This is a genomic window from Hymenobacter ruricola (assembly GCF_015694525.1).
Lineage (GTDB): Bacteria > Bacteroidota > Bacteroidia > Cytophagales > Hymenobacteraceae > Hymenobacter > Hymenobacter ruricola.
In genome coordinates, this window is the sequence record NZ_JADQDM010000002.1 from 1 (window position 1) to 57,671 (window position 57,671).

The window sequence follows — 57,671 nt, forward strand, 5'->3', positions numbered from 1 at the left end:
ATTAATACCAACAAGCGAAAAGAAAAGGGCCGCCTCAATTGAGGCGGCCCTTTTCTTTTCGCTTGTTGGTATTAATTATTCTTTGTTGTGATAACAACGGCACCATTAATGCCAAGCTGACCGTATCGAACAATGGCACTGTCTCCTTTGACAATAAGAATGTGCTCGATGTCTTGAGGATTGATGCTATTAAGCCCCTCAATGTTCATGATTTTGCCATCATTCACATTGGCAATTTTACCGTCTATTACAAAAAGGGGCGGAGGAATTCGATTATCACGAAAAGTGAAGGGTTGCTTGCTGTGAGAGTCCGAAACGGCTTCGCCAGTGACGGTTGGCTTAATTGCCGGTACAGATTCAATTCTTCTGGCTTGAATAGCTGGAATAGCTTGGGCATGCACTTTTATTGAAAGCACCGTTGCAACAATGAAACAAGTGGGGATGCTGAAAGCAGCTTTGGGCGTCATTTTACGATTTTAATGAATGATGCCCGATAATTAGAGTTTACACATGCCGCAGTTTTTATTTTAGTTTATCCAGCGCCGCCCGCAGCCGGGGCAACGCCGCCAGAATAGAATCCGTCGTTTCGGCGCCCACCGAGGCGCGGAACCACGGTTCCGAAGCTGGTGAGCCAAAGGCGCTGAAGGGCACCAGCGCCAGCTTGGCTTCGGAAATGAGGTAGGAAGTCAGCTCCGCGGTGGTTTTCAGCACGGTGCCGTCGGGCGCGGTGCGGCCCAGCACGTCAATCTTGGCGGTGAGGTAGATGGCGCCGGCAGGAGCCACAGCATCGACGGGGTAGCCGGCGGCCTGCAGTTCCTTTAAGCCGTCGAACAAGGCTTGCAGGGAGCTTTGCAGCTTGTGTTTGGATTCGGTCAAAAAAGCATCCACCGCGGCGGTGTCGGGCATGAAGTGGGCGGTGGCTACCTGCTCGGCCTTGGGCGCCCAGGCACCCACGTGACCCAGGATGGATTTCATCTTCTCAATGATGGCCGGGGGGCCGAAGCTGTAGCCCACGCGCACGCCAGTGGCCGCGAAGCACTTCGAAATGCCGTCGATGTACACGACATAGTCGCGCAGCTCGGGGCGCAGGCTCACCGGGTCGTGGTGCTGGGTATCGCCGAAGGTGAGGAGCCAGTAAATCTGGTCGTAAAGGATGTAAATCGGCTTCTCATCGGGGCCGCGGCGCTTGTTTTCGGCTATCACCAGCTCGCAGATTTCTTCCAGGCCAGCCTTGGTGAACACCGTGCCGGTCGGGTTTAGCGGCGAGCACAGGGCTAGCAGCGTGGCGCCGGCCACGTGCGGGGCCAGGTCGGCGGCGGTGGGCATGAAGCTGTTTTCGGCGCGGGTGGGCACGGCCACGGGCGTGGCGCCCGTCAGGTGGCAGTAGTGGTTGTTGTTCCAGCTGGGCAGCGGGAAAATCACCCGGTCGCCGGGGTCGACCAAGGCACGGTAGGTGGCGTAGATAAGCGGGCGCGAGCCGCCGGCAATCAGTATGTCGTTTGGCCCGTACTCCAACCCCTGGCGGGTTTTCAGGAAGTCCGAAACCGACTGGCGCAGCTCGCCGATGCCCGCGGCCGGCGGGTAGTTGGTGAGCCCGGCCTGGTAGGCCTGCGTGATGCCCTCGGTGAGGCCGGCCGGAATGGGAAAAATCTTCGGGTCGAAATCGCCGATGGTCAGGTTGCAGATGTTGGCGCCCTGGCGCACCTGCTCGCTCACCTGGTTGCCAATGCGAATGATTTCGGAGCCGCTCAGGCCGGCGGCCATCTTGGATACTTGCATAGAATGGAGGGGGCGGGCCGATAGTGCCGCACCGGCCGCGAAGGTATTTCAGGGTTGCCAATTGGGCGGCCCCTGGCGCACTTACTGGCTCGCCGCGCGACGCAACTCGTCCTCGGCGCCGGCCATGCGCTTGCGGGCCGCGGCCACTTTGCTGCTGCCGAAGCGGTAGGTGAAGGCGGCTGTGGCCACCCGCGTGTCCTGCCGCTGCAGGAAGCTTTCGGAGAAGCCGGTGTACACCGAGGTGAAGCGCCCGGGCGCCGTGTAAAACACGTCGGCCACGTTCAGGCGCAGCGTGGCCTGCTTGGCCCAAAAGCTGCGCTGAAAGCCCACCAGCACCTGCTCACGCGGCCGCCCCTGCTCGAAGCCCCAGATTTCACCCGATTGAAATGTGCCATTCAACTCCGCTGTCCAGCCGTGGGGCAGGCTGAAGGTGTTGTTGGCCGACAGCTGGCAGGCGGGCTGCTGGCGGTCGAGCACGGTGCCGGCCAGCTCGCCCTGGAACCGCGAATAGTAGAAAACCCCATTGGCGTACAGGGTCCACCATTTGGCGGGCTCCAGCGGGGCCGTCAGGGTGAGGGCGAGGTACTGCTGCGTGCTCAGGTTGACGTCGCGGTTCACCACCTGGCGGCCGCCGTCGGGCGCGGGCTGCACCGTGGTGATGATGGGCAGGTGGGTGTGGGCGTAGGTGAGGGCGGCGATGAATTTCTGCCGGTACGTGTGCGTCAGGTCCACGTTGTAGCTGGTCTGGGCCACCAGGTAGGGGTTGCCGGAGCGGTAGGAAACGGCGTCGACGTAGGCCCGCAGGGGGTTCAGCTGGCCGTAATTGGGCCGGTCGACGCGCCGGCCGGCCGTGAGGGCCAGGGCGTGGCGTGCATTGAGGGTGCGCTGCACGGAGGCCGTGGGAAACCACTGCAGGTACTGCTGCTCGCGCATTTCCTCGCCGGCCAGGGTGGTGCGAATGGTGGCCTGCTCGGCGCGCAGGCCGGCCTGGAACCTGGTGCTGGCGCTGCCGCCGCGCACGGCCGCATAGGCGGCGTTCACGTTCTCGTAATAGTCGAAATTGTTGGAGATGTTCGGCTGGTAGGTGCCGTTGTTGAAGAACAAGGCGACGTTGCCCGAAACCACCCGGGTCGATTTCAGGCCCATTTCGAGGCGGCTGCGGTAGGGCAGAGGGCGGCTGTAGTCCAGCTTCAGGGCCCCGATGGACAGGTCGTTGCGCTGGTCCCCCGTGAGCAAGGAGGTGGGCAACGCGGGCTCCTCGTAGTTGGTGTACAGGTCGAGGGAGCGCGTGGTGGAGTAGCGGGCATAGTCAGCATCGGCCGTCAGGCTCGCCGCCGCGGCCGAGTCAGCAAACACGTGCCGTAGGTTGAGGTTGGCGCTGCCATTGGGCCGGTTGATGCCCTGTGCCGCCAGCGACTGGTACCGGCCGGCGGGCCCGCCGAGCTCATCGGTAAACTGCGTCCGGGTGTCGTTGTTGGTCGTGGTTTCGCTGAACAGGCCCGTCAGCGAAACGCCCGCCAGCGTCCGTTTCGACAGGTTTACGTCGGCCCCCAGCCGGGCGCTGTGCGAGTGCAGGTTGAGCACGCGCTTGCCCGTCACGGTGCTATTCACGGCGGGCAGCCCCGCCGCGGCCCCGTACTGCCGGTAAAACTCCTGCCGCACGAAGTCGTTGCGGTTGGCGTAGGTGTAAGTGCCGTAAAAATTCGTGTTTTTGCGCCGGTGGTTGAGCGCCAGGCCGGTGGTGAATTTGCCGTACTCGCCGCGCCCGTAGCTGACGTTGGCCGAACCGTTGGTGCCGAGGCGCTGGTCTTTTTTGAGGTTGATGGCAATGACGCCGGCGCCGCCCTGCGCGTCGTACTGCGCCGGCGGGTTGGTGATGAGTTCGATGCTTTGCAGCTGCTCGGCGGGCAGGGCGCGCAGGTAGTCGGCCAGCTCGGCCCCCGAGAGCGGCACGCGCTTGCCGTCCACCACCAGCAGCACGCCCTGCCGGCCGCGCAGGGCCACGCCGGTTTCCGTGGTCACGCCGGGCGCGCGATTCAGCACGTCGAGGGCCGTGGCGCCGGCCGAAAGCGGGCTGTCGGCCACGTTCACCACGGTGCGGTCGGCTTGGTGCTCAAACAGTGGCTTGCGGGCCGTCACGGTCACTTCCTTCAGGGCCGTGGCCTGGCTCACTTCCAGCACGAGGGCGGGCAGCGCAATGCCGGCCGGGGCCAGGGCAAACGGCGCGCTCCAGGCGCGGCGCAGGCCCACCTGGGCCGCCGACACCACGTAGCGCCCGCCCGGCGCACCTTCCAGCCGAAAGCTGCCTTTTTCGTCGCTAAACTCCGTCTTTACCACCACCGAATCGGCGGCCCGGTGGAGGGTCACGGTCGCGAATTCCACCACCGGGCCCGGGCCCGTGGCCACGGTGCCCCGCACCGCCGCCTTGCCCTGGGCCCGGGCCGGCACCAGGCCCGCCAGCCAAAGCAGCAGAAGCAGGGCAAAGGCCGCCAGTCGCCCGGGCCGGGCCCCCAAAAGCTCAACACGTGACCAGGCCGGCAGAAGGTATGAGATGCGCACAGGAAGGGGGTAGAGAAGGAGTGAGACAGCTGCCGCGCGGAAAAACGAGGGATTCAAAAGCAGGCTAGCGTCTTTTGTTTGACCAGGTTAGGCAGCGCAACGAAGCATAAAGGTCAGGGTTTTGCGTCATTTATCCAAAGCCGGTGCGCGGCTCTGTGGCCCAGCCGGTAAATTTGCGGCATGCTTCCGCTCTTCCTTGCCGTTCCCTCCCTCCAGGCGCTGCCGGCCGCGGCCCGGCAGGTGCGCGCGGCCATCGACGAATCTGCTTGCACCGTGGTGGCCTTCGAAGGCGAGATGGGGGCCGGCAAAACCACCTTTATCCGGGCACTGGCCGCCGAACTGGGCGTGACGGACGACGTGAGCAGCCCCACGTTTTCGCTGGTAAACGAGTACCGCGACGGCCGGCAGCGGCCCGTGTACCATTTCGATTTCTACCGCATCAACTCCCTCGCCGAAGCTGAACAGATGGGGGCCGTAGAGTACTTGGATTCGGGGTATCTTTGCTTGGTGGAATGGCCTGCGCGGGTGGCCGAATTATTGCCCGCGCCGCGCCTCGAAGTCCGCATCAGCGCGGTGAGCGCCGAAGCCCGCGAAATTTACCTGACCCTTATCCCGTAATCTCCGCCTTATATCAATTAAATATCAGTAGCTAAACAAGCTGGCTTGCAAGCAGTCGGCTTGCCTTGATGATTGTTAATTGGTAAGTATTCCTTGAAATTATGCCCGAGCAGCTACCATCCGGTTTTGAGTCCCTGGCCACCAGCCGCGCCTATTTCACCCAGGAATCGATGCTGGCCGTGGAAACCCGGAAGCGCAAGCTTTTCATCGGCTTGCCCCGCGAGACCTCGCTCCAGGAAAACCGCCTCGGCCTCACGCCCGAAGCCGTGCAGCACCTGGTGAGCGCGGGCCACGAAGTGGTGATGGAAGCCGGTGCCGGCGAGCCCAGCAAGTACGCCGACCACGCCTACTCCGAAGCCGGGGCCCAGATAGCCTACTCCACGGAGGAAGTGTACAAGGCCGACGTGCTGCTGAAAGTGGCCCCGCCCACGCTCGAAGAAATTGAGCTGCTGCACCCGGGCCAAACCCTGATTTCGGCCCTGCAAATGGGCTCGATGACCCCCGAATACATTGCCGCGCTCTCGCGCAAAAAAATCAACGCCATCGGCTTCGAGCTGATGAAAGACCCCAGCGGCGCCCGCCCCGTGGTGCGCGCCATGAGCGAAATCGCGGGCTCGACGGTGATGCTGGTGGCGGCCGAGTACCTGGCCCGCTCCAACGAGGGCAAGGGCATCATCCTGGGCGGCATCACGGGCGTGCCGCCGTCGCAGGTGGTCATCCTCGGGGCCGGCACGGTGGCCGAGTACGCCGCCCGCGCCGCCACCGGCCTCGGCGCCGAGGTGAAGGTGTTCGATAACCACCTCTACAAGCTGCGCCGCCTCAAGCACAACCTGGGAATGCAGCTCTATACGAGTACGTTAGATACGTTTGCCCTCAGCCAGCAAATCCGGCGGGCCGATGTGGTTATTGGCGCCCTGGCCGTGGAGGACGGCCGCATTCCCTACATGGTGCCCGAGGAAATGGTGGCCACCATGTCGTCCGGCTCGGTCATCATCGACGTGAGCATCGACCAGGGCGGCTGCTTCGAAACCAGCGAAATGACCAGCCACAGCAACCCGGTTTTCCGCAAGTACGACGTGGTGCACTACTGCGTGCCCAACATCGCCTCGCGCGTGCCCCGCACCGCCACCAACGCGCTGAGCAACATTTTCACGCCCATCCTGCAGGAAATCAGCCAGCACGGCGGCATCAACGAAGTGCTGTTCACCAACGAGCACTTCCGCAGCGGCGTCTACATCTACCGCGGCTCGCTCACGAATGCCATGATTGCCAAGAAATTCAACCTGCGGTATAAGGAACTGGGGCTATTGATTGCGGTGCGGAATTAAATCCGACTACCGGCACTGGTTAATGCTGAACGGCGCGGGCCCAGTGCTCCGTTGGCGGCAACGAAATGAAGTAAAAAACACGATACTAAAGAGGGCTTTTTTGCTCGAATTTTGTTCGCGAAAGAGCATCTGATGATTACCACGAATTATACTGCTGCACCGAACAATATTTCTGCCACCGCAAGCGGCAATACTGTGCTGCAAGCTGCTAATACTGCCAAGACTAAATTTAATTTTGACCTCGAAGCGCTGCGGGCAGTTGCGGCTATTATCGTCGTTTTATCGCATGTGGTCAATACAGTCAATACCCTGGACCCGGCGTATCACCCCGGCGGCATCTGGGCATACGCCGCGCCGGGCCATCTGAGCGTATTGCTATTTTTTATCCTTTCTGGCTATGTTATCGGGAAGGCGCATGCCGTGCCGCTGCAGAGAGACACCATTTTGCTATACCTAAAAAAGCGGTTCGTTAGAATTTATCCAATTTATTCAATCTGCATTCTTTTTGTTTTACTGGTACTTGTTAAAAGCCCTTCGTTAGCAATAATACTTAGTCATTTATTCCTTACGCAAGGACTGACCACACCAGTACTTCATGATATTGCTCCTTCGTGGTCGCTTACCTATGAGATAGTATTCTATTTATTGTTCATTCCCATTTCTTATTTCAGGGCAAATCCGGTGTTTATGGCTATTGCCATGGTTATGCTGGGAACAATAGCAGCGTACTTTTTTCCAGGCTTTGCCAAGGGCCTGCTGCCGACGTATGCTTTCGGCTTCACGTTCTGGCTGTGTGGGCTGATTTTGGCCAGGTATTCGCGGCCCGATGAAAGCACTGTTTCTTACGCTTCAATGGTGGGCATCATCCTGCTGTTTCTGACGCTGGGAGTGCTGGATTCGCCGCCGGCGTTGCTGCACCGCGTGCAGCTTTTTTTGCTCAGGAAAGACCTCACCATTGTGCCAGCCGGCCAGGACGCGTATCTGGCTTTTCGGGACTTTGCTTTTTTGCCTTATTGCGCCGTGATGGTGGCCATCTTTGCCGGCATCAAGCTGAAATTCCGGAAAGCCCTTATTGCGTTTATGACGCTTCTGCCGGCCCTGAGCTTGGTGCATTATATGAAAGCGGAAGACGGGCACCCACCCGTCGCGCTGTTGTTCACGGCGTTATTTTACGCGCTTTCCATCGTTTTCTTTCTGTTTCCGGCCCGCCTGGAGCAGTTTTCCAAGAGAATAATAAAAGGACTAGTGCCACTGGGCAGCATTTCTTACGGGCTCTACATCGTCCACTTTCCGTTGCTCTGCCTCATCTTGTCGTTCAGCGCGTTTTCGGGCTCGGGCCTTACTTATTGCGTACGCTTGGCTGTGTTTCTGCTCCTCACGTTCAGCGCCGCTTATTTCCTGGAAAAAGTGTACCAGCCCCGGGTGAGAAAGGCAATCGGCTAGCCCTTACCCGCGTTTTTATTTCCGGATAGCAGCAGGGTTTTCCACGCCTCCACCAGCCGTCCTTCGGCCAGGAACTGCCGGCCCAGTTGCAGCAATTGCTTCTCCAGCGCTGGAGCATCGTCGCGGTATTTATTAATTAGGTAGGCTACCAGGGGCTCAGTTTTGATTTCGTCGACTTGCTCCGGCGTGGGCAGGGCGTTGCGCTCGATGTTGGCCAGGCGGCCCAGCTCGTTGCCGGTCAGCACGTCGCTCTGGCGCAGGAAATCGGGCAGCTGGTCCATACCGATGCCGATGTGGCGGTTGGGCTTGGGCACCTCAAACAGGCTGGCGCCGCTGGCCCGGCAGTACCAGTCGCCGCCGAGACGGGCCACGGCGTCCAGCTTGAACGGGTCGATGCCGGTGGCGTCGGGCAGCAGGATGTCCTGGCGGAAATGGGCGCGCACCACCCGGCAGATGATGAGGTTGCCGGCGCCGTGGTTCTGGCCCAGCTCGATGATTTGCTCCACCACGCACTCGAACGCGGCGGGTGCTTCGGCCACGCGCGGCGGGCGCACCTGCTCCGAGGCCAGCTCGGTGAGGCCGGCTTTGGTGAATTCGTTGACGCCCTTCTCGTACTCGGTGCTGGCCAGGGACATCTGCTCCACCAGCGCAAAATCGCAGATGTTGATGACGACTTCGGGCACTTCGCGCACGTTTTGCAGGGTGTGCTTCTGGGAGTTGTCGCGCACGCGGTTGGCGGGCGAAAACACCAGAATGGGCGGGTTGGCGCTGAAGGCGTTGAAGAAGCTGTAGGGGCTCAGGTTCACGCGCCCGTCGGCGTCCACGGTGCTGGCGAAGGCCACCGGGCGCGGGGCCACGGCCCCCACCATAAACGGGTGCCACTGCGCCGGCGTGAGGTCGGCGGGGGTGAGGGAATGGAAAACGGGAGGGGTGGAGGCCATGGCAAAAAGCAGCGGAAGGGATTTGAAGGGCCAAAGCTAGAACAGTTTCCGGCGTAGGGGCGGGGCTTACTTCCGCCCACCGGCAAACAGAATAGCGGCGGCGCTGCGAAGGAAGGGCCAACCTATCTGGCGCGTTCCGTTCCATTCCGCCCGCCGTTGGGTTGTATGTTGCCGGCCGGTTTTGATAACAACCCTCAGCAGCGAAGTCAGATGGAACAGGATTTACCCACCGCGGATGCCCCGGCAGTGCACGACAACAACCGCGTGGACGAACGCACGATTTGGAAAGTCATCACCGCTTCATCGGTCGGCACGGTCATCGAGTGGTACGATTTCTACATCTTCGGCTCCCTGGCGGCCATTATCGGGCCGGTGTTGTTTGGTTCGAAGGGCAAGCCGGAGGAAACCTTGCTGGGGGCGCTGGCCGTGTTCGGGGTGGGGTTCATCGTGCGGCCGTTCGGGGCGGTGGTGTTCGGCCGCATCGGCGACATGATTGGGCGCAAATACACCTTTTTGGTGACCTTGCTGATGATGGGCGGGGCCACCGTGGCCACGGGCCTGGTGCCGAGCTACGACCGCATCGGCTGGGTGGCGCCGGCCATCGTGCTGGTGCTGCGCCTGTTTCAGGGGCTGGCGCTGGGGGGCGAATACGGCGGGGCCGCCACCTACGTGGCCGAGTACGCCCCCGACCACCGGCGCGGCTACTTCACCAGCTACATCCAGATTACCGCCACGGCCGGCCTCATCCTGAGCATCCTCGTCATCGTGCTCACCAAGAAAGCCCTGCCCAATGCCGACTTCAAGGCCTGGGGCTGGCGCATTCCGTTCCTGCTTTCGGGCGTGCTCATCGTGGCTTCCTACTACATCCGCAAGCAGCTGCACGAGTCGCCTTTATTTGCCAAAGCCAAAGCGGAAGGAAAAACCAGCACCAGCCCCCTGCGCGACTCCTTCCTGAACCCGGTGAACCGCCGGCTGGTGCTCATTGCCCTGTTTGGGGCCACCATGGGGCAGGGCGTGGTGTTCTACACCAGCCAGTTCTACGCCTACTCCTTCATGCAGAATGCCCTGAAAATGGACTTGGTGGATGCCAGCATCGTGCTGGTGGCCAGCATGGTGGTGGCCACGCCGCTGTTTATCTACTTCGGCTCGCTCTCCGACCGCATCGGGCGCAAGCGCATCATTATGGTCGGCATGTTGTGCGCCGCGCTGTTCACGGTGCCGCTGTTTTATGGGCTGAAAGCCTACGCCGGGCCCCTGACCAACGTAACGCCGGCCACGGTGGATGCCGCCGGCCAGGCCGTGGCGGCCGTGCAAAAAGCCCTCACGCCCAACCTGCCCATGATGACGCTGCTCACCTTCTGTCTCGTCTTGTTCGTGACGATGGTCTACGGACCCATTGCGGCTTATCTGGTCGAGCTGTTCCCCACCAAGGTGCGCTACACCTCGCTCTCGGTGCCCTATCACATTGGCAACGGCATCTTTGGGGGCTTCGTGCCGCTGGTGGCCACCTGGATTGCGGGGTGGGCCAAGGACCAGCCCGCGGGCACGTTCCTGAAAGAGCACGCGGCCCTGTCCGGCCTCATCTACCCGGTGGTCATCGCGGCGCTGTGCTGGGGTATCGGTTCGGCGCTGATGAAGGATTCGCGCAACGTGCGTATTATGGAATAGGGGCCGGGGCCGCCACCGGCGGGGCCCCGATACCTGCGGGTTCTGACGGACTGCGTAGTTTTCCAGCCCGAACTTCCCTTTTGATAATAGCCAATCTTTATAACCCCATCTCCGAACCCTTTTCAGCCGTTGCCGGAAAGCATTCGGCAAGTCCGGAATACTTTCCCGGACATGCCGAATGCTTTCCCGGACATGCCGGAAAGCATTCGGCATGTCCGGGAAGCCGTAACCCAATCCCCGGAAACCATTTCCCAACTCCTGGAAGCCATTCGGCCGTTGCCGGATGGCATTACCCAAGCCCCGATTGGTTTCCCCCAAGCCCTGTAATTCTTTCCCTGTTCACCCAAACGCCTTTTCCCATGTCCTCCCGCATTCGCACCCTTGAAGAATACCACGCCGCCTACCAAAAGTCCGTCGAGGACCCCGACGGCTTCTGGGCCGACGTCGCCGCGCCCTTCACCTGGCGCCGCAAATGGGACACCGTGCGCAGCGGCGAGTTTTCGCCGGCCGGCGACAGCAAGTGGTTCGAGGGCGCCCGCCTCAACATCACCGAGAACTGCCTCGACCGCCACCTGGCGTTGCGCGGCAACAAGCTGGCCCTCATCTTCGAGCCCAACGACCCCAAAACCCGGCACCTGCGCCTCACTTACCGCGAGCTGTACCAGCAAGTCTGCCAGTTCGCCAACGTGCTGCACGCCAACGGCGTCGAAAAAGGCGACCGGGTTATTATTTATTTGCCCATGATTCCGGCGCTGGCCATTGCCGTGCTGGCCTGCGCCCGCATCGGGGCGGTGCATTCGGTGGTGTTTGCCGGTTTCTCGGCCACCGCCATCGCCGACCGCGTGAACGACGCCGACGCCCACTTCGTCCTCACCGCCGACGGCCTCAACCGCGGCCCTAAGCAGATTCCGGTCAAAAGCGTGGTCGATGAGGCTTTGCTGCACTGCCCCGGCGTGCGCCGCGTCATCGTGGTGGAGCACCTGGGCTGGCACGTGCACATGCAGCCCGGCCGCGACGTGTGGTTTCACGAAGAAGCCCAGGGCGTGCCCCTGACCTGCCCGGCCGAGGAAATGAAGGCCGAAGACCCCTTGTTCATCCTGTATACCAGCGGCAGCACCGGCAAGCCTAAAGGGGTGGTGCACACCACCGCTGGGTACATGGTGTGGGCCGATTATACCTTCCGCAATGTGTTTCAGGTGGAGGAAAACGACGTGTACTGGTGCACCGCCGACATTGGCTGGGTCACCGGCCACACGTACCTGCTCTACGGCCCGCTGCTGGCCGGCAGCACTTCGCTGCAGTTCGAGGGCGTGCCCACGTACCCCGACGCCGGCCGCTTCTGGGAGGTGATTGACAAGCACAACGTCACCATCTTCTACACGGCGCCCACGGCCATTCGCAGCCTCATGGCCACGCCTTTGGATAATGTGCTCAGCTACTCGCTGAGCAGCCTGCGGGTATTGGGTTCCGTGGGCGAGCCCATCAACGAGGAGGCCTGGCATTGGTACCATACGCACATCGGGAAGGGCCGCTGCCCCATCGTGGACACGTGGTGGCAGACCGAAACCGGCGGCATCATGCTCTCGGCCCTGGCCGACATCACGCCCAGCGTGCCCGCCCGGGCCGGCCTGCCGTTGCCCGGCGTCCAGCCCGTGCTGCTCAACCAGGACGGCACCGAAATCGAGGGCAACGACCGGGAAGGCTACCTCGCCATCAAGGCCAGCTGGCCCGCCGTCATCCGCACCACCTGGGGCGACCACGAGCGCGCCCGCCAGACCTATTTCCAGCCGTACCCCGGCTACTACTTCACCGGCGACGGCGCCCGGCGCGACGAGCAGGGCCTCTACCGCATCATCGGCCGCGTCGACGACGTCATCAACGTGAGCGGCCACCGCTTCGGCACGGCCGAAATCGAAAACGCCATCAACCAGAACGAGCACGTGGTGGAGTCCGCCGTCGTCGGTTACCCGCACGACGTGAAGGGGCAGGGCATCTACGCCTACGTCATCTGCCAGCACGGCGCCCCCAAAACCGACGCCGAAGCCCGGCAGTGGGAAGCCAGCATCATCGAAACCGTGGTGGCCGAAATCGGCAAAATTGCCAAGCCCGACAAGATTCAGCTCGTGTCGGGCCTGCCCAAAACCCGCTCCGGCAAAATCATGCGCCGCATCCTGCGCAAAGTAGCCGAAGGCGAAACCAGCAACCTCGGCGACGTGACTACGCTGCTCGACCCCGCCGTGGTGGACGAGATTCTGGCCGGGAAGAAGTAGCCTCCCGCTAAGCAAGTAAAGACAACGGGCCGCCCTGGAGATGATTCCAGGGCGGCCCGTTGTTTTGGCGTTGTTGGCCCGCTGCCGGCAACGCCTTTATTCTACCACCAGCTGGCGGCTGATGGCGTGTCCGGTGGCCGGCTCCAGCACCCGCACCACGTACAGGCCCGCGGCCAGGCCGGCCGGCATGGCCAGCGGCACGGTTTCGGGCCCGGCGGCGTGCTGCAGGGGTTGCGGAGCCATGATTTCCCGGCCCAGCGCATCGGTGACGTGCAGCGCCAGCGCGCGGGCCGGGCCCGTGAGGCACAAGCCGGGGACGCGGCCCCGGCCGCTGGGGTTGGGGGCCAGCTGCGCCGTGAGGTCGGCAATGACGCCGGCGCGGCTGGCCAGGGCCACAAACAGGCCTTCGTCGGCCCCGATGTCGGGCCGCAACGGGTTGCGCAGGTCCGAATCGAGGTCGTTGGCCACGGGCAGGGGCGTGGCCGAAAGATTGGTGCCGCCCCCTTCGGCGAGGGTGAAAAAACCGGATTGCAGGTGCGGGTCGGTGGTCGCATTCACGAAAGGCGGCAACTCGGTGAGCGAGGCCTGCTCCACCGTGGCCATGCGCGTTTTGTACTGGGCCAGGGTCTGGTCGACGGCGGCGGGGTTGGCGCCCACGGCGGCGCCGTAGAAAATCAGCTTTTCGGCCGAGGGCGTCCCGGCGTAGTATATGTTGTTGTTGGAGCCGGCGGCCACGCTGGTCAGCACGGTGTTGTTTTTGAAAAACGCTGCTCCGATGCCGCCCCCGCCGCTGGCCAGGCCGCTCACCAGGTTCACGAAGATGTTGTTGCGCAGGTCCACCGTCGGCGAGCCCGACATGAAGAGCGCGGCGCTCTTGTTGGCCGGGTTGGTGGCGGCGTAGCCGATGACCACCGTGTTGTGGTAGGCATAGTTGTTCCCGCCCCGGAAGCTGAACGCCCGCACCGAGGTGCCCGCGTTGCTGCCCACCGCCCGCACGTCGTACACCATGTTGTTGGCCAGGTAATTCGTGGTGCCAGCCGTGATGTCGAAGCCCGCCGCAAAGCCGTTCGTGCCCACGGCCTCCACGTCGTAGGCGCGGTTGCGCAGGAAGCGGTGGGTGGTGCCGCTGTTCACGTAGTAGCCCATGGCAATGCCGTTGGTGCCGCTGCTGCTCAGGCCGTGCACGCGGCAGTCCGTCACGTCCACGCTGTTGGTGGTGCCCGTGGAATAGATGCCGTACACCGAAGCGGTGCCCGTCACGCCGCCCACTTCGGTGTTGAACACCCGGGCGTTGGTTTGCGATTTCAGGTAGATGCCGTAGGTGCTGAAGGCGATGCCGCCCGGCGTGCCCGCGGGCGGCACGCCCACGCTGAACACCCGGCTGGCGGGCCCGGCGGTGCCGGGCGTGGGCCCGATTTCGGTGCCGTCGTCGTAGACCGTGGTGGTGCCTTCCAGGTCGTAGCCGTAGGAGCAGTTCTGCACCGTGAGGCCGTAGAAGTGGTTTTGGTCGTTGCCGCCGTTCAGCAGGGCCACGCCGTTGGTGCGGGTGGTGTTGGCCCGGTTCAGGGTCACGGTGGCGTCGCGGAAGGTGTTATGGGTGGCGCCGTTTTGCAGCAGGTAGCCGTACTCCAATTGCTGCACGGCCGTGGTGTTGGCCGCCTTGTCCTCCACGTCGATGCCGATAAACTGCACGTAGTCGGCGCCGTCGAGCGTCAGGGCCGCGTCGGTGGCGCCGGTGCCCGTGCCCTGAATTCTGGGATTGAGCCCGGCCGACCCCCCTCTCTGAAAAATAATGGGCCCCGCCGCCGTGCCGCTGGCCGTAATGGCCGGGATGGTTTCATCAAATACGACCCCGGCCAACACATTAAACGTGACGCCGGTAGCTGCCACGCCGCTTGCGTTCAGCGCCGTCACGGCTGCGGCGAAGGTGGTAAAGTTATTCGGCCCGGTGCCCAATGGATTTATGGTTCTGACGCCGCTCAATTGTGCCTGCGCGGGCGCGGCGGCCAGCAGCGAAAAGCCGGCGGCAATGGCGAGTAGTTGGTTTTTCATGGGCGAAGAGGGAAAAAGTAAACAGTCACTTGCGTAAATGTAAAAAACTTCCCATCACTCACCGGAATCATCCAAACACTTTCACCTTCTCGCCCTTGCGCTTGGTGCGCAGGTGCAGCCGGATAATCTGCTGAATGTCCTTGTTGTCGGCATAAGGCTGAATGACGTCGCGGAAATCGGCCAGCTTGCGCGCCGAGAACGTTTCGTCGACGAAGGCGAAGCCACGGTAGCGCCCGTTCTCCACCAGCACAATGCTTTTCTCCAGCTCCGTGCGGCCGGGTCCAATCACCACGAAGCTTTCGTGCTCGTAGCTGATGCTGTCAATGGCCTCGTCCACGCGCAGGTTGTAGCTCTCGGGCGGCTCCTGGCCCACGCAGGCGCCCAGGCAGCGGTGCACCTGGTAGTCGAAGCAGGGCCCGGTGGTTTTATACAGGCCGCACAGCTTCTGGCACAGGTTGTACTTGGCCACCTTGTGGTAGAGAAAGCCCTGCGCCTTGTACTGGTTGCCCAGCGCGATGATGGGGATTTCGGCGTTGCGGGCGTCGGCGCGGCCGTAGGCCAGGCGCTTGTAGCCTTGTTCATCCACTCGCAGGTAGATGCCCGCCGGAAACACCGAGCGCCGCTGCGCCCGGTTGTAGGCCGGCTTCATCTGCTTAATCAGGTGCGACTCGTACAGCAGCGCCACCAGCTCCGAACCCGTCAACTCCCAGGTAATGTCGGCAATGGAATTCTTAAATTCCAGGCTCTTGCGCGACTTCACGTCAATGGCAAAGTGCTGCTGAATGCGCTTGTAGATGTTGATGCTCTTGCCCACGTAAATCACTTCGCCGGCCTCGTTGTGGAAGTAGTACACGCCCGTGGCCTGCGGCAAACTGGCCACCAGCTCCGGCGATACCAGCGGTGGCAGCAGCGCCGTGCGAATGGCCTCCTGCATGGCCGCCACGCGCTTGGGCTTGGGCGCTTTGGTGCCATCGGGGCGGCGGCCGGCGGGAGCGAGGGCGTCCACGCGGGCCAGGGTGTGGCTGGTGTCGGCGCCGTGGGGCAGGTCTTCGCTCTCGTTGGTAATCTTCAGCAGCTTGCCGAAAAGCAGAGCCGTAGCGTGGGCATCGCCGGCGGCGCGGTGGCGGCCCTGCAGCGGGATGCCGATGTTCTGGCACAGCTTGCCGAGGCTGTAGCTGGGCTGCCCCGGTATCAGGCTGCGCGAGAGGCGCACGGTGCACAGCGTTTTGCGCGAATAGTTGTAGCCGAGGTCGGCAAATTCCTTCTTCAAAAACGAGTAGTCGAACCGCACGTTGTGGGCCACGAAAACGCAGCCTTCGGTCATTTCTACCACTTTGCGGGCCACTTCGTGAAACTTGGGCGCGTCGCTCACCATGTCATTCGTAATGCCGGTGAGCTGGGTGATAAACGGCGGAATGGCCCGGCCGGGGTTGAGCAGCGTGGCGTACTCGTCCACGATTTTCTCGCCGTCGTGGATGTAGATGGCGATTTCGGTGATGCGGTCCTGGGTGGGCTGCCCGCCGGTGGTTTCAAGGTCGATGATGGCGTACAAATCGCGGCGCGGAAGGTGGTCGGTAGGAAGGCTAACAAACTTAGCCCGGCAGAAGGTTGCATGAAAAAAGGCCGCCCGGAAGGGTGGCCTTTTTTCATGGAGTAAAAGTAAAGAACGTCATGCTGAGCTTGTCGAAGCATCTCGCTTGCTTCAACTAATCAATGTTTTTGCAACGATTGAGTTACAATCACAAGCGAGATGCTTCGACAAGCTCAACATGACGTTTTGTTTATTTCACTTGCCCTTTCAGCTGGGTAATTTTGTTTTTAGCCGCCAGAATCTGGCCATGCTGCTGCTCCACCACCGAGCGCACGTCGCTCGGCAGGTCGGCTTTCAACGCAGCCTCGTAGGCCGTCAGGGCCGTGGCGTCGCCGGTTTCGCACTCGCCCAGGATGGCCGAGTCGCTCTGGCCGGTGATGGCCGATTTCAGGTTAATCCAGCCGCGGTGCACGGCGGCAGCGGCTTCGGTCACGGCAGCTTCGACGCCGCCCACGGCATCACCGGCCACACCGAGGCGATTGGCTTGCTGCTGCAGCTCCGACTCAAACTGGGCGCGCTGCTGCGAGAGCTGACTCAGCTCGGCTTTGATTTGGGGGTTGCTGGCGCCTTCGGCGGCTTCCTGGTAGCCCTTGGCGCCGGTGTGCGCAATGGCGAGCAATTCGCTGAAGGCCTGGTTGGAATTGTTGGTGGTATCCATTGGAAAGAAATGGGATTGGTGAATGGAAAGGAGTGGTCAACTATACTGCTGTGCCCGCCAGGGGGTTGTATAAAATTTAGCCCTTGCTAAATGCCTATATCCGCTTAATCATTCGCCAGGCCTTGGCCATAAAGCCGGGCTTGTCGTCCGATTTATCCTTCTTGGTTTCTTCGCCGTCGGTCACGTCGCCGAGCAGGAAACCCCAGGGTTCCATCGCCTTGTTCGCATCAAAGACCACCTTCAAAACCGCCGTGAGCGGAATGCTCAGAATCATGCCCGGCGTGCCCCATAGCTCGCCGCCCAGAATGAGGGCGATGATGGCCGCCATGGGGTTAATGCTCACTTTCGAGCCCGTAATCATGGGCGTGATGAAATTGCCTTCCAGGAATTGCACGAGCACAAACACGCCCACCACGGCCGCGGCCTTGCCCGGCGAGCCGGTTTCGACCAGCGTAATAAGGGCCGGAATGGTGGCGCCCACCATGATGCCGATGTAGGGAATGACGGCCAGCACCGAGGCGAAAATGGCGAAGAAGATGGCGAATTTCACGTCGAGCAGCAGCAGCCCGATGCCGTTCAGCACCGATACGATGACGATGACCGTGAGCAAGCCCTGAATGTAGGCCTGCACCACCGTCTGGATGCTGTCCATGGTGTGCAGCACGGCCGTGCGCTTGTCGGGCGCCACGAAGCGGAACATGAACTGCCGCATGTGGTCGCGGTAATACAGAAAGCAAAAGATGTAAATCGGTATCAGCGTGAGCACGCTCAGCACGCCGGCCGTGGTGCTGATGGTGCTGCCCAGAAAGCCGCCGGCCGACTTCTTGGCCGAGCTCAGCGACGAATCCAGAAATTCGTCTTTGCTCATCACGCGCATCCCGAAGCGGTTGTGCAGCCACTGCTGGCCTTGGTCAAACATCACCGCCAGCTTGGCCTGAATGAGCGGCAGCTCGGCTTTCAAGTCCAGAATCTGGGAACCAAACAGGATGATGAGCCCCACAATGCCGCCCACCAGCAGCAGAATAGCCACCAGAATGGCCAGCACGCGCGGCCAGCGGCGGTTTTCGAGCCGCACCACCAGCGGCAGGAGCAGGGTGGAGAGCAGCGCCGAAAAGCACAGCGGCAGCAAAATACCGTCGAGTTTGTGCAGCACAAACACGAGCAGCGACAGCCCAATCAGCAAAAACGTGTAGTAAACGAAGGGCGACTGCTTCACTTCCGAAGGCGCGTGGTGCTGCGAGGCCGAGGGAATGTTGCGGGGCTGGTTGAAGAAATTATTGGGGCGCGGAAGCAGTGGGGGCATGGGGAAGCGGAAAAAACGAGGCCCGGCGAAGGCCGGAACGGTGAACCTGGGCGCCGGAGCCGTTGTTGGCTGCTAAACCAATTGGCGGAGTCGGCTAAATATTCTGGCAACAGCGGCTTGTCCTGCCGCCAATTTGTGCGTTATTTTACTGCCTGACTGCCCCGCTTACGTATTTTTTGGAATGAACGACGAACAACTCACGCTGCCTGCCCCCAAAGCCGCCGACCACGGCTACAACGAAGACAGCATCCGCTCGCTGGACTGGCGCGAGCACATCCGCCTGCGCCCCGGCATGTACATCGGCAAGCTCGGCGACGGCTCGGCCTACGACGACGGCATTTACGTGCTGGTGAAGGAAGTCGTCGACAACTGCATCGACGAGCACGTGATGGGCCACGGCCGCACCATCGACATCAAGATTTCGGATTCCCGCGTGCAAGTGCGCGACTACGGCCGCGGCATTCCGCTGGGCAAAGTGGTGGACGTGGTGAGCAAAATCAACACCGGCGGCAAGTACGACTCCAAGGTGTTCCAGAAGTCGGTGGGCCTCAACGGCGTGGGCACCAAGGCCGTGAACGCCCTAAGCGGCTACTTCCTGGTGCAAAGCGTGCGCGAGGGCGTGCTCAAGGCCGCCGAGTTTGCCCAGGGCAAGCTCGTGAGCGACCCCAAGCCCCAGAAAACCAGCCAGCGCAACGGCACGCTCGTCACGTTCCAGCCCGACGACACGATTTTCAAGAACTACCGCTTCATCCCGGAGTACCTCGAAAACCAAATCTGGAACTACGTCTACCTCAACGCTGGCCTCACCATCAACTTCAACGGCCAGAAGTACTACTCCGAAAACGGCCTGCTCGACCTGCTGGCCCGCAAGGCCGACGTGGAAACAATGCGCTACCCCATCATCCACCTGAAAGGGCCGGACATTGAGATGGCGATGACCCACGGCAACGACTACGGCGAGGAGTACTATTCCTTTGTGAACGGCCAGTACACCACCCAGGGCGGCACGCACCTGGCGGCTTTCCGCGAGGCCGTGGTGAAGGCCGTGCGCGAGTTCTACAAGAAGGACTACGACGCGTCCGACATCCGAGCCAGCATCATCGCGGCCATTTCGGTGCGCGTGCAGGAGCCGGTGTTCGAGAGCCAGACCAAAACCAAGCTCGGCTCGGTGAACATGGGCGAGGACGGCCCCACGGTGCGCGGCTTCATCGTCGATTTCGTCAAGGACAACCTCGACAACTACCTGCACAAGAACCCCGCCGTGGCCGAAGCCCTGCGCAAGCGCATCGAGCAGAGCGAGCGGGAGCGCAAGGACATGGCCGGCGTGAAAAAGCTGGCCAACCAGCGCGCCAAAAAAGCCAACCTGCACAACCGCAAGCTGCGCGACTGCCGCTTCCACCTGGGCGAAAACGCCAAGGACGGCGCCGAAAAAGAAGCCCTGACCACGCTCTTCATCACCGAGGGCGACTCGGCTTCGGGTTCCATCACCAAAAGCCGCAACGTGGAGCTGGAAGCCGTGTTCAGCCTGCGCGGCAAGCCACTGAACTGCTTCGGGCTGAAGAAGAAAATCGTGTACGAGAACGAGGAGCTAAACCTGTTGCAACACGCCCTTAACATTGAGGAAGGCATTGAGCACCTGCGCTATAACCGCGTGGTGGTGGCCACCGATGCCGACGTCGACGGCATGCACATCCGGCTGCTGCTGCTCACGTTCTTCCTGCAGTTTTTCCCTGATTTGGTGCGCAACGGCCACGTGTTCATTCTCGAAACGCCGCTGTTCCGCGTGCGCAACAAAAAGGAAACCATCTACTGCTACACCGAGCAGGACAAGCAAAACGCCATCCGCAAGCTGGGCAAAAACCCCGAAATCACCCGTTTTAAGGGCTTGGGCGAGATTTCGCCGGAAGAATTCGGCAAGTTCATCGGCGAGAACATCAAGCTCGAACCCGTGATTTTGCAGTCCGACCGCAGCATTCAGCAGGTGTTGAACTACTACATGGGCAAAAACACGCCCGCCCGCCAGGAATTCATCATCGAAAACCTGCGCCTGGAAAAGGATTTGGTAACCAGCGACGTGCTGCCGGCGGCCGAGGTGCCCGCCGAAGCCTAGCCGAACCATGCAACCCCGGAAGGCCCAAAATGGTCAAGCCCCCGGCGAGCGCCGGGGGCTTTTTTGCGCCCCGCAGCGCTGGCGCCTTTCGCTAAAATAATTTCTTGAAAAAGGCACGCAATGGTTCGATTATTGAGCCGTTACTCACCCAAAGCGAGTTAGCTTTGAACAAACTTTCTACTCTATTATAAATGACCACATTTACCAAATACGTTTCTCTGTGTATACCCTTGGCGCTGGCGGCGGGCATTGCGCGGGCCGAGTCGCCGGCCGCCAAGCTGCCGTTTGTGGCGAATAAGGGCCAGTGGGAAAAACGAGTGAAATTCGCCGTGGACATTCCCAACGGCCGGCTTTACCTCGAAAACAACTGCTTTACCTACCACGTCTTGCCTAAGGCGGAGCACCCCGACGCCCCTCTGGAAGCGCGCAAGCCCGTGGCCAGCCACGCCTTCCGGGTGACGATGGTGGGCGCGGCGGCCACGCCGGCCATCGTCGGCCAGGAAAAGCAAACCGCCTACCACAACTATTTTCTGGGCAACGACCCGGCGCGCTGGGCCTCGGCCGTGCCGCTCTACGCCGACGTGCGCTACCGCGCGGCCTACCCTGGCATCGACGTGCGCTGGCACCAGCAGGCCAGCGGCCAGCTGGAATACGACTTTGAAGTGGCGGCGGGCGCCCGGCCGGCCGCCATCCGGCTGCGCTACGACGGCCTCGACGGCCTGGGCCTCACGCCGGAAGGCCACCTGCGGCTGCGCACGAGCGTGGGCGAACTGCGCGAGCAGGCCCCGGTGGCCTGGCAGCTGTCGGCCACGGGCCAGCGGCGGGAAGTGCCCTGCCGCTTTGTGCTGAGCGGGCACGAGGTCAGCTTCGCGCTGGGCAAAGGCTACGACCCGGCCCAGCGCCTGGTCATCGACCCGGTGCTGGTGTTCTCCACGTATTCGGGCTCGCCGGGCGGTGAGTCGGCCAACACCACCATCGCCGATGCGCAAGGCAACATGTACAACGGCGGCTACGTGCTGGGCGCGGGCTACCCCGTCACGGTGGGCGCCATCAAGTCCACCTTCATCTACGGCAACATTGGGATTTCGAAGCTTTCGGCCACGGGCAGCAGCCTGATTTACGCCACTTACCTGGGCGGCGCCAACAGCGGCTCCAACGGCTCGGCGGATGATTATCCGCTTGACTTTGACATCAACGCCGCTGGTGAGCTGCTAATTCTCGGGTCCACCATTTCCACCGATTACCCCACCACCAACGGCGCGTACGACCGCACCCTCAACAACGGCAGCTTCGGGCGCGACCTGGTGATTACGCGCCTGAACGCCACGGGCACCGGCATTCTGGCCTCCACGTTCCTGGGCGGCTCCAGCGACGAGGCGGCTTCTACTTCCACCATTCCGGGCAGCATCACCACCGACCCGGCTACCGGCGACGTGCTGGTGGGCAGTACCAGCTACTCCAACGACTACCCGCGCCTGAACCCGCTGCAAACCACGTACGGCGGCAATTCGGACGGCGTGCTCACCCGGTTGGCCCCCAACCTGTCGGCCCTGCGCTGGTCCACCTACATCGGCGGCAGCGGCGCCGAGCGCCTGCACGATGTGAAGGTGGCCCCCAACGGCGACGTGTTTGTGTGCGGCGCCACCCAAAGCAACAACCTGCCGGTGGGCACCGGCGGCCTGCTGCCCACCGCTCCCGGCAACGGCGTGGGGTTCAGCAACGACGGGTTTGTGCTGCACCTCAGCAGCCTCGGCGCCCGTCTGGCTGGTACCTACCTGGGCACGAGCAGCAGCGACGTGGCCCGCTTTCTCGACTTTGATGCCGCCGGCAACGTGCTGGTGGGCGGTGCCAGCGAAGGCGCTTATCCGCGCACGCTGGGCACTTTCGGCGCCTTGGTGCCCGGGTCCACGGGCATCTTTGTGCACAGCCTGAACCCGGCCCTGAATGCCACCTTGTTTTCCACCCAAATCAGCGTGGTCGGCTTTGGGTCCCTGAACAGCTGCAACGTGCTGACCGGCTTCGGGCGCGACAATTGCGGCCGGCTCTACTTCAGCGCTTACGCCGGAGCCATCAGCAGCCCGGGCTGCCCGCGCACGGCCGACGCCTTTTCCAACGTCCCCCGGAGCCTGTATTTGTGCGTGCTGAGCGAAAACGCCACAGGCTTGCTCTACGGCACCTACATCGGAGAAACCAATAACAACTCGGGCCCTTCCTTCAATACGCACCTGCACTTTGCGGCTTCCAACTACATCACCCGCGCCGGCATGATGTACCACATTACCTGCAACATCGGCAAACTGTTCGGCACCACGCCCAACGCGTATTCGGCCGGCCAAACCTTCTCGAATGACGGCGCGGCCTTCAAATTCGATTTGGCGCCTACGTCTACTTCGGCGTTGCAGCTGGTGGTGCAGGCCCCGCCGGCGGGCTGCGCGCCCTACGCGCTGCAATTCGTCAACATCACCAACGGGTCGAACACCTACAGCTGGGATTTTGGCGATAACTCGCCGCTTGACACCGCCAAGGCTCCCCAACACACCTACGCCACGGCCGGCACCTACACGGCGCGCCTCGTGGCCACGCGCCGCAACCCCGCCTCGGCATGCGGGCCCGCCTCGGCCACCCTGAGCCTGACGGTGGTGGTGAGCGCCCCGCCCGCCGCCCGCACGGCTTCCGACACGCTGGGGTGCAGCAAGCAGCTGGTGCTCGACCCGGCCCGCCTCACGCCGCCCGTGCTGGGGAACACCTTTACGTGGAGCAACGGAGCCCAAACGCCCACCCTGACCGTGACGGCCACCGGCCGCTACAGCGTGCAGGTGCGGCAGCAAGGGCAAGTGTGCCCCACCGTGGTCGAATACGAAATCAAAAACGCGGTGCCCAAGCCCACGCGCTCGGTGGTCGACTCGCTCGACTGCGGCCAGATGCTGGTGCTCGACCCGGCCCGCCTCACGCCCTTCGTGAGCGGCCGCGCCTACAACTGGAGCACCGGCGCCAAAAGCCCCAGCGTGACCGTGACGTCGCCCGGCCGCTACCGCGTCGAAATCGACCAGGGCCTGCTGTGCCCCGCCATTGTGGAATACGACATCAAGCTGAGCAAAACCTTCGACATCCCCAACGTGCTAACCGCCAACGGCGACGCTTTGAACGCCGTTCTGAAAGTGCCCGCTTCCTACGGCACCCCCCAGTTGAAGATTTATAGCCGCTGGGGCCGCCTGGTGTATGAAACCGCGGCCTACCGCAACGACTGGAACGGCAGTGGCCTCCCGGCCGGGGTATATTATTACCAGCTGCGCCAAGCCGGCTGCAACATCGACGTGAAAGGCTGGGTTGAAATCGTTCGGTAAGCCGACTTGCGCGTGCCAAACTGCCGGCGTGGCACAAAAAAAAAGACGCAGATTAGGTATATAACCAAAATTGTTCGTAGGTTTGAACCGTCGCCTAGGGGTAGACTAGCCGACAAATTCCACGGAAAAGCCCGCGCCTTTGGCGCGGGCTTTTTTCGTTTGGGCGGTCTGGGCCGCAAATCAGCATCTGAATATTTATTGGGGCTAGCTAATTTAGCTATTCGCGTTAGCTTGCTTTTTGTGCGAAAAATTCGGTAATTTGGGCAAATTAAAGGGTTTTGATGGTGCAGGGCTCAGCTTGTGACTTTTGCGTAATAGCTAATAATATTGGGAACTTTGCGCCGGCCCTTTTCATTGTGATTTATTGCGCTCCGCGCTGATTCTGGTACTTTTGACGGCACTCCGCCGACCTCATTCGCTTCCCTCGTGGCACCTCTCGATACTCCTGATTCCGATTCCATCGACCAAAATTTTTTACAACCCGGCGATTCGGTCGATTTTGATTTGGCGGCTTTTTCGCCGGCGGCTGCGGCCGATGCCGCGGCGGCCCCGACCGAAGACGAAAACGCCCCCGTCGGCGCCGACTTGTTTGCCAGCCTGACGCCGGAAGTGGAGGCGCCCGCCGTCACGGAGCCCGAAACCGAGGAGGAGCCCAAGTTTGCCCCCGGCGAAACCATCCACGACGTGGCCACGGTGCGCGGCATGTACCAGAACTGGTTTCTGGACTACGCCTCCTACGTGATTCTGGAGCGGGCCGTGCCGGCCATCGAGGACGGCCTCAAGCCCGTGCAGCGGCGCATTCTGCACGCCATGAAGGAGATGGACGACGGCCGCTTCAACAAGGTGGCCAACGTCATCGGCCAGACCATGCAGTACCACCCGCACGGCGACGCCAGCATCGGCGACGCCATGGTGAACCTGGGCCAGAAAGACCTGCTGATTGAAACGCAGGGCAACTGGGGCGACGTGCGCACCGGCGACGGCGCCGCCGCGCCCCGCTACATCGAAGCGCGCCTGAGCAAGTTTGCGCTCGACGTGGTGTTCAACCCCGACACCACCGAGTGGCAGCTCAGCTACGACGGCCGCAAGCGCGAGCCCACCACGCTGCCCGTGAAGTTCCCGCTGCTGCTGGCGCAGGGCGTGGAGGGCATCGCCGTGGGGTTGAGCACCAAGATTATGCCCCACAACTTCCGCGAGCTGTGCGAGGCCAGCATTGAGGTGCTGCGGGGGCACGACGTGCAGCTGTTTCCGGACTTTTCGACCGGCGGGCTCTGCGACGTGAGCAACTACAACTCGGGCCTGCGCGGCAGCAAAATTCGCCTGCGCGCCACCATTGAGAAGGTGGATAAGACCCTGCTCGTCATCCGCGACATTCCCTACGGCTCCACCACCACGGCGCTGATGGAGAGCATCGTGAAAGCCTCGGAAGCCAACAAAATCAAGATTAAGAAGGTGGTCGACAACACGGCGGCCGAAGTGGAAATTCAGGTGCAGCTGCCCGCCGGCGTCAGCCCCGACCTGACCATGGACGCGCTGTACGCCTTCACGGATTGCGAAATCAGCATTTCGCCCAACACCTGCGTTATTATTGACGAGAAGCCGCGCTTCGTGGGCGTGGAGGACGTGTTGCGCCAAAGTACTAGGGCCACGGTGCGCCTGCTGGAGCGCGAGCTCGAAATCCGCCAGGAGGAGCTGTGGGAGAAGTGGCACAACGCGTCGCTGGAGAAGATTTTCATCGAGAACCGCATCTACCGCAAGATTGAGGAGTGCGAAACCTGGGAGGAAATCCTCGAAACGATTGATAAGGGCCTGAAGAAATTTGTGCGCGTGGAAGGGGAGAAGGCCCGCGCTGACGATGCGCGCATTGTGCTGCGCCGGGCCATCACGGAGGACGACCTCACGCGCCTGACCGAAATCCGCATCAAGCGCATTTCCAAGTTCGACGGCTTCAAGGCCGACGAGTACATTCAGAAGCTGGAGGCCGAGCTGGCCGAAGTGGCCGACCACCTGGCCAACCTCACGCGCTACGCCATCAACTACTTCAAAGGCCTGCTGAAGAAGTACGGCGCCGGCCGCGAGCGCAAAACCCAGCTCCGCACCTTCGACGTGGTGACGGCCCAGAAAGTGGCCGTGGCCAACCAGAAGCTCTACGTGAACTACGCCGACGGTTTCGTGGGCTACGGCCTGAAAAAGGACGAAAACGCCGTCACCATCTGCGACTGCTCCGATTTGGACGACATCATCGCCATTCGGCGCGACGGCACGTTCACAGTGAGCAAAATTGCGGAGAAGACCTTCGTGGGCAAGGACATCCTGCACGTGGGCGTGTACAATAAGAACGACGACCGGTTGGTGTACAACATGGTGTACCTCGACGGTGCCTCGGGCATCTCGTTTGCCAAGCGTTTCCTGGTGTCGGGCATCACCCGCGACAAAGTCTACGACCTCACCAAGGGCACCAAGGGCACCAAAACGCTCTACCTCACGGCTAATCCCAATTCCGAGTCGGAAATCGTGAGTATTCAACTCTCGGACAAAGCTCCGGCGCGGGTAAAGCAGTTTGATTTCGATTTTGCTGACCTCGCCATCAAAGGCAAGGGCTCGATGGGCAACATCGTGACCAAGCAGCCCATCAAGAAAATCACCCAGAAAGCCCTGGGCGACTCCACGCTGGGCGGGCGCGAAATGTTTTTCGACAGCGTGGTGGGGCGCCTCAACACCGCCGGCCACGGCCGCTACCTGGGCACGTTCGACACCGAGCACACGGTGCTGGTGGTGTTCCGGGACGGCAGCTACGAGCTCACGCCGCCCGACCCGGCCCTGCACTACGACGTGCCCAACATCGTGCTGCTGCGCAAGTTCGAGCCCGAGGTGGCGCTGTCGGCGGTGTACGTGGACGGCGAAACCAAGCTGCACTACGTCAAGCGCTTCAAGATTGAAACCAGCACGCTGAGCAAGCGCTTCACGTTCATTTCCGAAACCAAGGGCTCGAAGCTGCTGGCCGTGACCTGCCACCCCGAGCCACTGGTGGAAGTGACCCTGCAAAAGGACAAAAAAGCCGACAAGGAGAAAGAGCAGATTGCGCTGCACGAGTTCATCGACGTGAAGGGCTGGAAGGCCATGGGCAACAAGCTCAACTACTTCAAAATCCACGCCGTGGCCCTGCTCACCGACGAAGGCCCCGAGCCCCAGCGCCGCGAAGTGGCCAAGAAGCGCGCCGCCGCCCCCAAAGCCGACGAGCCCGCCCCCAGCGCCGCCCCGCGCCCCGAGCCCACCGGCCCCGTGGGCGTGACCGACGAAGAAGTGGCCCAGGCCCGCGAGCTGTTGAAACGGCCCAAAGCACAGCTGGGCCTGTTTTAAGCGCCAGATATTCGCTGAGGCGTAAGGAGCCAATGACCGGCCGGTGGGCTGGTCATTGGCTCTTTTTTGTTTACAGCGGTCGAAGTCATGTATAGCTGATGTCGCATTCAGCGTTATCCCCGGAGCATTGGCCACTGTGATAGGTCGGCAATGGCCTCATAATCGGTTTTTTATTAGCGTGAAATGTATATCGTGCAAAAAAAAAACACCTTGAATTACAAGTCTATTTTTGGCTGATTTTGTCCTTTTTCATACCTCGTTCCCATCCGTGCTTTACTGCACTGGGGTAGAGGCCGGCACTGGCCCGGTTTGCCATTTTTCTCCATACCACCATGAAACTCCTTTTCTCTGCTACGGCCGCGCTAGTGCTGTGGGCAACTGTGCAAAACACCCAGGGACAGTCATTGCTGTCGCCCGCCGACACGGCCCGCACCTACCAGCACCACCTGGGCCTGACGGCCAGCCCGCAGCTCGACCACTTCTTCACCGCCAACCGCTCCTTGCCCATCGGCCTGCTCTACCGCAAGCAAACCCAGCCCAACCGGGCCTGGCGGGCGCGGGTGGTGGCCCGGTATGAGTTTAACAGCGGCGATGCACCCCTGCAAATCGGTAACTCTTACCGGGAGCATACCGGAAGCGTGGAGCTGGCCTGGGGCCGGGAGCGGTGGCTGCCGCTCAACCGCCGGTTTATGGCTTATGCGGGAGGCGAAGTAGGTGCTCGACTGGACGTGTACCGAAAGAATAGCGAGTATTATCGGCTGTTGCCGAGGTTCACTACAGGCGCCTCGCCATTGCCAGAAACGGCGGTGACTGACCAACAAGAACACAGAACTACGCAATCCGTCTTTTTACAAGCGTTTGCTGGTATTCGTTTACGAATTAGTCAACGGCTATTTGCAGAAGCAGAATCGGGTTTGCCGCTTACGTTTTCTCATCAAAAATGGAATTTAGATGGCGTCGAATATTATGTGAGTGACCGAACTCCTTCCGGTGCTGGCAATAAAGGCGATAATACTTATTACACGATTAAGGCTCAGTTCAATCCAGTCTGCAGGTTGCATTGCTTTTTTCTTTTCTAACCCATCATTCACTTTTAACAAACTCTAAAAATGAAACACAAACTACTTTTTAGCTGCTTACTATACATTCTAATGGCCGCAGGCGCCACTTCGGTGCGAGCGCAGTCCGTCGGAAATTGGTCTGGTCTTCCTACTACTGGCGTCTGCCCGGGCCAATCTACCACCCTCACGCTAGTTGGGTTGCCATCTACAATAACTGGCGCGAATAATCCATTAGTTACCGGGGGCCGTGTTACGTCTGGTCCAACCCTAACGAATAATAATGGTGTAATTACTGTAGCACTCACAATAGTATGGCTGGTTGGTGACGACCAAGGGACAATTGAGATGACCTTGGTCAATACTAGTAATGGCAATACCACCACCCCGCCAGCTCCAAAAGTCACAGTTGGCATCCGCAACGTTTTTGGCAAGCTGCCCCAGCAAGTCAACGGGGCTGCCAGTACTTCCCTGCCCATTTGCAGCGGCGGGCAGCCGGTCACGCTCACGCTGCCGGTCGAAACCTTCGCCGGGGTGCCCGGCGAGGTCATCAATGACTACATCTGGGCCATTCCACCAACTTGGACCGTGCAAAACGCCACCCGCTTGACCGATTCGTACTGGTCGGGCGTGTCAGCTAGTACCGGCTACTGGTATTACCTGGGCGGCCGGAGCATCACTGTGACGCCTCCAGTGGGCGAAGGCAACAAGAGCGTCTTTGCGCGGTTCTATAATCGATTCTGTTTTGAAACGACGGCCTTTAACAACTTAATATCCGGCATGATTAGCGCCGAGCGCCGCTACGATTTCGTCCGAGAGCCTACTTTCACGGTTTTCAATGTGCCCACCACGGTTAACTGCGGCGAGCAAACCGGCTTCACGCCCACGGCCACGGCCAGCCAATCGGGCGTCACGTTCACGTACTCGGTGCCCGCGGGCAGCGGCTGGCTCGTCAACACGGTGAAAGGCGTGCTGAAGATAGTGCCCAGCGGCAGCGGCGGCACCACGCTCACCGTCACGCCCACCTACAATTGCAGTGGCGCCACAGTTACCGGCACGCCGAAAGACGTGGCGATTGGCTTCAACCCGAACCAGGCCACGCCCGTTTTCAACGTGCCCAAGCTGGAGCTGTGCCCCGGCGTGACGCAGGGCGTGAGTGTGCAGCCGGTGCCGGGGGCCACGAGCTACACGTTCAGCGGCATTACGGCGCCGCTCACCCTCACGCAAAGCAGCCCGGGCAGCACCATCGCGCGAATTACCGTGCCGGCCAGCCTGGTGGGCGGCGTGGCTCAAACCCTGCACGTGGTGGCCAACAGCGGCTTCGGCTGCGCGCCCGCTTCGGCCGACATTCCGGTGAAGGCCGGCTACGGCGATGCCAGCCTTGACGTCATCCCGGCTCCTGCCATCATTAATAGTCGTCCCACGGTTTGCGCCAAAAGCTCCTTAACCGTCTAGCTGCGCGAAAACCAAGCCATTGGCACCAGCACTGACATCGAGTGGACTTGTATCAATTGCCTCATCGCGCCACTCCAAGGCACCCAGGACCATGAGGTGTATGTAACGGCGCCCACCTCCGGCAGCTTCTCGGTTTCGGTTCGTTATGTAGATGGCTGTGGCACGACGCGGGCCCCCGGGTTTTTTCAAACAATTTACAACACGTCCATTTTCACCGCCACCAGCATCAACGGCAGCCCGTGCTCCGCGCCCAGCCAGGAAATCATCGGGATGCACCCAAACCCGGCCGACGGCAGCGCCGTGGTCGACAACCTCCGGGGCCCGGTGCAGCTCTACAACGCGCAAGGGCGGCTGGTGGAGCTGCCGCCCGCCAGCACCACCGCGCCCACGACCCTCGACACGCGGGCGCTGCCCAGCGGCTTGTACTACGTCACTGGCCGCGACGCCTACGGGCGGCCCATCCGGCGGGCGCTGCAAGTGCAGCACTAGGACCGGAGGCAAGGCTTCCGGCTTCCGATACCTACCCCTTACATTTAGCAGCAGGCGGCTCCTTGCGGAAGCGTCCGCTGCTTTCTTTTCTTCCAAGCCATGAACAATTTTTCTGCCTTAATTCTGGGGGCGCTGCTGCTGGCCCTGCCGGCCTCGGCGCAGCTCAGCCCCCGCCTCGACCCCAGCTTTCCGCTGGTGGCCATTTATCAGCCCGCACCGGCGAGTGGCGTGCTGCAGCTCAGCAGCGGCGCCCGCGTCGTCACCGGCGGGTTCGACCGCGCCGAACGGCAGGCGTATAACAACTCCACCAGCAGCGGCGTGGTGCGCTACCTGCCCACGGGCGCGCCCGACAGCGCGTTCAACGCCACGCTGGCCGCCGATTACTTTCAGCTGGCCACCCTGGCCGAAGCGGCCAATGGCAAGCTGCTGCTGGGCCTGAACGGCGATGCCTTCTTTGGCGGGCTGCCCGCCCCGGCCCTGGTGCAGCTCAACGCCGACGGCACCCGCGACGCCGCTTTTGCCAACCCCGTGCCGGGCCAGGATGGCTACGTGTCGCGCATCGTGGTGCAGCCCGACGGCAAGCTGCTGGTGGGCGGCAACCTGGCTTTTCTGGGCCAAACCCCGGCGCCGGGCCTGGCCCGTCTCAACCCCGACGGCACGCCCGACCCCAGCTTTCAGGCCCAGCTCGCCAGCGGCCGCCTTGCGGGGGTGCGCGGCCTGGCCCTGCAGCCCGACGGCAAGGTGCTGGTGGTGGCCAACGTGGAGCTACCCGGCTCGCCGGCCGCGAGCGAAGACCGGCTGGTGCGCCTGCAGGCCAACGGCGCCCAGGACCTGGCCTTTCAGCCCGCGCTGGCGGCCGGGGTGGTGCTCAGCGACGTGGTGGTGCAGCCCGACGGGCAGGTGCTGCTGGCGGGAGCCGGGCCGCAGGCGTTGCTGCCGGGGGGCACGGCCGCACTTGCCCGGTTTAGCGCCGCCGGGGTGGCCGATGCGGCATTTGCGCCCCCGGCCGGGTTCTACGCCCCGCTGTTCACCGCGCGGCCTGCCTTGGCGGTGCAGCCCGACGGGCGAATTCTGATTGCCAATACGCAGACGAGTAACCCGACCACCGGCCACACGCCGGTGGCCCGGCTGCTGCCCAGCGGCGCCCTCGACCCCAACTGGAACGTACCCTTGGCGCCGGGCGACTTGTTTCCGCGCATTGCCAGCGTGCAGGTGCTGCCCACGGGGCAGGTGCTGGTGGCGGGCAACCTGCTGCGCCTGGGCACCCCCGACAGCCGGGAGCTGGGCGCCGCGCTGCTAGAGGCCACCGGTGCGCCGAACCCCTCTTTTCGGCCCGTGCTGCAATTGAGCGGCTCGGTGCGCGACGTGGCCCAGCAGCCCGATGGCCGGCTGGTGGCCGTGGGCAATTTCAGCGAAGTCAATGATAAAGAGGTGCACAACGTGGTGCGCTTCGAGCTGAGCGGCGCCGTGGACACGGCTTTTTGCCGCCGGGCCCGCCTCGCCGGCGGCGAGGGCGTGCGGGTGCTGGCCCTGCCCGATGGCACGCTGGTGGCGGGCGGCACCTTCTCGCGGGCCGGCGGAATGCCCCAACCCGGCGTGGTGCAGCTGCTGCCCAGCGGCCAGCCCAGCGCGGCCTTTGCCTCGCCGCTGACCGTGGGCGCGACCCTGCGCGAGCTGGTGCGGCAGCCCGACGGCAAGCTGCTGGTGGCGGGCTCTCTGCGCCGGGCAGGCTTCCCGGCCAGCGCCAATTTGCTGCGGCTGCTGCCGGATGGCACCGTGGACGCCACGTTTCAGTCGGCGGCCAACGTGCCGCCCAATGCGCTGCTGGTGCAGCCCGATGGCAACATCGTGGTGGGCAGCGCCACGGCGGCGCGCCAGGTGCTGCGGCTGCTGCCCAGCGGCGCCCTCGACCCCTCGTTTAGCCCGCCCGTGCTGGGGGCGTCGGTTCGCGGCACGGCCGCGGTGCAGGCCCTGGCGCTCCAGCCCGACGGGCGCCTGCTGCTGGGCGGGAGCTTTTCGCAGGCCGGCTCCGTGAGCACCACGCACGTGGCCCGCTTGCTGCCCAACGGCACCCCCGATGCCACCTTCGCCAGCCAGCTGCTGCAGCCCGGCGGCAGCGTGAGCGCCGTGGCCCTGCAGCCCAATGGGCGCGTGCTGCTGACGGGCTTCAGCCAGTTTCCGGCGCCTGCTGCCGCGCCCTCGCTGTTCCGCCTGCTGCCCGATGGCCTGCCGGATGCTTCCTTTGCCAGCAGCCAGGGGCCGGCCCAGGGCGCGGCCCGCGTGCTGGTGCAGGCCGATGGGGCCATTGTGGCGGCTGGCACTTTTGTTTCCGTCAGCGGGCTGCCGGTGCTTGGGCTTACCCGCTTGCTCGATGGCAACGTGCTGGCCCAGCGGGCGGCCACGGCTTACCGCATCGAGGCGTGGCCGGTGCCCGCGCACGGCCAGCTCAGCGTGCGCGTAGGTGCTGTTCCGCCGTTCTGCATTAGTCTGGTTAATGCCCTGGGACAAGTCGTACAAACGCAGAACGCCCAAACAGCCCAGCTCATGCTGGATACAGAAGGGCTTGCTCCGGGATTATACTTGTTGCGGGTGGAGCACGCCGGGGTGGTGATTGGTGGCCAACGCGTTGAAACTCAATGAATGTTGCGCGAGTGCCATAGCGGTTACTTCCTCAGTGCCACACTGGCCGGGTGTTGGTAGCAGGCGCACTCAAGTCCTTTGGACGGGGCTTGGTTCGGCAGTTCCTGAGTTCTGCCTGCCGGAAGTCTGCGCGCATCGTGCCGTTCTTTGCGAAAATTTGCTTTCAAATTGCCGGCGTGTCAGGTGAAGTGGCTTCGATTATATTGGTGGGTAGTGGTCTTCGCCGCCGGTGCGCTGGGAACGCCGCTTGTGGCGGCCCAACCTGCCAAAAAACGGGCAGCTACGCCCCGCGTCGTGACCGCCCCGCCGGCCGACCCGCCCGCCGTGCGGGTGAAGCTGTTCCAGGCCGCCAGCCTCGCCAATCAGTTCAAAGACTCAGAAGCCCTGGCGGTGTACCAGGAAATCCTGAACCTCGCGCCGACGCACTATTTGTCGCTCTGGCAGGCCGCCGTGCTCAGCGTGCGCATCGGCAACCGCTACTCCGATGAAACGCGAAAAGCGGCGTATTTCGATGCCGCCCGCCAGTACGCCGACCGCGCCCTGCTGCTGCGGCCCGAAGGCGGCGAAAGCAACTACGCCGCCGCCCTGGCCTTGTTTAGCCAGGCCACCCTCTACAGCGCCGGCGCCCGGCTGGCCGCGTTTCGCGACCTGCGCTCCCACGTGTACCTGGCCACCGAGCGGCGCCCCGATTTGCCGGAAACCTGGCAACTGCTGGGCCGCTGGCAATACCGCGTGGCCCATTACAACCTGCTCGAACGCCTGTACAGCAAGCTGGTGCTGGGCGGGGTGCCCGAGGGCGGCGACAGCCGCGACGCCATGGAAAACCTGGAAAAAGCCCACAAAATGGCACCCCAGAACCTGCAGTTTTGCTACGACCTGGCCCGCATGTGCCAGTACCAGGGGCGCCGGCGCCGGGCCATTGAAGTGCTGCTGGAAGCGGAAAAAATCTCGCCCATTACCAGCGACGAATTGGTCATCAGTCGCTTATGCCGCAAGATGCTGCCGCCCCTGGCCCGCGCCGATGCCCGCCACCAGCGGCGGGCAGCCTCCGAAGCGGCACCCGCGCCACCGCCGACACCGGCACCCGCCAGCTCAAGCCGGGAAGGCGACTGAGCCCCTGGGAAAAGCGCCGCGGGCCGGAAGCTGGCGGCGGTTTTACTTTTGCGATGGAATTGGGCGCACCGCTCGGTTCTGCTTGCCGTTGCTTGAGCCATGCCCTGCTCCCGTTTTTCTCAGCTCACGTTGGTGCCGGTGGCCGCCCTAGCCGTGGCCTGTCAAACCACGCCCGCCGAGAGCCCCGACACGCTGGTGAACCTGGCCACCGTGCAAAGCGGCCCCCGGGTGCAGGCCGACGAGCTCAACGGTGCCATTGCCCGCGAGCCCCGCAACGTGGCCTTGCTGGCCCGCCGCGCCACCCTGCGCCTGGCCGCCGGCCAGCCCCGTGCCGCCCTGGCCGACATTGCCACTGCCCTCGAAATCGACGATGCCAACGGGGGCCTGTACTTCCTGCAGGCGCGAACCTTCCGGGCCCTGGGCCAGTTGAACGACGCCCTGGCCGCGGCCCGGCAAGCCGCCGAGCACGGTTTCGGCGGCCCCGAGCTGCCTTTGCTGGTGGGCGAGACGCACCTGGCGGCCCGCAACTACGCCGCCGCCCTCGACAATTTCGACCGCACCCTGCGCCTCGACCCCGACCAGCCCGCGGCCCTTTTCTACAAAGGCCTGGCCTACGCGGCCACCGCCGACACCTCCACGGCCGTGCAGTACCTGCAGGATGCCCTGGCCCGTGACCCTCACGAAACCGAAATCCTACACCAGCTGGCCTTTTTGCTGAACGCCTGGCGCATTCCGGCCGATGCCGCGAAATATGCTGCGCTGGGCATGAAACTGGACACCACCTCCGGCCTGCTGCGCTACGACTACGGCCGCCAGCTGGAGCTGCAGGGCCGCCCGGACAGCGCCCTGTGGTATTACCGCCGCGCGCTGGCCCTCGACACCACCGTTTACCGCGCCGATTACCGCCTGGGCCTGGCCGCGGCCAAAGCCCGCCAGCCCGTGGCCGCCATCCCGCACCTCACCCGGGCCCTGCGCCGCAACCCCCGCCTGCCCGAAGCGCGGGCCTTGCTGGCCGAAGCGCTGGAAGCCCAGAAACGCCTGCCCGAGGCCCTCGTCCAGTACCGCCTGCTGGTGGCCGAAAACCCCGGCAACGCCCACTGGACGTTCAAAGTCTGGAAAACTAACGAGCAGGTGCAGGCCTTGCTGCCCGATAGCCTGCGCACCGCGCCGCGCTACTACTACCGCCGGCCCGCCGCCCGGCCGCAACTCGCGCCGGTGGAAGCCCTCGCGCCGCGGCAGTCGGGGCTCTAGCATTCACGGGAAGGCCTCGGCCCAACCCGGTCCAGCCAGCCTTCTCTTTTTCAGAAAGAACTGCGGATACCCAGCGTTCAGCTACCATGGCAAAGGCCTTGGAAGGTTGCAGCCACGCGGCCCGGCCACAGTCCGCAACCTGCGCACCAGCGGGTTTTGGCCGCAATGGCTTCGTTTCTCCGGCGGCTGGCCGTAACTTGCACCGGCTTTGCGCTCACCGCAAGTCACCTATTATGCTCCACATCACTCTTCCCGACGGCTCGCAGCGCGAGCTCGCCGACGGCGCCAGCGGCTACGACCTGGCCGCCAGCATTTCCGAAGGTCTTGCCCGCAACGCCCTGGCCGTGTCGGTCAACGGCGAAGTGCGCGACCTCCACCGCCCCTTGCCCGACCACGCGCAGGTCAGCATCCTCACCTGGAACGACACCGCCGGCAAATCCACCTACTGGCACTCCTCGGCCCACCTTATGGCCGAAGCCCTTGAAGCCCTGTACCCCGGCGTGAAGCTGGCCATCGGCCCGGCTATTGAAAATGGCTTCTACTACGACGTCGACCTCGGCGAAGGCCGCAGCATCAGCAGCGAAGACTTCCCCGAAATCGAGAAGAAAATGCTGGAGCTGGCCAAGAACAAAAGCCAGTACGTCCGCAAAGAAGTCTCGAAAGCCGACGCCATTGCCTACTTCACCGAAAAGCAGGACCCCTACAAGCTGGAACTGATTGACGGCCTCGAAGACGGCAACATCACCTTCTACACGCAAGGCGGCTTCACCGACCTCTGCCGCGGCCCGCACATCCCCGACACCGGCACCATCAAGGCCGCGAAGCTGATGAACGTGGCCGGTGCTTACTGGCGCGGCGACGAGAAAAACAAACAGCTCACGCGCCTCTACGGCATCACCTTCCCCAAAGCCAAGGACCTCACCGAGTACCTGGAGCGCCTCGAAGAAGCCAAGCGCCGCGACCACCGCAAGCTCGGCAAAGAGTTGAAGCTGTTTGCTTTCTCCGAGAAAGTAGGAGCGGGGCTGCCCCTGTGGCTGCCCAAAGGCACCGCCCTGCGCGAGCGCCTGGAGCAGTTTCTGCGCCGCGCCCAGGTGAAGGCCGGCTACTCGCCCGTCGTGACGCCCCACATCGGCGCCAAGGAGCTGTACGTGACCAGCGGCCACTACGAGAAGTACGGCGCCGACTCGTTCCAGCCCATCAAAACGCCCAACCCCGGCGAGGAATTCTTCCTCAAGCCGATGAACTGCCCGCACCACTGCGAAATTTACAAAACGGAGCCCCGCAGCTACCGCGACCTGCCCGTGCGCCTCGCCGAGTTTGGCACAGTGTACCGCTACGAGCAGTCGGGCGAGCTGCACGGCCTGACGCGCGTGCGCGGCTTCACGCAGGACGACGCCCACATCTTCTGCCGCCCTGACCAGGTGAAGGAGGAATTCATGAAGGTAATTGACATCGTGCTCTACGTGCTCAAGGCCCTCGATTTCCCCGACTTCACCGCTCAGATTTCGCTGCGCGACCCCGAGAACAAAACCAAGTACATCGGCTCCGACGAAAACTGGGAGAAGGCCGAAAGCGCCATCCAGGAAGCCGCCCTCGAAAAAGGGCTCAACACCGTGACCGAGTACGGCGAAGCCGCGTTCTACGGCCCCAAGCTCGATTTCATGGTGCGCGACGCCATCGGCCGCCGCTGGCAGCTAGGCACCATCCAAGTCGACTACAACCTGCCCGAGCGCTTCGACCTCGAATACACCGCCGCCGACAACTCCAAGCAGCGCCCCGTGATGATTCACCGCGCGCCGTTTGGCTCGCTGGAGCGTTTTGTGGCTGTGCTCATCGAGCACTGCGGCGGCAATTTCCCGCTCTGGCTCACGCCCGAGCAGTTCATCGTGCTGCCCATCTCCGACAAGTACAGCGACTACGCCTACCAAGTAAAAGCGCAGCTGGAGCAGCACGACCTGCGCGGCACCGTCGACGGCCGCGACGAGCGCATCGGCCGCAAAATCCGCGACGCCGAAATGGGCAAGATTCCCTATTTGCTGGTAGTAGGCGAGAAAGAAGCGCAGGACAACATCATCAGCGTGCGCAAGCACGGCGAGGGCGACCTTGGTTCCATGCCGCTCGAAGCTTTCGTGAAAAGCGTGCAGAGCCAGATGGTGGAGGCGCTGTAAAGGCACCACAGCAGAAAGTCTGTTATGCTGAACGCAGCGAAGCACCTTATCAGGTTTGAACGACTTGTTCGAGCGTGATAAGGTGCTTCGCTGCGTTCAGTGTGACAATGATTTACGCTTCCAGTTGAAATTCATTGGCTCCTGCCTTGCCTTTCCAATTATAAATGCCGATATTTGCCCCCTGATTGCCAGGCCTTACCCGGCCGAAACAGCCTAGAATCTCATTCCCCGCCACTTTTTTAGCAGGAGGACCAAACCATAGCAGCTCCGAATCGTCGGTACGTGCCCCGCCAGCAGGTGGAAGAGCCGTTCAAAATCAACCAAAAAATCACGGCCCGCGAGGTGCGCCTTGTTGGCGACAACGTGGAGCAGGGCGTGTATCCCATCGACCAGGCCCGCAAGATGGCGCAGGACCAGAATCTCGACCTCGTCGAGATTTCGCCCACCGCCACGCCGCCCGTTTGCCGCGTCATCGACTACTCGAAATTCAAGTACGAGCAGAAGAAGAAGACCCGCGAGCTAAAGGCCAAGCAAACCAAGGTCGTCCTCAAGGAAATCCGTTTCGGTCCCAACACCGACGAGCACGACTTTGCCTTCAAGGTGAAGCACGCCCAGGAGTTTTTGCGCGAAGGCGCGAAAATCAAGAGCTACGTGCACTTCGTGGGCCGCAGCATCGTGTTCAAAGAGCGGGGCGAAATCCTGCTGCTCAAGTTTGCCCAGGCCCTTGAGGACCTGGCCAAAGTAGAGCAACTGCCCAAGCTCGAAGGCAAGCGCATGTTCCTGTACCTCGCGCCGAAAGCGGCCGTTGTGGCGAAGGCCGCAGCCAAGCCGGCCGCGTCGGCATCCGACGCCAAACCCGAAAAGAAAGCTGCCAAGCCCGCGGAAGCGCCCGAAGCAGCTCCGGCTTCCACCAACGACGCCGAATAGATTTTACCCGGTTGCGGATGGCTTCCCGACCCCCGGTCAGTGAGCAATCAACAATCAACAACCAACCCTCCAACAACCACTACAATGCCGAAAGTAAAGACGAAATCCGGTGCCAAGAAGCGCTTTGCGCTCACCGGAACGGGCAAGGTGAAGCGGAAGCACGCCTTCAAGTCGCACATTCTCACGAAGAAGACCACCAAGCAGAAGCGCGGCCTGACCCACACCGGCCTCGTGAGCAGCGCCGACATGAGCCGCGTGCGCCAGATGCTTAACTTTTAATTAGGAATTATAAATTATGAATTAGAAATCAGACAGTCATTTGCGCGCTGCTGTTTTTAATTTATAACTCATAATTTTTAATTCATAATTCCTTATAAACCAGGCTTCCGGCTCTAAGACCCTAACCCCGTCGCCGGCTGCCAAAAACTCCTCAGGTTATGCCAAGAAGTGTCAACCACGTGGCCTCGCGCCACCGCCGTAAGAAAATCATGCGTTTGGCGAAAGGCTACTACGGCCGTCGCAAAAACGTGTGGACCGTAGCCAAGAACGCCGTTGAAAAAGGCCTTCTCTACGCGTACCGCGACCGTAAAGTAAAGAAGCGCGAGTTCCGCGCCCTCTGGATTCAGCGCATCAACGCCGGCGCTCGTGAGCACGGCTTGTCGTACTCGCAGCTGATGGGCGGCCTGAAAAAGGCCGGCATCGAGCTCAACCGCAAGGTGCTAGCCGACTTGGCCCTGAACCACCCCGAAGCCTTCAAAGGCATCGTGGAAAAGGCGAAGTAATTCCCTTTCGGGCGTTATCCATCAAGAGAACGTTGAACCTCGGGTTCAGCGTTTTCTTGTTTTGGGCCCTTGCAGCCCGGTTTTAACCTTGATGAGTTGAAGACTGAAACACCACAAATGGGTGATTGAGCCGACTCCGACGGAAAAGGGCCTAAAACGAAAAAACCGCTTCAGCGCACGGCCAAAACGGTTTTTGAAGTAGCGGGGACGAGAGTTGAACTCGTGACCTCAGGGTTATGAATCCTGTGCTCTAACCAACTGAGCTACCCCGCCGGGTTTTTTGTGGGTGCAAAGGTAACGCGATAATAGGCCCCGGCGCAAGGTTTGGGGCCAAAAACACTGTATTTCTCCCGCGCTCCGCTGGCTCAGGCCGGTTGCTATTGGGGCGCCCTCGTTTTTTCTCCTATGGCTTCGCCTGATATTCAGTCCAAAACGCGCTTCGTGGTGGAATTTCCCATCAACGCCTCGCCCAAAATTCTTTTTCCATACCTGGCCACGGCGTCGGGGCTTTCCCAGTGGTTTTGCGACGATGTGCGCTACGTGGAAGGGCAACGCCTCAATTTTATCTGGGACAACGAAAACCACTACGCCGAAATTTCGGGCCAGCGCCTGAACCGCGCGGTGCGCTTCGTGTTCCTCAACGAGCAGCGCCAGCCCATTTCGGACGCAAACTTTCTGGAATTTACCCTCGATTCTTCGCAGGTGACCGATGAAGTGTACCTGCGCGTCGTCGACTACTCGGCGGGCCACGACGCGGCCGAGCAGCACGAGATGTGGGAGGGGTTGGTGGGCAAACTGCGGGAGCAAGTAGGGGGGTAGCGCCGCGCCAGCTGCCGGTTTGGCCAGGTGCGGTCCGTTTTTCGGTACTTTTTTCCGTTCGTCGTCGTTTCGTATCGGGCTGAAACTTATGCTCAGCGCCGCGTTCTATGCTTAAAAAGCTCGACAAGCTCATTCTCAAGGCCTTTGCCGGGCCTTTCCTGCTCACGTTTGCGGTGGTGCAATTCATTCTGCTCACGCACACGCTGCTCAAATACCTCGACGACATCATCGGCAAGGATTTGGGCACGGCCGTGCTGCTGCAGCTGCTATTCTATTTCAGCGTGCTCATCGTGCCGGTGTCGTTGCCGCTGGCCGTGCTGCTGTCCTCGCTGATGACGTACGGCAACCTGGGCGAGCACCACGAGCTGACGGCCATTAAGGCCTCGGGCATTGCCCTCACGCGGATTTTGCGCCCGGTGCTCCTGCTCACCCTGGGCCTGGCCGTCGGGGCGTTCTGGTTCAACGAAACCATCGTGCCGCGCGCCAATCTCAAAGCCTACAGCCTGCTCTGGGACGTGCGGCAGAAGAAGCTGGCGCTCGACATCCGGGAAGGGGTGTTTTACAACGGCATCCCTGGCTACACCATCAAAGTGGACAAAAAAACGGGCGTTAACGGCGACCGGCTGCACGGCGTGATGATTTACGACCACACCCAAAAGTCCGGCAACTCCACCGTCATGCTTGCCGATTCGGGCCACATGGCCACTACCCACAACGGCAGCTATCTGGCTTTTGAGCTTTTCCACGGTCACAACTACGTGGAGCAGCCCGACGCCCAGGACCGCGCCGGCGCCAGCTTCATCCGGCAGGCCTTCGACCACAACGTCATCACGTTTTCGTTGGCTTCCTTCGGCATGACCCGGACCAAGCAGGAGTTGTTCAAGCAAAACCGGATGATGCTGAACATTCCGCAGCTGCGCTACGCCACCGATTCGGTGCAGAAAAAGCTGCACATCCAGGAACAGGAGCTGCCCCGCACGATGAACTCCTATTACTCCTACATCCGATTGGATACCACCGGCCGCGCCGCCGCCCGGAAAGTAGAAGGCCTGCGGGTGCCGGCCGCCCGGCTGCCCGCCGCCACCGCGCCCATTATCGAGCAAGCCCTCAACCGGGCGCGCAACCTGCAGTCCTACGCCAAGTCGACGGCCGAGCGGCTGGACGTGGACGCCCGCGGCTCGGCGCTTTTCCGCATCGAGATTTACCGGAAGTATTCGCAGTCGGCGGCCATTCTGATGATGTTTCTGATTGGCGCGCCGCTGGGCTCCATCATCAAAAAAGGCGGACTGGGCGTGCCCATCCTCATTTCCATTCTGTTTTTCATTGTCTATTACGTGCTCAGTATCATGGGCGAGAAATACGGCCGCGAATTTGTGATGCCGGTGGGCATCGGAATGTGGATGTCGAACCTGGTATTGCTGCCCGCCGGCCTGTTTTTCCTTTACCAGGCCTACAACGACTCCGGCTTGCTGGAACTGGACTTCTGGCGCCGCCTGCCGCAGCGCGTGGGCATTCCGGCTTTGCGCAAAATCACGGAGCCGGAAAAGGAATTAGTGGCCTGATAAAAGGGCGCCAAGCCGGCTGTAAAAACCGGGCACCGCGCTTTTATCCTGTTTTAAAATTGCGTACCTTTGCGGCACCCCAATGCGTGGGGTAACCAATCAACATTTTTTAACACCCACAATCTAAGACGGGGTAACACCTATCAACCGATGATTCTGACCACTGAAGCAAAACAGGCCATCTTTGAAAAGAACAGCCTGCAAAAGTCGAAAACCGATACCGGTTCGGCCGAGTCGCAAATTGCCCTCTTCACCCACCGCATCACCCACCTCACCGAGCACCTGAAGGTGAACAAGAAGGACCACAGCACCCGCCTGGGCCTGCTGAAGCTGGTAGGCAAGCGCCGCAGCATGCTGGATTACCTGCAGCACCGCGAAATCAACCGCTACCGCGCCATCATCAAGGAGCTGGGCATCCGTAAGTAAGTCCAGAGTCTGAGAGTAGGGAGCCTTCCAACGAAGGTTCCCTACTCTTTTTTTGTTCGGGTTGGTTTGGCGCCGAGGCTGCCCCCGACGGTTGGTGTTCATCGGCGCATTGCTGTTGTTTTTATCATGAGTAACGGGGGCCGCTGGCGGCGCTCGTTTTTGGCTGCTCGCCCGCTGTCGCTTTTCCAAGCAAACCCCGCTGATGTCCCAACCCCAAGCCATTACCAAAACCCTGGCGCTGCCCGACGGCCGCGTCATCTCCATCGAAACCGGCCGCTTGGCCAAATTCGCCGACGGCGCCGTGGTGGTGCGCCTCGGCGACACCATGCTGTTGGCCACGGTGGTATCGGCCCCGAGCCAGCGCGAAGGCGTTGACTTCCTGCCGCTGTCGGTGGACTACCAAGAGAAATTCGGCTCGGCCGGCAAGATTCCCGGCTCGTTCCAGCGCCGCGAAGGCCGCCTGAGCGACTACGAAATCCTGATTTGCCGCCTCGTCGACCGCATCCTGCGGCCGATGTTCCCCAAAGACTATCACTACGAGGTGCAGGTGATGATTACCCTCATCTCGGCCGACAAAGAGGTGCAGCCCGACGCGCTGGCCGCCCTGGCTGCTTCGGCCGCATTGTCAATTTCCGACATTCCGTTTGCTGGTCCGATTTCCGAAGTTCGCGTAGCCCGCATCGATGGCCAGTTCCAGATTAACCCCCGCACTTCCGACCTGGAGCGCGCCGACATGGACCTGATGGTGGGCGCTACCGCCGACTCGGTGGCCATGGTGGAAGGCGCCATGAAGGAAGTGAGCGAAGAGGAAATGGTAGCAGCCATTGCCTTCGGCCACGAAGCCATCAAGGCCCAGTGCCAGTTGCAAAAGGAGCTCGCCGAGGCCGTGGGTCGCACGGCCGACTCGCCCACCCGCGAGTATCCTAAGTACGAGGAGAACGAGGAACTGAAAAAGCGCATCCACGAAGGCGTGTACCAAGGCGCCTACGATGTGGCCCGCTCGGGCAACACCAAGAAAGCCGGCCGCAAGGAAGGCTTCTCGGGCGTAAAAAAGGCATTTTTGGACCAACTGATTGCCGAACAGCCGGAACTGGATATGAAGATGTTCAGCCGTTACTATGGCTCGGCCGAGAAGAAGGCCATTCGCGACATGATGGTGAAGGAGCGGGTGCGCCTCGACGGCCGCCAGCTCACCGAAATCCGCCCCATCTGGTCAGAAATCAACTACTTGCCCGGCGCGCACGGCTCGGCCATTTTCACCCGCGGCGAAACCCAGAGCCTGACCACGGCCACGCTCGGCACCAAACTCGATGAGCAAATCATCGACCAGCCGCTGGCCAAGGGCTACTCGAAATTCATGCTGCACTACAACTTCCCCGGTTTCTCGACCGGTGAAGTGAAGCCGAACCGCGGCGCCGGCCGCCGCGAAATTGGCCACGGCAACCTGGCTTTGCGCTCGCTGCGCCAGGTGCTGCCTTCGGAAGAAGAAAACCCCTACACCATCCGCATCGTGTCGGACATTCTGGAGTCGAACGGTTCCAGCTCGATGGCTACCGTATGCGCCGGCTCGCTGGCGCTGATGGACGCGGGCGTGAAGATTTCGGCCGCCGTGGCCGGTATTGCCATGGGCTTGGTGCAGGACAAGGAAACCGGTGAGTACGCCGTACTGAGCGACATTCTCGGCGATGAGGACCACCTCGGCGACATGGACTTCAAGGTGACCGGCACGGAAAAGGGCATTTGCGCCTGCCAGATGGACATCAAAATCCAAGGCTTGAGCAACGAGATTCTGACCGCTGCCTTGCACCAGGCACGCGAGGGCCGTCTGCATATTCTCGGCGAAATGGCGAAGACGATTTCGGCCCCGGCGCCGGAGCTGAAGCCTCACACCCCGCGCTCGCACAAGATGCTCATCGACAAAGAGTTTATCGGTGCGGTAATCGGGCCAGGCGGCAAAGTGATTCAGCAGATTCAGAAGGACACCAACGCCACGGTGATTATTGAGGAGAAGGACGAAAAGGGCCACGTGAGCATCTACGCCTCCAACCAGGAGGACATGCAGGGCGCCATCGACCGGATTCGCGCCATCGCGGCCCAGCCCGAAGTAGGCGAGGTGTACAAGGGCAAAGTGCGCAGCATTCAGCCGTACGGTGCTTTCGTGGAGATTATGCCGGGCAAAGACGGCCTGCTGCACATCTCGGAAGTGACGCACGAGCGGATTCAGACGCTGGAAGGCTTGCTGGAAGTGGGGCAGGACATCGACGTGAAACTGGTGGAAATCGACAAGAAAACCGGCAAGTACCGGCTCTCGCGCAAGGTGCTTCTGCCCAAGCCGGAGGCCGCGGCCGCCAGCAACGGCGAGGCGAAAGCCTAGCGAACCGGCGCCGCCTGAGAACTTAAAGCAGAGGGAGCCTGTTGGCTTCCTCTGACTTAGGGACTGGCCGGGCGGCTTTTTCTTACGTATAACCCCATCAGATATCGTTCTTACCTAGTCCCATGAGACAGCTAAAAATTAGTAAGCAGATTACCAACCGCGAAAGCCAGTCGCTGGACAAGTACCTCCAGGAGATTGGCAAGGTTGATTTGCTCACGCCCGATGAGGAGGTGACGCTCGCGCAGCGTATCCGCGACGGGGACCAGCAGGCGCTGGAAAAACTGACGAAAGCCAACCTGCGCTTCGTGGTGTCGGTGGCCAAGCAATACCAGAACCAGGGCCTTTCGCTCGGTGACCTTATCAACGAAGGCAACCTCGGCCTCATCAAAGCGGCCAAACGCTTCGACGAAACCCGTGGTTTTAAGTTTATTTCGTACGCCGTGTGGTGGATTCGTCAGTCCATCCTGCAGGCCTTGGCCGAGCAGAGCCGCATCGTGCGTCTGCCCCTGAACCGCGTGGGTTCGCTGAACAAAATCAGCAAATCCTTCTCGGAACTGGAGCAGAAATTCGAGCGTGAACCCTCGCCGGAGGAAATAGCCGAGGTGCTTGAGTTGACTACTTCGGAAGTAGTGGACACCTTGAAAATCAGCGGCCGCCACGTATCGGTGGATGCCCCGTTTGTGCAAGGCGAGGAGAACCGCCTGCTCGACGTGCTCGAAAACGAGGACGAGGAGTCGCCGGACATGGCCCTGATGAACGACTCGCTCCGCAAGGAGGTGCAGCGCGCCCTGAGCACGCTCACCAAGCGCGAGGCCGACGTGATTACGCTGTACTTCGGCCTGAACGGCGAAGCGGCGCTAACGCTGGAAGAAATTGGCGAGAAGTTTAACCTGACCCGCGAGCGGGTGCGCCAGATTAAGGAGAAGGCCATTCGCCGCTTGCGCCACACGTCGCGCTCGAAGGCCTTGAAGCCCTACCTCGGCTAAGTTCTGCTTATTTTTGTTGTTGAAAAACCCCGACTGTAAGGTTGGGGTTTTTTGTACGGTTTTGTTAAGTTGAGCGTCTACCGGGGCGTACCGCGAAGTTTGCTTCGCATTCCGGTGGCGCCGTTAGCCAACAACCACTTTTCGTTCATCGATACGCGGAGCAGAACTCCGCGCTACAGCACAATGTCTGAACACATCAAATGCCTGATTATCGGCTCCGGCCCGGCTGGCTATACCGCCGCTATTTACGCTGCGCGTGCTAACATGGCGCCGGTTATGTACATGGGCTTGCAGCCCGGCGGGCAGCTCACCATTACCAACGACGTGGAGAATTTTCCCGGCTACCCGGACGGCATCATGGGCCCGGAGATGATGGAAGACCTGAAAAAGCAGGCCACCCGATTCGGCACGGATATCCGCTATGGCATTGCTACGGCGGTGGACTTCTCGGTGACGCCGCGCCGCGTGACCATTGACGAAACTATTGAACTGACGGCTGACGCGGTGATTATTGCCACGGGTGCTTCCGCCAAGTGGCTGGGGCTGCCGTCAGAAGCCAAGCTGAATGGGTCGGGGGTTTCGGCCTGCGCCGTGTGCGATGGATTCTTCTACCGCGGGCAGGAAGTGGCCATTGTGGGCGCCGGCGATACGGCTGCGGAGGAAGCCACCTACCTGGCCAACCTGGCGAGCAAGGTGACCATGATAGTGCGCAAGAGCGAGATGAAAGCCTCGAAAATCATGCAGAAGCGCGTGCTCGACAACCCCAAGATTGAGGTGCTGTTCGACACGGTGACGGATGAGATTCTGGGTGAGCACAGCGTGGAAGGCGTGCGGGTAAAAAACCTGCTGACCCACGAAACGCGTGAGATTCCGCTGACGGGCTTCTTCGTGGCCATCGGGCACGAGCCGAATTCCAAGATTTTCCAGCCCTACCTGCACCACGACGAGCAGGGCTACCTGAAAACCATTCCCGGCAGCAGCAAGACCAACATCGACGGCGTGTTTGCCTGCGGTGATGTGCAGGACTATACCTACCGCCAAGCCGTGACGGCGGCCGGCTCCGGCTGCATGGCGGCGTTGGATGCCGAGCGCTACTTGGCCGCGCTGGGCATACACTAAGCATTAAATTTGCGTTTCGAACGTCATGCAGAGCGTAGCGAAGCATCTTTACCGCGCAACGCAATTCAATCATTGGAATTGCGTTGCGCGGTAAAGATGCTTCGCTACGCTCTGCATGACGTTCCGGATATCAGCTAACCGATTCTGCATTTGACTTTTCAGAAAACAACTCATTGGCGCCCGGCGCTGCTGTTGCTGGCGCTGTTGCTGCTACTGGCCGGGCTGAACCCGGCGCAGGCCCAGCGCCGCAAGCCGCCGCGCACCAAGGCCCAGGCCGGCAGCACGTCCGGCAAGTCGGACTTTTTCCGCATCAAGACGCCCAAGATGCGCTACGTGCGCCCGGATACCACTACAGTGATTGAAACCGAGGAAATCCCGGACGAGAATTCGGACGCGGCCAAGTCCATTTACTTCAACCCGGCCAAGAAGCTCAGCATCGTGAGCGAGGACACCACGACGCTGAACGAGGGCGGGACGGAAATCGTAGAGATGTCGGAGGAGGTGCTCATTGATTCGTCGTGGGTGAAGGTGGCGGGCTATTATTCCATCTGGGACACGCACCGCGTGAACCCCTACCGCGTAGACGGCCGCAGCTACCGCGACTCGCTGAAGCTGCGCCTCACCGACCCGCCCCGGCAGCGCTACGCCAAAATGCCGCTCCTAAGCACGCCCATTACCTCGGGCTTTGCCTTCCGCGGCTACCGCTGGCACTACGGCATGGACCTGGACCTGGAAACCGGCGACTCGGTGAAGGCCGTGTTTGACGGCGTGGTGCGCATTCAGGCTTGGGACGGCGGCGGCTACGGCAACTACATTCTGGTGCGCCACTACAACGGCCTCGAAACGGTGTACGGCCACCTGAGCAAGGCGCTGGTGCCGGTGGGCACCTTCGTGAAAGCGGGCCAGCTCATTGGCTACGGCGGCAGCACGGGGCGCAGCACGGGCTCGCACCTGCATTTTGAGGTGCGCTACCAGGGCAACCCCATCAACCCGGTGCTGATGTACGACTTTCCCGGCTACAAGCTGCGGAAAGACAACTTCACCATCACCTCGGCGCTGTTCAATTACTACAACCGGGCGCTGAGCCGCAGCCGGAGCAGCCACAGCAGCGGCCAGCCGTCGCGGGCCCGGCAGACGGTGACCCACCGGGTGCGCTCCGGCGATACGCTGTCGGAAGTGGCCGAGAAGTATGGGGTGCGCGTGAGTACCCTGCGCAAGCTGAACCCGGGCGTGAAAACCCTGCAGCCGGGCAAGCGGCTGCGGATTAAGTAAGCTACACGAGCCCATAAGTAAACGTCATGCAGAGCGCAGCGAAGCATCTTGCCCGCCACCAGTAAGTCATTCAACTGGATTACTGGTGGCGGGCAAGATGCTTCGCTGCGCTCGGCATGACGTTCTTTATTACATTACCAACCAACAGAACCCCGCAATGAAACTCGATATCCTGGCCCTGGGCGCCCACCCCGACGACGTAGAAATGTCCTGCACCGGCACGCTGCTGGCCGGCATGGCCGTGGGCAAAAAGGTCGGCATCGTCGATTTCACGCGGGGCGAGCTGGGCACGCGCGGCACGCCGGCCATCCGGGCGGCGGAGGCGGCGGCTTCGTGCAAAATCCTGGGCATTGACATTCGCGAAAACTTGGGCTTGCCCGACGGCTTCTTTCGCAACGACCGGGAGCACCAGCTGCCGCTCATCGCCGCCATTCGCCGCTACCAGCCCGACGTGGTGCTGGCCAACGCCATCGATGACCGGCACCCGGACCACGGCCGCGGGGCCCAGCTGGCCGTCGATGCCTGCTTTCTGGCTGGCCTGCGCATGATTGAAACCTTTGGCGACGACGGCCTGCCCCAGGCCGCCTGGCGCCCCAAAAACGTGTACCACTACATCCAGGACCGCCAGCTGCCGCCCGCTTTCGTGGTCGACATCACGCCGCACTGGGCCAAGAAGTGGGAAGCCATCCAGGCCTTCAACACCCAGTTCTTCAACCCCAAGCTCGACGAGCCCCAGACTTACCTCTCCAGCCAGGAGTTCGGCCGGTTCATGGAGGCGCGGGCGCGGGAGTTCGGCCACATCATCGGCGTCGAGTTTGGCGAGGGCTTCACCGTGGCGCGCCCGGTGGGCGTGCGCGAGGTGGGGGACTTATTGTAGCATAGACTGCTGCCCTGGCCATTCAAGAGCTCTGGCTAAAAACTAACAGATTGGGTTTCGCTCAGTCACCCAGCAGGGTAAGTACCAACAAACGCTGGCCGCCATGGTCGCGGTGCTCGCCTAGGTAAATGCCCTGCCAGATGCCCAACGCCAGCCGGCCGTTCGTTACCGGGATGCTGACGCTGCTGCCCAACATCGCCGCTTTCAGGTGGGCGGGCATGTCGTCGGGGCCTTCGGAATTGTGGCGGAAGTAGGCGGCGTTTTCGGGCGCCGCACGGTCGAAGAACTGCTCGAAGTCGTGGCGTACCGTGGGGTCGGCATTTTCATTGATGCACAGGCTGGCCGAGGTATGCTGAATGAACACATGCAGCAGGCCGGCCCGCACCTTTGCCAGTTCGGGCAGTCTTTCCAGCACGTGTTCCGTGATTAGGTGGAAGCCTCGGCGCATGGCGGGCAACCGTAGTGGTTTTTGGAAAACCATAAGCAATGAGGTAAGAAATACGGTAGGCATACGTGACCCCAGCCCACCAGTAGGCAACAGTCACAATCAATATTTATTCGCTCCAACGCAGGGTTGCTTTCATAGATGAGGCTGGCCCCTCAATTCCTAATATCTGACAGGCTAGGCGGTAGGCGGCCACCCGCGCCGGCAGGGCGCTTTCCAGGTTGGGCACGCGCACGGCGAGCTTGCCCAGGGCGTGGACAGCGGGCTTCACGCCCGGCTCAGGCGAAGCGCTGCCGGATGCGCGCCAAGTACAGCTGCGCCACTGCGTTGCCGGGGGCCAGCCGGAGCAGCTTCTCGCCCAGGCTGCGGGCCTGCCAGTAGTCGCCCTGCTCCACGGCTAGGCGCAGCTGGCTTTCGGCGGCATCTGTTTTGCGGGCGTACACCAGCGGGTCGTCGGGATTTAACTGGCTGAGGTGGGCCAGGTATTTCTTGTAGTAGCTGCCGGCCCGCGGGTAGTCGCCCAGCTCGTAGAAATACGCATCGGCCACTTCTTTGTATAGCTCGTTCACTTCCAGCACCCGCACGCGGGCGGCGGGGTCGCACCAGGCGTACCCGTTGGGGTAGCGGCGCAGGTCCGCGGGGCCGGGGCGGCTGGGGTCGTAGTAAAACAGGCTGCCGATGCCGGGCAGCTGGCCGGCATCCTGCATCGCGGTCTGGGCGCACACTTCGGCCTTGCGGGCCAGCCAGGGCAGGGCCGCGGCGGTTGCGCCCTGCGCGCGGAGCAGGTAGCCCAGACGCTCGTAGGGCGCCTGAAAATTGTCGGGCGCGCGGGCAATGGCTTGCTGAAAAGCCGCCTGGGCGGCCGGCTGCCGGCCCTGCTGCCAGTAGCAGGTGCCCATTTCCGTGAGGGCTTCCTGGGCGCTGGGCGGGTGGCTGCGCGTGGTGGCGTCGCGGTCGAAGAGGTAAAACCGGTTGTCGGGCTGGCAATCCGGCTCGGCGTCGAGGAAGCGTTGGTAGTAAGTCAGCGCCGCCGCGTAGTCGTGGCGGTGGTACTGGCAGTACTGCGCGTAGTAGAAGTACGTCAGCCCCAGCCCCGACTGCAATTTCAGTTCCTGACCTACGCTGTCGGGCCCGCCGTGGCTCAGCGCCGTAGCGGGCAGCTGCCGGTAGAAATAATAGTACTGAATGGGGTAGGGGGCCGCCAGCGCCACCGCCTGCGCCAGCAAATACCCGCAGGCCGGCTCGCTGAACGTGCCGTAAAACGAGTCGTCGGCCTGCCAGCGGAAGTGCGACCAGAAAATCTGGGCCACGGTAATCCACTCGCGCCGTAAGGACTCCGACAGCGGCAGCGCCTCGGCAAACCACTCCTTGTAGGGCGCAAACTCCTGCCACAGCCGCTGGCAATCGAGGGTGTAGCCGCCCGTGTCGCCGTTGCCGATGTACACCTCCACCGGGAAAATGCCGTTGAAAAGGGCCGCCGCCCTCACCAGCGCCTCCCACTGCGCGGGCAGCTGGGCCCGCAGCACCTCGCCCAGCGCCGCCCGAATGTCGTCGGCGTCGGTCCAGTCGTCGGCCGTGCGCCAGCCCAGCCGGTTCGCCTGGAACCGCCAAAACCGGTGGCCCGCCCGCCGGGTGGGGTCGCCTTCGGCCCAGCGCTGCCAGGCCACCGCGCACAAGGCCAGCGCCGCCCGCGGCAAAGGCTGGCCGGCCAGCTCCGCCACCGCTTGCCGGACCCGCTGGCTGCCGGCGCTTTCCAGGTCCTCCAGAAGTTCTTTCACCCCGCAATTATACCGCCCGCAGCATCCAGGTGGCCTGTATTTTGGGCGGCTGCCCCTGGCGGTTGCGCGCTTCCTCCGGCAGCACCGCCCGCAGCTGGGGCAGCACGCTCAAGGCCTGGTAGTCCGGCACCGCTTCGGCCACCACTTCAAAGCCCTGCTCCGCGAAGAAGGCACGGGCGGCCTCATAGCTGTCAAACTTGTTTTCTTCGATGTGGTGCTGCTCGAAAAAGCGGCGCTCGCCGTCCCGCTGCGGTATTTCCACCCGCACGTCAGCTGGCCGCTTCACGTAGACGTCGGCCGTTATCCAGCAGCCGCCCCGCTGCGTCAGCACGGCGTGAATGGTGCGGCACAGGCGTGCTTTTTCTTCGGGGCCGAGGTACATCAGCAAGCCTTCGTTGACGATGCTGAGCGGCCCGGGGCCAAACCGTTGCACGACGCCGTTGAACTCCGCCTCATCCAGCGCGTTCAGCGGCAGCAACTCGAAGGTCGATTTCAGGTCTTTGCCCAGGTGCAGCCGCGCTAGCAGGTCGCGCTTGGTGGCCACTACTTCCGGCAGGTCGGTGTCGATGTAATGGGCGCCGGCTTCCTGGGCACACAGGGCCAGGCCCCGAAAGGAATAGCCGGACGACAGCTCCAGAATGTTTGGGTGGCCGGCCTGTTGCAGCAGCTGGTCGATGCTCCAGTAGCGCAGCTCAAAGTGCACCACCCGCATCCAGAACCAGAAGTCTTTCGCCTCAAAATCCAAGTCGAACACTTCGGCGCCCTGCATGAGCGCCGCCATTTCCCGGGCGTACGGGATGTTGGTGTGGCCCTTGAGCAGCAGCAGCGACTTGGCGGACGGGCTGATGCTGCTGTAATCTTTGGGTTGCGGGTTCATACGGAATGCTTTGGGTGGGGGTGCTGAAGTTATTTACGAACAGCATGGCCAGCAGAGTTATCTACCAAAACCCGTCGGCGTTACCGGACAGCGCAAAGTAAATAGCCGCTTCCAATGCAGCTGCTGGAAGGGGAATGGCTGGCCGTTGCTGCTTAGCTTGGGGCAGAAAAGCGCGAATGCTTCTGTCATTTTACCTCAAGCCGGGGCTATGAAGCCGGATTATTTTCAAGTGCAGCGGGGCTTGCAGCCGTTCGTGAGCCACATCATGGTGGTGGATGTCCGGCTGGATGGTCCGGCCTATAGCCGCCTGGCGCCGTTTCCGCCCACGCCGCAGCACTGCCTCAACTTTTACCCCGCCGATGCCACCCGCAGCCGGCAGGGCCCGCAGGCGTTTCGGGACCTGCCGGCCTGCACCATCGTGGGGCCCCAAACCACCAAAGTCGATTTGGCCATGGGCCCGCGACACCGCTTCGTGTCGGTGGCTTTCCATCCCGGCGGGCTGTTTCGCCTGCTGCGCCTGCCCCTGCACGAGCTGCTCGACACGCCCCTCGACGCGGCCGATGTGCTGGGGCCGGAGCTGCGTGAAGTCAGTGAAAAACTCCAGGCCGCCACCCAGCCCCTGGCCATGAAAAACACCGTGGAAGCCTACCTGCTGCGCAAAATGAGCCTGATTGCCGCCAGCCCCTTTGAGTGCGCCATCCGGCTGTTATCGGGCGGAAACGCTGCGCACACCATCGATGAAATCGCGGCGCTGGCCTGCCTCAGCAACCGGCAGTTTGAGCGCAAGGCCCACGAGGTGCTGGGCTATTCGCCCAAGTTTTTCGCCCGCGTGGCGCGCTTCTCCCGGGCCTACCGCCTGAAAGTGAACCACCCGCACGCCCGCTGGACCGCCATCAGCCACCAGTGCGGCTACTACGACCAGATGCACCTCATCCGGGACTTCAAGCAATTCACCGCCACCACGCCCAAGCTGCTGGCGCTGGAAATACAGGATTCTCCGCTAAAAATCCAGGACGACCTGCGACTGTAGGCGCCCGCTCCGGGCCACAAAGACGTCGGATTTATACTATTTCCGGCCTGTGGTCCGGCCTAATTTTGGCCCACACCAACGCCGCAACCATGAAAACAACGATAACCACGACGCTTTGCCTCCTGGCCGCCACCAGCGCCTACGCTCAGATGGACACGGTGAGCTACGCCAAAGAGCGCCGGGAAATAAAAGCCCTGCTGCACACCCCCGGCGCTGCCAACGGCCCGGCCGCCTGCAACGACGTCGTGATGGTGGGGGCCAAAGGCGACATTTCCTTTTCGGCGCAGGAGCACAAAGCCGTGCAAACCAAAGAAAAGCTGATTTTCAAATCCGTGAAGCCCGTGCCCGGCACCGAAATCATCCGCGTCTACGGTGGCACCTCGGCCGTGGTGAACTGGCTGGCCGACGTGCAACTGAACGTGGACGGGCGCGACATCGCCCTCAAGGTGCGCCGGCTGGAAGTGTACGTCAAAAAAGCCGCGGGCTGGTGCCGAGTGGCAGGCCAGGGGACCGAAGTCGACGAAAAAATGTTTCCCATCCACCCCTGAGTCAGGCAGCGCGGCCCCTCCTGGCCCCGTTGCATGAAACCCCAAACTGCCCCGGCTGCAAGCGCGACCGGGGAGTTTGGGGTTTGATGCAGCTACGATTACGTTGGCTTAAACGTGTCGGGTTTCTCGCTCCACCGGCTTTTAGCTCGCGAAATAGTCGCCGTGTTCCATATCCTCCAGAAGCGAGGCCTGGCTGGCATGCCAGCCCAGCTGCTGTTGCGTGAACGCGCTGGAAGCCGGCGCATCAAGCCCGACGAAGCCGGCCATCCAGCCAAAATGCCCGGCCGCTTCCTCCGGGGCTTTGGCCACCACCGGCAAGCCCAGCCGGCGGCCGATGACGGCCGCAATGTCGCGCATGGGCACGCCTTCCTCGGCGATGCCGTGGTAGCGCGTGCCGGCCGTGCCCCGCTCCAGCACCAGGCGGTAGAGGCGGGCCGCATCGAGCCGGTGCACGGCGGGCCAGCGGTTGCCGCCGTCGCCCACGTACGCCGCCACGCCCTTTTCGCGGGCAATGCCGATGAGCATGGGCACGAAGCCGTGGTCGCCGGCCCCGTGCACCGAAGGTGCCAGGCGCACCACCGTGGCGTTGAGGCCCTGCGCGGCCAGCGCCAGTGCCACCTCTTCGGAGCGGCGCGGGTAGCCCGGCGCGTGGGTGGGCGCGTCGGCTTCCGTCACCACGCGGCCCGGGGGCAGGCCCGCCACCCCGGACGTGACGACGAGCGGCCGGGCCGAACCCGCCAGCTCCGCCCCGAGGGCCTCAATGGCGCGGCGGTCGGTGTCGGCCGCGGCGGCGAAGGCCGAGAAATCGTGCACGAAGGCCGTGTGAATGACGCCGTCGGCGGCCGCCGCGCCCCGGCGCAGGCTGGTGAGGTCTTCGAGCGAGCCGCGGTGAACCTGGGCACCCGCCGCGGCCAGCGCCTGGGCCCCCGCGTCCGAACGGGCCAGGCCCAGCACCTGGTGGCCCGCGCCGAGCAATTCCTGAACAATGGCCGAGCCGACAAAGCCGGTGGCGCCGGTGACAAATACTTTCATGACAAAGGGTTTTTATGAGGGGTTGGAGTACCTCACAAAGGTCCCGCCGATGGGTGGCCGCACTGTTGCGCGGGTCAAACCGTTTGCTGCAGCATTCAAACAATTGTATTAGCCGCGGAAGGCACCGGGCACTAGGCCGGTCTGGCGCTTGAAGAAATTGCAGAAATGCGCCACGTCGGCAAAACCCAGGCCGTCGGCAATTTCCGAAACGTTCCAGTTGGTTTGCTTCAGCAGCATCTTGGCTTCCTGGGTCACCCGGCCGCTGATTAGGGAAGTGGTGGTGTGGCCGGTGGTTTCTTTCAGCACCCGGTTGAGGTGGTTGACGTGCACGGCCAGCTGGTCGGCGTAATCTTTGGCGGTGCGCAGCCGCAGCCGCTGCTGCGGGCTTTCCAGCGGAAACTGCCGCTCCAGCAGCTCGGCAAACCGGGCCGCCACTCGTGCCGAGGCGTTGGGCGCGGGCGCCAGCATCGGGGCCGGCTGCAGCTTTTGGCCCGCGTGAATCAGTTCGAGCAGGTAGGCCCGCAGCAGGTCGTACTTGTAGGCATACTCCGACGTGATTTCCCGCGCCATTTTCTCAAAAATGGCTTCAATGGTCGCGTAGTCCTCGTCCGTCACGGGCAGCACCGGGCAGCCACCGGGCTGAAAAACCGGCAATTCGCTCAGCACCACGCCGCTCTTGGCGGGCAGCAGAAACTCCTCGGTGAAGATGCAGAAGTAGCCGGACTGCTCCGCGTCGTGCGGCAGCCACCGGTAAGGAACCCGCGACGTCACAAACCACAGGGCCTGGCGCGCCACGTCCGTGCTTTGGTCAGCGAACTCGATGCGGCTGCGCCCGCGAATCAGGCTGATTTTGTAGAAAGCCCGCCGGTCAAAGGCCATCGGGGGGCGGTGGCGGTTGGCCAGCATCAGGTCGGCCACGCGGAAGACGTTGAAATGCCCCACTTCCTGCGGCGTAGCCGTGAGCCGCAATCGGCCGGCCGCTGGCGTGGGCCCGGCCGCGAGTTTGCTATAAAAGGCTTCGAGCGAGTTTGGGTTCATTCGGCAATGCTGTATAAATCAAAGGTAGGCAATGCAGCTTGCTAAGGTGCTGCGCCCGCCGCCGGCTGCTGGGCACCGCCGAAACACCAGCACCAACAGCCGCCCCGTATACACGCCAGCGGGCAACCCTACGACTCCACCAGCCGAACCCATCCCTAGCCGGCGCACGCGCGGGACGCCAGCGCGCGCCAGGGAATGGCGTAGCTTTGGTGCATCTCCTGACCCCACAGCTATGAAAAAAACGGTCCTTCTGCTACTCGGTATAACCGCAACCCTGGGAAGTTGTCAAAAAGACAAGCTAGCGCCCAGCAAAGATGTATCAGCGTTGAAAGAACAATTTCACGGCAAATACAAAATCGTTTCGGTGACCAGCGACCTCGCCGTCGACCTCAATGAGGACGGCCGGTTCTCTACAAACCTTAGCGACGAAATCCCGGGCTTATCAAACAGTGATTTTGAAGTGCTGATAGGCAACAATAGTCCTAAAAACGACTATATCGGCATGGCGGTGCAGTTTTGGCAGCACCAAAACGTAACGCGGAACTGGAATTACAGCAGCCCGGATTCGCTGATGGTGCTGGGCTTCGTCAATCAACCCACTTACCGGTATTTCAACTTCAATGCGGCGCTTACGCGTCTACAGTTGGAACAACTCCTGGATGCTCCGGCCGACGAGGGACAATACCCAGCCCCGGAATCCATCGCCGTGGCCGGTCCGGAGCAGCTTTTGGTTGTGACAAACCGGCTGCTTTTCGTGCGCAAGGCCTGGAAGCCGGTGCGCATAACAGCGCTGTACAAACGGTACACCAAAACCACCTGATGTAGCGTGCCTGGGACTTAAAAAGCAAAACGCCTGACTTATCGGTCAGGCGTTTTGCTTTTTAAGCTCGCTCGTCTACCGCACCCCCAGCCGGTTCCGGCGCCACCCGGAAACCGCCGCGCCGGTCGTTTCGCCGGTTGCGGCAGTTGCTTTGGGTTTCTTAGTTTCCAGCAACAGGGCGCCCAGCGCGGCGGCTACTTTGGCCGTGGCCTCGTCGGGCGCGGCAGGGGCGAGGTTGGCGGGATTAAAATGGTCCTTGATGAAGTTCGTGTCGAAGTTGCCGCTCACGAAGGCCGGGTGCGTCAGCACGTAGGTGCCAAAAGCCAGCGTGGTTTCGATGCCCGTGATTTTATACTCCTCAATGGCGCGCAGCATGCGGGCAATGGCCTCGGCGCGGTCGGCCCCGAAGGTGACGAGCTTGGCAATCATCGGGTCGTAGTAAATCGGGATGTCCATGCCTTGCTCGAAGCCGTCGTCCACGCGCACGCCGGGGCCCTGGGGGCGCACGTAGGTGCTCAGCGTGCCGATGTCGGGCAGAAAGTTGTTTTGCGGGTCTTCGGCGTACACGCGCAGCTCCAGCGCGTGGCCGGTGATGGTGAGGTCTTCCTGCGCGAAAGGCAGCGGGTAGCCCTCGGCCACCCGGATTTGCTCCTTCACCAGGTCGAGGCCGGTGATTTGCTCGGTCACCGGGTGCTCCACCTGCAGGCGGGTGTTCATTTCCAGGAAGTAGAAGTTGTGCTTATCATCGAGCAGAAATTCCACGGTGCCGGCGCCGGTGTAGTCGCAGGCGCGGGCCACGTCCACGGCGCACTGGCCCATGCGGGCGCGCAGCTCGGGCGTGAGCACCGAGGAGGGCGCCTCTTCAATCACCTTCTGGTGGCGGCGCTGGATGCTGCACTCGCGCTCAAACAAGTGCACGATGTGGCCGTGCTCGTCGCCCAATACCTGGATTTCGATGTGGCGCGGCCCGGTCACGAACTTTTCGATGAACACCGCACCATCGCCAAACGCCGACACGGCCTCGTTGATGGCCAGCTGCATCTGCTCTTCAAACTCGTCCGCGTTGTTCACAATCCGCATGCCCTTGCCGCCGCCGCCGGCCGAGGCTTTAATCAGGATGGGAAAGCCCACTTCCTGCGCAATCTGCTTGGCCGCCGCTACGTCCGAAATGGCCTCGGCCGTGCCCGGCACCAGCGGAATATTGTAGGCCTGCACCGCTTGTTTGGCTGAGAGCTTGTCTCCCATGATTTCCATGGCCTCGGGGCTGGGCCCTACGAAAATCAGCCCGGCCTCCTTCACGGCGCGGGCAAAACCGGCGTTCTCGCTCAGGAAGCCGTAGCCGGGGTGAATGGCGTCGACGCCGAGTTCCTGGCACACCGCCAGAATCTTGTCGCCGCGCAGGTAGCTGTCTTTGGAGGCAGGTGGGCCCACGCACACGGCTTCGTCGGCGTAGCGCACGTGCAGGGCGTTGCGGTCGGCTTCGGAGTAGATGGCCACGGTGGCAATGCCCATTTCCTTGGCGGAGCGGAGGACGCGCAGGGCAATTTCGCCCCGGTTGGCGACGAGCAGCTTGGATATTTTTTTCATGGGTGGGATTTGGGCAGAGGCCTATCTGATTAAAAGAACGTCATGCCGAGCGCAGCGAAGCATCTTTACCGCAGTAGTAAATCTTTTCTCTTGGATTGCGTTGCGCGGTAAAGATGCTTCGCTGCGCTCGGCATGACGGACTGAGATGCTCTGTTTTGCTCTAGATTGCTTTAA

The 57,671-nt window shown here is 62.1% G+C and carries 43 protein-coding genes, 1 tRNA gene and 1 pseudogene; 29 read left to right on the forward strand and 16 right to left on the reverse strand.

Annotation, left to right across the window (positions count from 1 at the left end):
- Positions 1–71: 71 nt before the first annotated feature.
- The 3 genes from I2H31_RS04050 to I2H31_RS04060 all read right to left on the reverse strand — a co-directional run bounded on the left by I2H31_RS04050 (position 72) and on the right by I2H31_RS04060 (position 4,338).
- The gene (locus tag I2H31_RS04050) at positions 72–467 is read right to left on the reverse strand and encodes a TonB-dependent receptor plug domain-containing protein (protein ID WP_196291739.1); all 396 of its coding nucleotides are present in this window, start codon (positions 465–467) and stop codon (positions 72–74) included.
- Between the two features lie 55 nt (positions 468–522).
- The gene (locus I2H31_RS04055; RefSeq protein ID WP_196291740.1) at positions 523–1,779 is read right to left on the reverse strand and encodes a pyridoxal phosphate-dependent aminotransferase; all 1,257 of its coding nucleotides are present in this window, start codon (positions 1,777–1,779) and stop codon (positions 523–525) included.
- 81 nt (positions 1,780–1,860) lie between these two features.
- Positions 1,861–4,338 (reverse strand): outer membrane beta-barrel protein, encoded by a 2,478-nt coding sequence (locus tag I2H31_RS04060; RefSeq protein WP_196291741.1) that lies wholly within the window; start codon positions 4,336–4,338, stop codon positions 1,861–1,863.
- 180 nt (positions 4,339–4,518) lie between these two features.
- Here I2H31_RS04060 and tsaE point away from each other — a divergent pair, with 180 nt between their 5' ends.
- From tsaE to I2H31_RS04075, 3 genes are all read left to right on the forward strand, one after another.
- A complete protein-coding gene (gene tsaE, locus I2H31_RS04065) occupies positions 4,519–4,956 on the forward strand; it encodes a tRNA (adenosine(37)-N6)-threonylcarbamoyltransferase complex ATPase subunit type 1 TsaE (RefSeq protein WP_196291742.1) in 438 nt (145 codons plus the stop codon).
- Between the two features lie 101 nt (positions 4,957–5,057).
- On the forward strand, positions 5,058–6,284 hold the full coding sequence (locus I2H31_RS04070) for an alanine dehydrogenase (protein WP_196291743.1): 1,227 nt from the start codon (positions 5,058–5,060) through the stop codon (positions 6,282–6,284).
- 132 nt (positions 6,285–6,416) lie between these two features.
- Positions 6,417–7,727 (forward strand): acyltransferase family protein, encoded by a 1,311-nt coding sequence (locus I2H31_RS04075; protein WP_196291744.1) that lies wholly within the window; start codon positions 6,417–6,419, stop codon positions 7,725–7,727.
- Here the strand turns inward: I2H31_RS04075 and I2H31_RS04080 are convergent.
- On the reverse strand, positions 7,724–8,668 hold the full coding sequence (locus I2H31_RS04080) for a flavin reductase family protein (RefSeq protein WP_196291745.1): 945 nt from the start codon (positions 8,666–8,668) through the stop codon (positions 7,724–7,726). The two genes, I2H31_RS04075 and I2H31_RS04080, sit on opposite strands and share 4 nt — an antisense overlap.
- Positions 8,669–8,878: 210 nt before the next feature.
- Here I2H31_RS04080 and I2H31_RS04085 point away from each other — a divergent pair, with 210 nt between their 5' ends.
- Together I2H31_RS04085 and acs are read left to right on the forward strand one after the other, a co-directional pair.
- Entirely contained in the window at positions 8,879–10,336 is a 1,458-nt protein-coding gene (locus I2H31_RS04085; RefSeq protein WP_196291746.1) for an MFS transporter, read from the forward strand.
- A 359-nt stretch (positions 10,337–10,695) separates the two neighbouring features.
- Positions 10,696–12,606 carry an acetate--CoA ligase gene (gene acs, locus I2H31_RS04090; RefSeq protein ID WP_196291747.1) on the forward strand — a complete coding sequence of 637 codons (1,911 nt, stop codon included), beginning with the start codon at positions 10,696–10,698 and terminating at the stop codon, positions 12,604–12,606.
- Between the two features lie 96 nt (positions 12,607–12,702).
- Here acs and I2H31_RS04095 read toward each other — a convergent pair whose 3' ends face one another.
- The 4 genes from I2H31_RS04095 to I2H31_RS04110 all read right to left on the reverse strand — a co-directional run bounded on the left by I2H31_RS04095 (position 12,703) and on the right by I2H31_RS04110 (position 18,210).
- Positions 12,703–14,658: a hypothetical protein gene (locus tag I2H31_RS04095; RefSeq protein ID WP_196291748.1), complete on the reverse strand. Its 1,956-nt coding sequence runs from the start codon at positions 14,656–14,658 to the stop codon at positions 12,703–12,705.
- Between the two features lie 67 nt (positions 14,659–14,725).
- Positions 14,726–16,210, reverse strand: coding sequence for an exonuclease domain-containing protein (locus I2H31_RS04100; RefSeq protein ID WP_196291749.1), 1,485 nt, complete (start codon positions 16,208–16,210; stop codon positions 14,726–14,728).
- A 229-nt stretch (positions 16,211–16,439) separates the two neighbouring features.
- Complete coding sequence (locus I2H31_RS04105) at positions 16,440–16,907, reverse strand: PA2169 family four-helix-bundle protein (protein WP_196291750.1); 468 nt, start codon at positions 16,905–16,907, stop codon at positions 16,440–16,442.
- Between the two features lie 94 nt (positions 16,908–17,001).
- Positions 17,002–18,210, reverse strand: a complete 1,209-nt coding sequence (locus tag I2H31_RS04110; protein ID WP_196291751.1) for an AI-2E family transporter — start codon at positions 18,208–18,210, stop codon at positions 17,002–17,004.
- 181 nt (positions 18,211–18,391) lie between these two features.
- Here I2H31_RS04110 and I2H31_RS04115 point away from each other — a divergent pair, with 181 nt between their 5' ends.
- The 13 genes and pseudogenes from I2H31_RS04115 to rplT all read left to right on the forward strand — a co-directional run bounded on the left by I2H31_RS04115 (position 18,392) and on the right by rplT (position 38,907).
- A complete protein-coding gene (locus tag I2H31_RS04115) occupies positions 18,392–20,320 on the forward strand; it encodes a DNA topoisomerase IV subunit B (protein WP_196291752.1) in 1,929 nt (642 codons plus the stop codon).
- A gap of 191 nt (positions 20,321–20,511) precedes the next feature.
- Positions 20,512–23,664, forward strand: coding sequence for a DUF7948 domain-containing protein (locus I2H31_RS04120; protein WP_196291753.1), 3,153 nt, complete (start codon positions 20,512–20,514; stop codon positions 23,662–23,664).
- 609 nt (positions 23,665–24,273) lie between these two features.
- Positions 24,274–27,024, forward strand: a complete 2,751-nt coding sequence (locus I2H31_RS04125; RefSeq protein ID WP_394368954.1) for a DNA gyrase/topoisomerase IV subunit A — start codon at positions 24,274–24,276, stop codon at positions 27,022–27,024.
- A gap of 332 nt (positions 27,025–27,356) precedes the next feature.
- Positions 27,357–28,103: a hypothetical protein gene (locus tag I2H31_RS04130; protein ID WP_196291754.1), complete on the forward strand. Its 747-nt coding sequence runs from the start codon at positions 27,357–27,359 to the stop codon at positions 28,101–28,103.
- 327 nt (positions 28,104–28,430) lie between these two features.
- The gene (locus I2H31_RS04135) at positions 28,431–29,537 is read left to right on the forward strand and encodes a hypothetical protein (protein WP_196291755.1); all 1,107 of its coding nucleotides are present in this window, start codon (positions 28,431–28,433) and stop codon (positions 29,535–29,537) included.
- A gap of 96 nt (positions 29,538–29,633) precedes the next feature.
- On the forward strand, positions 29,634–30,026 hold the full coding sequence (locus I2H31_RS25585; RefSeq protein WP_196291756.1) for a T9SS type A sorting domain-containing protein: 393 nt from the start codon (positions 29,634–29,636) through the stop codon (positions 30,024–30,026).
- A gap of 99 nt (positions 30,027–30,125) precedes the next feature.
- Positions 30,126–32,666: a T9SS type A sorting domain-containing protein gene (locus I2H31_RS04145; protein ID WP_196291757.1), complete on the forward strand. Its 2,541-nt coding sequence runs from the start codon at positions 30,126–30,128 to the stop codon at positions 32,664–32,666.
- 294 nt (positions 32,667–32,960) lie between these two features.
- Positions 32,961–33,779, forward strand: a complete 819-nt coding sequence (locus tag I2H31_RS04150; protein ID WP_196291758.1) for a tetratricopeptide repeat protein — start codon at positions 32,961–32,963, stop codon at positions 33,777–33,779.
- A gap of 99 nt (positions 33,780–33,878) precedes the next feature.
- Positions 33,879–35,030, forward strand: a complete 1,152-nt coding sequence (locus tag I2H31_RS04155; protein ID WP_196291759.1) for a tetratricopeptide repeat protein — start codon at positions 33,879–33,881, stop codon at positions 35,028–35,030.
- A gap of 233 nt (positions 35,031–35,263) precedes the next feature.
- The gene (gene thrS / locus I2H31_RS04160; protein ID WP_196291760.1) at positions 35,264–37,198 is read left to right on the forward strand and encodes a threonine--tRNA ligase; all 1,935 of its coding nucleotides are present in this window, start codon (positions 35,264–35,266) and stop codon (positions 37,196–37,198) included.
- A 258-nt stretch (positions 37,199–37,456) separates the two neighbouring features.
- Positions 37,457–38,014, forward strand: a pseudogene (gene infC / locus I2H31_RS04165) (translation initiation factor IF-3); the annotation flags it as partial.
- 195 nt (positions 38,015–38,209) lie between these two features.
- On the forward strand, positions 38,210–38,404 hold the full coding sequence (gene rpmI / locus I2H31_RS04170; RefSeq protein ID WP_196291761.1) for a 50S ribosomal protein L35: 195 nt from the start codon (positions 38,210–38,212) through the stop codon (positions 38,402–38,404).
- Between the two features lie 158 nt (positions 38,405–38,562).
- The gene (gene rplT, locus I2H31_RS04175) at positions 38,563–38,907 is read left to right on the forward strand and encodes a 50S ribosomal protein L20 (protein ID WP_168672944.1); all 345 of its coding nucleotides are present in this window, start codon (positions 38,563–38,565) and stop codon (positions 38,905–38,907) included.
- A gap of 199 nt (positions 38,908–39,106) precedes the next feature.
- On the opposite strand, the gene I2H31_RS04180 is transcribed toward rplT, so the two are convergent.
- Positions 39,107–39,180 (reverse strand) — tRNA-Met (locus I2H31_RS04180).
- Between the two features lie 132 nt (positions 39,181–39,312).
- Between I2H31_RS04180 and I2H31_RS04185 the strand changes: the two genes are divergently transcribed.
- From I2H31_RS04185 to bshB1, 8 genes are all read left to right on the forward strand, one after another.
- Positions 39,313–39,726, forward strand: a complete 414-nt coding sequence (locus tag I2H31_RS04185) for an START-like domain-containing protein (protein ID WP_196291762.1) — start codon at positions 39,313–39,315, stop codon at positions 39,724–39,726.
- A gap of 107 nt (positions 39,727–39,833) precedes the next feature.
- Complete coding sequence (locus I2H31_RS04190; protein WP_196291763.1) at positions 39,834–41,288, forward strand: LptF/LptG family permease; 1,455 nt, start codon at positions 39,834–39,836, stop codon at positions 41,286–41,288.
- Between the two features lie 150 nt (positions 41,289–41,438).
- The gene (gene rpsO, locus I2H31_RS04195; RefSeq protein WP_196291764.1) at positions 41,439–41,714 is read left to right on the forward strand and encodes a 30S ribosomal protein S15; all 276 of its coding nucleotides are present in this window, start codon (positions 41,439–41,441) and stop codon (positions 41,712–41,714) included.
- Positions 41,715–41,916: 202 nt separating this feature from the next.
- The gene (gene pnp / locus I2H31_RS04200) at positions 41,917–44,088 is read left to right on the forward strand and encodes a polyribonucleotide nucleotidyltransferase (RefSeq protein ID WP_196291765.1); all 2,172 of its coding nucleotides are present in this window, start codon (positions 41,917–41,919) and stop codon (positions 44,086–44,088) included.
- Positions 44,089–44,210: 122 nt separating this feature from the next.
- On the forward strand, positions 44,211–45,074 hold the full coding sequence (locus tag I2H31_RS04205) for a sigma-70 family RNA polymerase sigma factor (RefSeq protein WP_035566352.1): 864 nt from the start codon (positions 44,211–44,213) through the stop codon (positions 45,072–45,074).
- A gap of 183 nt (positions 45,075–45,257) precedes the next feature.
- Positions 45,258–46,193 carry a thioredoxin-disulfide reductase gene (gene trxB / locus I2H31_RS04210; RefSeq protein ID WP_196291766.1) on the forward strand — a complete coding sequence of 312 codons (936 nt, stop codon included), beginning with the start codon at positions 45,258–45,260 and terminating at the stop codon, positions 46,191–46,193.
- Positions 46,194–46,343: 150 nt separating this feature from the next.
- Positions 46,344–47,465, forward strand: a complete 1,122-nt coding sequence (locus tag I2H31_RS04215) for a peptidoglycan DD-metalloendopeptidase family protein (RefSeq protein WP_230687469.1) — start codon at positions 46,344–46,346, stop codon at positions 47,463–47,465.
- Between the two features lie 157 nt (positions 47,466–47,622).
- Positions 47,623–48,342, forward strand: a complete 720-nt coding sequence (gene bshB1 / locus I2H31_RS04220) for a bacillithiol biosynthesis deacetylase BshB1 (RefSeq protein ID WP_196291767.1) — start codon at positions 47,623–47,625, stop codon at positions 48,340–48,342.
- A gap of 61 nt (positions 48,343–48,403) precedes the next feature.
- Here the strand turns inward: bshB1 and I2H31_RS04225 are convergent, their stop codons facing one another.
- The 4 genes from I2H31_RS04225 to I2H31_RS04240 form a co-directional block, all read right to left on the reverse strand.
- The gene (locus tag I2H31_RS04225) at positions 48,404–48,790 is read right to left on the reverse strand and encodes a secondary thiamine-phosphate synthase enzyme YjbQ (RefSeq protein ID WP_230687471.1); all 387 of its coding nucleotides are present in this window, start codon (positions 48,788–48,790) and stop codon (positions 48,404–48,406) included.
- Positions 48,791–48,896: 106 nt separating this feature from the next.
- Positions 48,897–49,058 (reverse strand): hypothetical protein, encoded by a 162-nt coding sequence (locus I2H31_RS04230; RefSeq protein WP_196291769.1) that lies wholly within the window; start codon positions 49,056–49,058, stop codon positions 48,897–48,899.
- Positions 49,059–49,065: 7 nt separating this feature from the next.
- Positions 49,066–50,565: a tetratricopeptide repeat protein gene (locus I2H31_RS04235; RefSeq protein WP_196291770.1), complete on the reverse strand. Its 1,500-nt coding sequence runs from the start codon at positions 50,563–50,565 to the stop codon at positions 49,066–49,068.
- A gap of 7 nt (positions 50,566–50,572) precedes the next feature.
- A complete protein-coding gene (locus I2H31_RS04240) occupies positions 50,573–51,442 on the reverse strand; it encodes a class I SAM-dependent methyltransferase (protein ID WP_196291771.1) in 870 nt (289 codons plus the stop codon).
- A 208-nt stretch (positions 51,443–51,650) separates the two neighbouring features.
- Between I2H31_RS04240 and I2H31_RS04245 the strand changes: the two genes are divergently transcribed.
- Positions 51,651–52,472, forward strand: coding sequence for a helix-turn-helix domain-containing protein (locus I2H31_RS04245; protein ID WP_196291772.1), 822 nt, complete (start codon positions 51,651–51,653; stop codon positions 52,470–52,472).
- Positions 52,473–52,561: 89 nt separating this feature from the next.
- A complete protein-coding gene (locus tag I2H31_RS04250) occupies positions 52,562–53,020 on the forward strand; it encodes a hypothetical protein (RefSeq protein ID WP_196291773.1) in 459 nt (152 codons plus the stop codon).
- Between the two features lie 141 nt (positions 53,021–53,161).
- Here the strand turns inward: I2H31_RS04250 and I2H31_RS04255 are convergent, their stop codons facing one another.
- Both I2H31_RS04255 and I2H31_RS04260 read right to left on the reverse strand, forming a co-directional pair.
- A complete protein-coding gene (locus tag I2H31_RS04255; RefSeq protein WP_196291774.1) occupies positions 53,162–54,052 on the reverse strand; it encodes an SDR family oxidoreductase in 891 nt (296 codons plus the stop codon).
- Positions 54,053–54,160: 108 nt separating this feature from the next.
- Positions 54,161–55,090: a helix-turn-helix domain-containing protein gene (locus tag I2H31_RS04260; RefSeq protein ID WP_196291775.1), complete on the reverse strand. Its 930-nt coding sequence runs from the start codon at positions 55,088–55,090 to the stop codon at positions 54,161–54,163.
- Between the two features lie 232 nt (positions 55,091–55,322).
- On the opposite strand from I2H31_RS04260, the gene I2H31_RS04265 reads away from it, so the two are divergent.
- On the forward strand, positions 55,323–55,910 hold the full coding sequence (locus I2H31_RS04265) for a hypothetical protein (RefSeq protein WP_196291776.1): 588 nt from the start codon (positions 55,323–55,325) through the stop codon (positions 55,908–55,910).
- A gap of 75 nt (positions 55,911–55,985) precedes the next feature.
- Here the strand turns inward: I2H31_RS04265 and accC are convergent, their stop codons facing one another.
- The gene (gene accC / locus I2H31_RS04270) at positions 55,986–57,497 is read right to left on the reverse strand and encodes an acetyl-CoA carboxylase biotin carboxylase subunit (protein WP_196291777.1); all 1,512 of its coding nucleotides are present in this window, start codon (positions 57,495–57,497) and stop codon (positions 55,986–55,988) included.
- Positions 57,498–57,671: the final 174 nt, after the last annotated feature.

Coding starts and splice junctions, on each gene's coding strand:
- I2H31_RS04225 (WP_230687471.1), bottom strand. CDS start 48,790: ATGCGCCGAGGCTTCCACCTAATCACGGAACACGTGCTGGAAAGACTG.
- I2H31_RS04245 (WP_196291772.1), top strand. CDS start 51,651: ATGAAGCCGGATTATTTTCAAGTGCAGCGGGGCTTGCAGCCGTTCGTG.
- trxB (WP_196291766.1), top strand. CDS start 45,258: ATGTCTGAACACATCAAATGCCTGATTATCGGCTCCGGCCCGGCTGGC.
- I2H31_RS04105 (WP_196291750.1), bottom strand. CDS start 16,907: ATGGATACCACCAACAATTCCAACCAGGCCTTCAGCGAATTGCTCGCC.
- rplT (WP_168672944.1), top strand. CDS start 38,563: ATGCCAAGAAGTGTCAACCACGTGGCCTCGCGCCACCGCCGTAAGAAA.
- I2H31_RS04130 (WP_196291754.1), top strand. CDS start 27,357: ATGAAACTCCTTTTCTCTGCTACGGCCGCGCTAGTGCTGTGGGCAACT.
- I2H31_RS04075 (WP_196291744.1), top strand. CDS start 6,417: ATGATTACCACGAATTATACTGCTGCACCGAACAATATTTCTGCCACC.
- I2H31_RS04255 (WP_196291774.1), bottom strand. CDS start 54,052: ATGAAAGTATTTGTCACCGGCGCCACCGGCTTTGTCGGCTCGGCCATT.
- I2H31_RS04240 (WP_196291771.1), bottom strand. CDS start 51,442: ATGAACCCGCAACCCAAAGATTACAGCAGCATCAGCCCGTCCGCCAAG.
- I2H31_RS04095 (WP_196291748.1), bottom strand. CDS start 14,658: ATGAAAAACCAACTACTCGCCATTGCCGCCGGCTTTTCGCTGCTGGCC.
- I2H31_RS04145 (WP_196291757.1), top strand. CDS start 30,126: ATGAACAATTTTTCTGCCTTAATTCTGGGGGCGCTGCTGCTGGCCCTG.
- I2H31_RS04085 (WP_196291746.1), top strand. CDS start 8,879: ATGGAACAGGATTTACCCACCGCGGATGCCCCGGCAGTGCACGACAAC.
- tsaE (WP_196291742.1), top strand. CDS start 4,519: ATGCTTCCGCTCTTCCTTGCCGTTCCCTCCCTCCAGGCGCTGCCGGCC.
- thrS (WP_196291760.1), top strand. CDS start 35,264: ATGCTCCACATCACTCTTCCCGACGGCTCGCAGCGCGAGCTCGCCGAC.
- pnp (WP_196291765.1), top strand. CDS start 41,917: ATGTCCCAACCCCAAGCCATTACCAAAACCCTGGCGCTGCCCGACGGC.
- I2H31_RS04155 (WP_196291759.1), top strand. CDS start 33,879: ATGCCCTGCTCCCGTTTTTCTCAGCTCACGTTGGTGCCGGTGGCCGCC.
- I2H31_RS04070 (WP_196291743.1), top strand. CDS start 5,058: ATGCCCGAGCAGCTACCATCCGGTTTTGAGTCCCTGGCCACCAGCCGC.
- I2H31_RS04250 (WP_196291773.1), top strand. CDS start 52,562: ATGAAAACAACGATAACCACGACGCTTTGCCTCCTGGCCGCCACCAGC.
- I2H31_RS04190 (WP_196291763.1), top strand. CDS start 39,834: ATGCTTAAAAAGCTCGACAAGCTCATTCTCAAGGCCTTTGCCGGGCCT.
- I2H31_RS04110 (WP_196291751.1), bottom strand. CDS start 18,210: ATGCCCCCACTGCTTCCGCGCCCCAATAATTTCTTCAACCAGCCCCGC.
- acs (WP_196291747.1), top strand. CDS start 10,696: ATGTCCTCCCGCATTCGCACCCTTGAAGAATACCACGCCGCCTACCAA.
- accC (WP_196291777.1), bottom strand. CDS start 57,497: ATGAAAAAAATATCCAAGCTGCTCGTCGCCAACCGGGGCGAAATTGCC.
- I2H31_RS04265 (WP_196291776.1), top strand. CDS start 55,323: ATGAAAAAAACGGTCCTTCTGCTACTCGGTATAACCGCAACCCTGGGA.
- I2H31_RS04260 (WP_196291775.1), bottom strand. CDS start 55,090: ATGAACCCAAACTCGCTCGAAGCCTTTTATAGCAAACTCGCGGCCGGG.
- I2H31_RS04185 (WP_196291762.1), top strand. CDS start 39,313: ATGGCTTCGCCTGATATTCAGTCCAAAACGCGCTTCGTGGTGGAATTT.
- rpsO (WP_196291764.1), top strand. CDS start 41,439: ATGATTCTGACCACTGAAGCAAAACAGGCCATCTTTGAAAAGAACAGC.
- rpmI (WP_196291761.1), top strand. CDS start 38,210: ATGCCGAAAGTAAAGACGAAATCCGGTGCCAAGAAGCGCTTTGCGCTC.
- I2H31_RS04205 (WP_035566352.1), top strand. CDS start 44,211: ATGAGACAGCTAAAAATTAGTAAGCAGATTACCAACCGCGAAAGCCAG.
- I2H31_RS04055 (WP_196291740.1), bottom strand. CDS start 1,779: ATGCAAGTATCCAAGATGGCCGCCGGCCTGAGCGGCTCCGAAATCATT.
- I2H31_RS04135 (WP_196291755.1), top strand. CDS start 28,431: ATGACCTTGGTCAATACTAGTAATGGCAATACCACCACCCCGCCAGCT.
- I2H31_RS04080 (WP_196291745.1), bottom strand. CDS start 8,668: ATGGCCTCCACCCCTCCCGTTTTCCATTCCCTCACCCCCGCCGACCTC.
- bshB1 (WP_196291767.1), top strand. CDS start 47,623: ATGAAACTCGATATCCTGGCCCTGGGCGCCCACCCCGACGACGTAGAA.
- I2H31_RS04050 (WP_196291739.1), bottom strand. CDS start 467: ATGACGCCCAAAGCTGCTTTCAGCATCCCCACTTGTTTCATTGTTGCA.
- I2H31_RS04120 (WP_196291753.1), top strand. CDS start 20,512: ATGACCACATTTACCAAATACGTTTCTCTGTGTATACCCTTGGCGCTG.
- I2H31_RS04115 (WP_196291752.1), top strand. CDS start 18,392: ATGAACGACGAACAACTCACGCTGCCTGCCCCCAAAGCCGCCGACCAC.